Source organism: Devosia neptuniae (assembly GCF_025452235.1).
GTDB lineage: Bacteria > Pseudomonadota > Alphaproteobacteria > Rhizobiales > Devosiaceae > Devosia.
On record NZ_CP104965.1, the window covers coordinates 171,870 to 229,044 of the forward strand.

General features: G+C 62.7%; 52 protein-coding genes and 1 riboswitch (2 of these 53 only partly in view). Of the genes, 30 read left to right on the forward strand and 22 right to left on the reverse strand.

The window, feature by feature from the left end:
• The 6 genes from N8A98_RS03340 to N8A98_RS03365 form a co-directional block, all read left to right on the forward strand.
• Positions 1-38, forward strand: partial view of an AzlC family ABC transporter permease gene (locus N8A98_RS03340; RefSeq protein WP_390888851.1) — the final stretch only. Its footprint begins 694 nt before the window's first position; the window shows 38 of its 732 coding nt (coding positions 695-732); its start codon lies beyond the left edge, outside the window; it ends in the stop codon at positions 36-38.
• Positions 35-334, forward strand: coding sequence for a branched-chain amino acid transport AzlD family protein (locus tag N8A98_RS03345; RefSeq protein WP_113121718.1), 300 nt, complete (start codon positions 35-37; stop codon positions 332-334). The genes N8A98_RS03340 and N8A98_RS03345 overlap by 4 nt, the downstream gene beginning before the upstream one ends.
• 53 nt (positions 335-387) lie before the next feature.
• A riboswitch (TPP riboswitch) is annotated at positions 388-501 on the forward strand.
• A complete protein-coding gene (locus N8A98_RS03350) occupies positions 493-1,101 on the forward strand; it encodes a YkoF family thiamine/hydroxymethylpyrimidine-binding protein (protein ID WP_262169147.1) in 609 nt (202 codons plus the stop codon). Its footprint overlaps the riboswitch before it by 9 nt.
• Before the next feature lie 132 nt (positions 1,102-1,233).
• Positions 1,234-2,022 carry an ABC transporter permease gene (locus N8A98_RS03355; protein WP_262169149.1) on the forward strand — a complete coding sequence of 263 codons (789 nt, stop codon included), beginning with the start codon at positions 1,234-1,236 and terminating at the stop codon, positions 2,020-2,022.
• Positions 2,019-2,774 carry an ABC transporter ATP-binding protein gene (locus N8A98_RS03360; protein WP_262169151.1) on the forward strand — a complete coding sequence of 252 codons (756 nt, stop codon included), beginning with the start codon at positions 2,019-2,021 and terminating at the stop codon, positions 2,772-2,774. The genes N8A98_RS03355 and N8A98_RS03360 overlap by 4 nt, the downstream gene beginning before the upstream one ends.
• Positions 2,771-3,775 (forward strand): ABC transporter substrate-binding protein, encoded by a 1,005-nt coding sequence (locus N8A98_RS03365; RefSeq protein WP_262169154.1) that lies wholly within the window; start codon positions 2,771-2,773, stop codon positions 3,773-3,775. The genes N8A98_RS03360 and N8A98_RS03365 overlap by 4 nt, the downstream gene beginning before the upstream one ends.
• A 57-nt stretch (positions 3,776-3,832) precedes the next feature.
• On the opposite strand, the gene N8A98_RS03370 is transcribed toward N8A98_RS03365, so the two are convergent.
• Genes N8A98_RS03370 through N8A98_RS03380 form a run of 3 tightly spaced genes read right to left on the reverse strand, consistent with a single transcriptional unit; the run spans position 3,833 to position 7,357 of the window.
• The gene (locus tag N8A98_RS03370; RefSeq protein ID WP_262169156.1) at positions 3,833-4,783 is read right to left on the reverse strand and encodes a substrate-binding domain-containing protein; all 951 of its coding nucleotides are present in this window, start codon (positions 4,781-4,783) and stop codon (positions 3,833-3,835) included.
• A 47-nt stretch (positions 4,784-4,830) separates the two neighbouring features.
• Positions 4,831-5,835 (reverse strand): ABC transporter permease, encoded by a 1,005-nt coding sequence (locus tag N8A98_RS03375; protein ID WP_113121763.1) that lies wholly within the window; start codon positions 5,833-5,835, stop codon positions 4,831-4,833.
• A complete protein-coding gene (locus tag N8A98_RS03380; protein ID WP_113121713.1) occupies positions 5,816-7,357 on the reverse strand; it encodes a sugar ABC transporter ATP-binding protein in 1,542 nt (513 codons plus the stop codon). The genes N8A98_RS03375 and N8A98_RS03380 overlap by 20 nt, the downstream gene beginning before the upstream one ends.
• Before the next feature lie 205 nt (positions 7,358-7,562).
• Here N8A98_RS03380 and N8A98_RS03385 point away from each other — a divergent pair, with 205 nt between their 5' ends.
• Positions 7,563-8,585, forward strand: coding sequence for a LacI family DNA-binding transcriptional regulator (locus N8A98_RS03385; protein WP_113121712.1), 1,023 nt, complete (start codon positions 7,563-7,565; stop codon positions 8,583-8,585).
• 397 nt (positions 8,586-8,982) lie between these two features.
• On the opposite strand, the gene N8A98_RS03390 is transcribed toward N8A98_RS03385, so the two are convergent.
• The 4 genes from N8A98_RS03390 to N8A98_RS03405 form a co-directional block, all read right to left on the reverse strand.
• Positions 8,983-9,558 (reverse strand): DUF6969 family protein, encoded by a 576-nt coding sequence (locus tag N8A98_RS03390; RefSeq protein WP_262169160.1) that lies wholly within the window; start codon positions 9,556-9,558, stop codon positions 8,983-8,985.
• 12 nt (positions 9,559-9,570) lie between these two features.
• Entirely contained in the window at positions 9,571-9,996 is a 426-nt protein-coding gene (locus tag N8A98_RS03395) for a hypothetical protein (protein WP_262169162.1), read from the reverse strand.
• The gene (locus N8A98_RS03400) at positions 9,993-11,201 is read right to left on the reverse strand and encodes a YeeE/YedE family protein (protein WP_262169163.1); all 1,209 of its coding nucleotides are present in this window, start codon (positions 11,199-11,201) and stop codon (positions 9,993-9,995) included. The genes N8A98_RS03395 and N8A98_RS03400 overlap by 4 nt, the downstream gene beginning before the upstream one ends.
• A gap of 67 nt (positions 11,202-11,268) precedes the next feature.
• Positions 11,269-12,186: a sulfurtransferase gene (locus N8A98_RS03405; RefSeq protein WP_262169166.1), complete on the reverse strand. Its 918-nt coding sequence runs from the start codon at positions 12,184-12,186 to the stop codon at positions 11,269-11,271.
• Between the two features lie 214 nt (positions 12,187-12,400).
• Here N8A98_RS03405 and N8A98_RS03410 point away from each other — a divergent pair, with 214 nt between their 5' ends.
• Together N8A98_RS03410 and N8A98_RS03415 are read left to right on the forward strand one after the other, a co-directional pair.
• Complete coding sequence (locus N8A98_RS03410; protein WP_262169168.1) at positions 12,401-12,817, forward strand: TlpA family protein disulfide reductase; 417 nt, start codon at positions 12,401-12,403, stop codon at positions 12,815-12,817.
• The gene (locus N8A98_RS03415) at positions 12,817-13,539 is read left to right on the forward strand and encodes a cytochrome c biogenesis CcdA family protein (protein WP_262169170.1); all 723 of its coding nucleotides are present in this window, start codon (positions 12,817-12,819) and stop codon (positions 13,537-13,539) included. The genes N8A98_RS03410 and N8A98_RS03415 overlap by 1 nt, the downstream gene beginning before the upstream one ends.
• 40 nt (positions 13,540-13,579) lie before the next feature.
• Here N8A98_RS03415 and N8A98_RS03420 read toward each other — a convergent pair whose 3' ends face one another.
• Positions 13,580-15,181, reverse strand: coding sequence for an ABC transporter substrate-binding protein (locus tag N8A98_RS03420; RefSeq protein ID WP_390888797.1), 1,602 nt, complete (start codon positions 15,179-15,181; stop codon positions 13,580-13,582).
• A gap of 128 nt (positions 15,182-15,309) precedes the next feature.
• Between N8A98_RS03420 and N8A98_RS03425 the strand changes: the two genes are divergently transcribed.
• The 5 genes from N8A98_RS03425 (at position 15,310) to N8A98_RS03445 (ending at position 20,541) form a co-directional block, all read left to right on the forward strand.
• The gene (locus N8A98_RS03425; protein ID WP_262169172.1) at positions 15,310-16,017 is read left to right on the forward strand and encodes a FadR/GntR family transcriptional regulator; all 708 of its coding nucleotides are present in this window, start codon (positions 15,310-15,312) and stop codon (positions 16,015-16,017) included.
• A 111-nt stretch (positions 16,018-16,128) separates the two neighbouring features.
• On the forward strand, positions 16,129-17,439 hold the full coding sequence (locus N8A98_RS03430) for a GH1 family beta-glucosidase (protein ID WP_262169174.1): 1,311 nt from the start codon (positions 16,129-16,131) through the stop codon (positions 17,437-17,439).
• 266 nt (positions 17,440-17,705) lie between these two features.
• Positions 17,706-18,746, forward strand: coding sequence for an ABC transporter substrate-binding protein (locus N8A98_RS03435; RefSeq protein WP_262169175.1), 1,041 nt, complete (start codon positions 17,706-17,708; stop codon positions 18,744-18,746).
• Positions 18,747-18,751: 5 nt separating this feature from the next.
• A complete protein-coding gene (locus N8A98_RS03440; protein ID WP_262171866.1) occupies positions 18,752-19,783 on the forward strand; it encodes a FecCD family ABC transporter permease in 1,032 nt (343 codons plus the stop codon).
• Positions 19,780-20,541, forward strand: a complete 762-nt coding sequence (locus tag N8A98_RS03445; RefSeq protein ID WP_262169178.1) for an ABC transporter ATP-binding protein — start codon at positions 19,780-19,782, stop codon at positions 20,539-20,541. The genes N8A98_RS03440 and N8A98_RS03445 overlap by 4 nt, the downstream gene beginning before the upstream one ends.
• Here the strand turns inward: N8A98_RS03445 and N8A98_RS03450 are convergent, their stop codons facing one another.
• The 5 genes from N8A98_RS03450 to N8A98_RS03470 all read right to left on the reverse strand — a co-directional run bounded on the left by N8A98_RS03450 (position 20,542) and on the right by N8A98_RS03470 (position 25,817).
• Complete coding sequence (locus N8A98_RS03450; RefSeq protein WP_262169180.1) at positions 20,542-21,213, reverse strand: glutathione S-transferase family protein; 672 nt, start codon at positions 21,211-21,213, stop codon at positions 20,542-20,544. It abuts the gene before it with no gap.
• A gap of 250 nt (positions 21,214-21,463) precedes the next feature.
• The gene (locus N8A98_RS03455; RefSeq protein WP_262169182.1) at positions 21,464-22,195 is read right to left on the reverse strand and encodes an SDR family oxidoreductase; all 732 of its coding nucleotides are present in this window, start codon (positions 22,193-22,195) and stop codon (positions 21,464-21,466) included.
• Between the two features lie 56 nt (positions 22,196-22,251).
• On the reverse strand, positions 22,252-23,196 hold the full coding sequence (locus N8A98_RS03460; RefSeq protein ID WP_262169184.1) for an ABC transporter substrate-binding protein: 945 nt from the start codon (positions 23,194-23,196) through the stop codon (positions 22,252-22,254).
• A 96-nt stretch (positions 23,197-23,292) separates the two neighbouring features.
• Positions 23,293-24,288: an ABC transporter permease gene (locus tag N8A98_RS03465; RefSeq protein WP_113124162.1), complete on the reverse strand. Its 996-nt coding sequence runs from the start codon at positions 24,286-24,288 to the stop codon at positions 23,293-23,295.
• Positions 24,285-25,817 carry a sugar ABC transporter ATP-binding protein gene (locus N8A98_RS03470; RefSeq protein WP_262169186.1) on the reverse strand — a complete coding sequence of 511 codons (1,533 nt, stop codon included), beginning with the start codon at positions 25,815-25,817 and terminating at the stop codon, positions 24,285-24,287. The genes N8A98_RS03465 and N8A98_RS03470 overlap by 4 nt, the downstream gene beginning before the upstream one ends.
• A gap of 198 nt (positions 25,818-26,015) precedes the next feature.
• On the opposite strand from N8A98_RS03470, the gene N8A98_RS03475 reads away from it, so the two are divergent.
• Positions 26,016-26,780, forward strand: a complete 765-nt coding sequence (locus tag N8A98_RS03475) for an IclR family transcriptional regulator (RefSeq protein ID WP_262169188.1) — start codon at positions 26,016-26,018, stop codon at positions 26,778-26,780.
• On the opposite strand, the gene N8A98_RS03480 is transcribed toward N8A98_RS03475, so the two are convergent.
• Positions 26,777-27,517, reverse strand: coding sequence for a sulfite exporter TauE/SafE family protein (locus tag N8A98_RS03480; RefSeq protein ID WP_262169189.1), 741 nt, complete (start codon positions 27,515-27,517; stop codon positions 26,777-26,779). The two genes, N8A98_RS03475 and N8A98_RS03480, sit on opposite strands and share 4 nt — an antisense overlap.
• Before the next feature lie 224 nt (positions 27,518-27,741).
• Here N8A98_RS03480 and N8A98_RS03485 point away from each other — a divergent pair, with 224 nt between their 5' ends.
• From N8A98_RS03485 to N8A98_RS03495, 3 genes are all read left to right on the forward strand, one after another.
• Positions 27,742-28,779, forward strand: a complete 1,038-nt coding sequence (locus tag N8A98_RS03485; RefSeq protein ID WP_262169191.1) for a Bug family tripartite tricarboxylate transporter substrate binding protein — start codon at positions 27,742-27,744, stop codon at positions 28,777-28,779.
• An 85-nt stretch (positions 28,780-28,864) separates the two neighbouring features.
• Positions 28,865-29,392, forward strand: a complete 528-nt coding sequence (locus N8A98_RS03490) for a tripartite tricarboxylate transporter TctB family protein (RefSeq protein WP_262169193.1) — start codon at positions 28,865-28,867, stop codon at positions 29,390-29,392.
• Between the two features lie 9 nt (positions 29,393-29,401).
• Complete coding sequence (locus N8A98_RS03495; RefSeq protein ID WP_262169194.1) at positions 29,402-30,925, forward strand: tripartite tricarboxylate transporter permease; 1,524 nt, start codon at positions 29,402-29,404, stop codon at positions 30,923-30,925.
• Here the strand turns inward: N8A98_RS03495 and fdhD are convergent.
• The 5 genes from fdhD to N8A98_RS03520 all read right to left on the reverse strand — a co-directional run bounded on the left by fdhD (position 30,922) and on the right by N8A98_RS03520 (position 43,882).
• The gene (gene fdhD / locus N8A98_RS03500) at positions 30,922-31,755 is read right to left on the reverse strand and encodes a formate dehydrogenase accessory sulfurtransferase FdhD (RefSeq protein WP_262169196.1); all 834 of its coding nucleotides are present in this window, start codon (positions 31,753-31,755) and stop codon (positions 30,922-30,924) included. The genes N8A98_RS03495 and fdhD overlap by 4 nt on opposite strands.
• Entirely contained in the window at positions 31,755-34,034 is a 2,280-nt protein-coding gene (locus N8A98_RS03505) for an FdhF/YdeP family oxidoreductase (RefSeq protein WP_262169199.1), read from the reverse strand. Before N8A98_RS03505 ends, fdhD begins: the two co-directional genes overlap by 1 nt.
• Positions 34,035-34,141: 107 nt before the next feature.
• Positions 34,142-37,789 (reverse strand): TonB-dependent receptor, encoded by a 3,648-nt coding sequence (locus tag N8A98_RS03510; protein WP_262169200.1) that lies wholly within the window; start codon positions 37,787-37,789, stop codon positions 34,142-34,144.
• Positions 37,786-42,534, reverse strand: coding sequence for a CLIPPER-2 domain-containing protein (locus N8A98_RS03515; protein WP_262169202.1), 4,749 nt, complete (start codon positions 42,532-42,534; stop codon positions 37,786-37,788). The genes N8A98_RS03510 and N8A98_RS03515 overlap by 4 nt, the downstream gene beginning before the upstream one ends.
• Before the next feature lie 436 nt (positions 42,535-42,970).
• The gene (locus N8A98_RS03520) at positions 42,971-43,882 is read right to left on the reverse strand and encodes a helix-turn-helix domain-containing protein (RefSeq protein WP_262169203.1); all 912 of its coding nucleotides are present in this window, start codon (positions 43,880-43,882) and stop codon (positions 42,971-42,973) included.
• Between the two features lie 451 nt (positions 43,883-44,333).
• Here N8A98_RS03520 and N8A98_RS03525 point away from each other — a divergent pair, with 451 nt between their 5' ends.
• Together N8A98_RS03525 and N8A98_RS03530 are read left to right on the forward strand one after the other, a co-directional pair.
• On the forward strand, positions 44,334-44,606 hold the full coding sequence (locus N8A98_RS03525) for a hypothetical protein (RefSeq protein WP_262169205.1): 273 nt from the start codon (positions 44,334-44,336) through the stop codon (positions 44,604-44,606).
• A gap of 67 nt (positions 44,607-44,673) precedes the next feature.
• Complete coding sequence (locus N8A98_RS03530) at positions 44,674-45,069, forward strand: GFA family protein (RefSeq protein WP_262169206.1); 396 nt, start codon at positions 44,674-44,676, stop codon at positions 45,067-45,069.
• Positions 45,070-45,075: 6 nt separating this feature from the next.
• Here N8A98_RS03530 and N8A98_RS03535 read toward each other — a convergent pair whose 3' ends face one another.
• On the reverse strand, positions 45,076-45,972 hold the full coding sequence (locus N8A98_RS03535; RefSeq protein ID WP_262171867.1) for a dihydrodipicolinate synthase family protein: 897 nt from the start codon (positions 45,970-45,972) through the stop codon (positions 45,076-45,078).
• A 315-nt stretch (positions 45,973-46,287) separates the two neighbouring features.
• On the opposite strand from N8A98_RS03535, the gene N8A98_RS03540 reads away from it, so the two are divergent.
• The 10 genes from N8A98_RS03540 to N8A98_RS03585 all read left to right on the forward strand — a co-directional run bounded on the left by N8A98_RS03540 (position 46,288) and on the right by N8A98_RS03585 (position 56,024).
• On the forward strand, positions 46,288-47,883 hold the full coding sequence (locus tag N8A98_RS03540) for an ABC transporter substrate-binding protein (RefSeq protein ID WP_262169208.1): 1,596 nt from the start codon (positions 46,288-46,290) through the stop codon (positions 47,881-47,883).
• A 19-nt stretch (positions 47,884-47,902) separates the two neighbouring features.
• Complete coding sequence (locus N8A98_RS03545) at positions 47,903-48,967, forward strand: ABC transporter permease (protein WP_262169210.1); 1,065 nt, start codon at positions 47,903-47,905, stop codon at positions 48,965-48,967.
• Between the two features lies 1 nt (position 48,968).
• Complete coding sequence (locus N8A98_RS03550; protein ID WP_262169212.1) at positions 48,969-49,883, forward strand: ABC transporter permease; 915 nt, start codon at positions 48,969-48,971, stop codon at positions 49,881-49,883.
• Positions 49,876-50,724 carry an ABC transporter ATP-binding protein gene (locus N8A98_RS03555; protein WP_262169213.1) on the forward strand — a complete coding sequence of 283 codons (849 nt, stop codon included), beginning with the start codon at positions 49,876-49,878 and terminating at the stop codon, positions 50,722-50,724. Before N8A98_RS03550 ends, N8A98_RS03555 begins: the two co-directional genes overlap by 8 nt.
• A gap of 15 nt (positions 50,725-50,739) precedes the next feature.
• Positions 50,740-51,510 (forward strand): ABC transporter ATP-binding protein, encoded by a 771-nt coding sequence (locus N8A98_RS03560; RefSeq protein ID WP_262171868.1) that lies wholly within the window; start codon positions 50,740-50,742, stop codon positions 51,508-51,510.
• 57 nt (positions 51,511-51,567) lie between these two features.
• Positions 51,568-52,755: a galactarate dehydratase gene (locus tag N8A98_RS03565; RefSeq protein WP_262169215.1), complete on the forward strand. Its 1,188-nt coding sequence runs from the start codon at positions 51,568-51,570 to the stop codon at positions 52,753-52,755.
• Positions 52,756-52,896: 141 nt separating this feature from the next.
• Positions 52,897-53,325 (forward strand): Rrf2 family transcriptional regulator, encoded by a 429-nt coding sequence (locus N8A98_RS03570; RefSeq protein ID WP_262169216.1) that lies wholly within the window; start codon positions 52,897-52,899, stop codon positions 53,323-53,325.
• Between the two features lie 89 nt (positions 53,326-53,414).
• Complete coding sequence (locus N8A98_RS03575) at positions 53,415-54,413, forward strand: ABC transporter ATP-binding protein (protein WP_262169219.1); 999 nt, start codon at positions 53,415-53,417, stop codon at positions 54,411-54,413.
• Between the two features lie 2 nt (positions 54,414-54,415).
• Positions 54,416-55,219, forward strand: a complete 804-nt coding sequence (locus N8A98_RS03580) for an ABC transporter permease (protein ID WP_262169221.1) — start codon at positions 54,416-54,418, stop codon at positions 55,217-55,219.
• A 4-nt stretch (positions 55,220-55,223) separates the two neighbouring features.
• Positions 55,224-56,024 (forward strand): ABC transporter permease, encoded by an 801-nt coding sequence (locus N8A98_RS03585; RefSeq protein WP_262169223.1) that lies wholly within the window; start codon positions 55,224-55,226, stop codon positions 56,022-56,024.
• On the opposite strand, the gene kduI is transcribed toward N8A98_RS03585, so the two are convergent.
• A complete protein-coding gene (kduI, locus tag N8A98_RS03590) occupies positions 56,025-56,867 on the reverse strand; it encodes a 5-dehydro-4-deoxy-D-glucuronate isomerase (protein WP_262169226.1) in 843 nt (280 codons plus the stop codon).
• 2 nt (positions 56,868-56,869) lie between these two features.
• Positions 56,870-57,175, reverse strand: partial view of a FadR/GntR family transcriptional regulator gene (locus N8A98_RS03595; protein WP_262169227.1) — the final stretch only. 444 nt of this gene lie beyond the right edge of the window; the window shows 306 of its 750 coding nt (coding positions 445-750); the start codon falls outside the window, past its right edge; the stop codon is at positions 56,870-56,872.

A 57,175-nucleotide genomic window follows, 5' to 3' on the forward strand; every position in this document is an offset into this window, starting at 1 on the left:
TGATCGCGGCCTATGTGCTGGCGGGAGACGAGGCATGATCGATCCCTTGACCGTTCTCACCATCGTGCTGATGGCCTCGGCCACCTATTGCACGCGGATCATCGGCTATCTGGTGCTGCGCAATCGCACGCTCAGCCCCCGCGCCACCGCCCTCATGGAAGCGGCGCCCGGTTGCGTGCTGATTTCGGTGATCGCGCCGCATTTCGTGGCCGATAATCCCGCCGATCTGATCGCCATTGCCATCACCCTGCTCGCCGCCACGCGCCTTTCCATGCTGCCAACGGTGATTGTTGCCGTCGCCGCCACGGGGCTGTTGCGGCATTTTATTGGCTAGAAAATTTCCGTCACAAACCGGCTTGCCATTGCCGCCGCAAGCTGATTGATTGCGCCCATCCACAGGGGTGCTCCGTATAGCCGGGGCTGAGACGCGGGCGGCAAGCCTGCAAACCCTAGTAGCTGATCTGGGTAATACCAGCGGAGCGAGGCGGGGCTATGTATTCTGGCGCACAAATTTCCATTTATCCTATGGCCGACGATTTCGTCGGCGTCATTCTCGGCGCGCTGAGCGCGCTCGATCCCTATCGGGATCGGCTGCAGGTGCAGACTGACGACATCTCCACCCTGTTGGTCGGTGCGCCCGAAGTGCTGTTTCCGGCCATGCGCGATCTGTTCGTCGCGGCAGCGAAAAGCGGCAAGCATTGCGTGCTGCATGCCACCATTTCCCGCGGCTGCCCGGGCGAGCCCGATGATGCTGTCTGCTACACCACCGAATATGGCGGGCCCGTCCTGCCGCTGGACCAGCGCAAGCAGATGGCGCTGGATTCCGTGCAAGCGGCCCCCGTGACCGACATGCCGAGCGCGGCGCAATTTTCGCTCTATGTGATGGATACGAACGATCACATGGACGAAATCTACGGCTGTATCGACTTTCTCAAGCAGTCCGGCACTTTCGATCGCGCCAAGAATTTCTGCACTAAATTGGGTGGCGACGCCGGTGCGGTTTTCGCCACGGTACAGGCAGCGCTCTGCCGGTTCGGCCCGCCCGAGGGACACGTCACGATTGATCTGACAGTCTCGGCAAATAGCCCGACACCGCGCTAGCTCACGCCCAGTAGACCTCATGGTGAGCCTGTCGAACCACGAGGTCGTGCCCGCCATGGTGCCACGACCTCGTCCTTCGACAAGCTCAGGGTGAGGTCTGTTGGGATATCGCGCCCCATCCGGAAATCCCCCATGCCCACATCGCGCACAATCGCGTCCAGCCTCGGCAGAATCGCCCCGGCCCTGCTGTCGGTCGGCACGCTGATCCTCGCTTGGGAACTCTATGCCCGCCTCTCCGGCATTTCCCCCACCACCCTGCCGGCGCCGTCGCGCGTGGTTGCCCAGGCGATACAAAACTGGCCGGCGCTGTTCGAGAACACGCTGCCCACCATCAGCGCGACCCTGTTGGGTTTTGCCTGCTCGCTGGCTGCGGCCTTCATCTTCTCGGTGCTGATCGACTTTTTCAAACCGCTACGGCGGGCGCTGTTTCCGGTCTTCATCATCAGCCAGACGCTGCCGCTGGTCGCCATCGCCCCGCTGATCGTGCTGTGGTTCGGCTTCGGCCTGACGCCCAAGATCATGCTGGTGGCTCTGGTCACCTTCTTTCCCATGCTGGTGGCGCTGGTGCAGGGCTATGCGGCGACCGAGGAGGATATCGAGTCCCTGCTGGCCTCGATGGGCGCCTCCCCGCTGCGCATCTTCCTCCTCGCGCGGTTGCCCTCATCCCTGCCCTATTTCTTCGCCGGCCTGCGCATTTCCATCACCTACGCCGTGGTCGGCGCGATCTTTGCCGAATATGCCGGGGCGGCGAAGGGGCTGGGCATCTACATCCTCAACGCCAAGAACAATTTCCGCCCCGATCTGGTGCTGGCCGCCGTGCTGGTCAGCGCCACGCTGACCCTGGTGCTGTTCGGCACCACAATCCTGATCCAGCGGCTGGTCATGCCCTGGGAAAAGCTGGCCGCGGAGCGCAAGCCATGAGCGCGGCAAGGCTGGAATTGCGCCATCTGCACAAGCGCTTTGGCGACCTCGATGTGCTGGCCGATATTTCGCTATCGGTGCAGCCCGGCGAATTCGTCTCCATTCTCGGCCCCTCCGGCGCCGGAAAATCCACCATTTTCAAGCTGCTGACCGGCGGCTTGCGACCCGATGGCGGCGAGATTTTCTTCGACGGGGTGGCGCTGGCCGAGGAGACGCAACCCTTCGCCTTCATGCCGCAACGCGATGCGCTGATGCCCTGGCGGCGGATCATCGACAATACGACGCTGGGCCTTGAAGTGCAGGGCATGGCCCGCCAGCAGGCGCGCGAACGCGTCGCGCCCCTGTTCGCCGAATTCGGGCTCGATGGCTTCGAGCAGCATTACCCGGCGCAATTGTCCGGCGGCATGCGCCAGCGCGCGGCCCTGTTGCGCACCGTGGTGCAGGATCGCGCCATGCTGCTGCTCGACGAGCCGTTCGGCGCGCTCGATGCCCTCACCCGCAGCGGCATGCAGCGGTGGCTCGAAACCATGTGGGAGCACCACAATTGGACCGCCCTGTTGATCACCCATGATGTGCGCGAGGCGGTGTTCCTGTCCGACCGCATCTATGTGCTGACTGAGCGCCCCGCCCGGGTGCTGCGCGAAATCACCGTGCCCCTGCCCCGCCCGCGCCGCGACCTGGCTTCGCCCCAAGCCAGCGCCATCGAGGCCGACCTTCTCGAAACCCTGCTCAATCCCCCATCGGAGACGTGACCATGCTATCCCGCCGCAGTTTTTTCGCCGCCATGCTTGCTACAAGCCTGCTCAGCACACCCGCTTTCGCCCAAGCGCAAAAAGTCACCATGGCGCTCGACTGGACCCCCAACACCAATCACATCGGCCTCTATGTGGCCAAGGCCAAAGGCTTCTACACCGAGGCCGGGCTGGACGTGGATATCCTGCCCTATAGCGACACCTCGGCCGGTGCGCTGGTCGCCAATCACGTCGCCGATTTCGGTATTTTCGGCACCATATCGCTGATGAGCCAGCGCACCGCCGGCGCCGATCTGGTCGCCACCTATGCCGTGGTGCAGACCGAGACTGGCCGGGTGGTGTTCAACGATGATCGCACCGATATCCAGAGCCCCAAGGACCTCGACGGCCTCACCTATGGCGGCTTTGGCAGCGACTGGGAAAACGCGCTGATCGGCACCATCATCCGCCATGATGGCGGCAAGGGCGAATTTGAAACGGTGACCCTGGGCACCTCCGCCTATGAGGCGCTGGCCAATGGCGCGGTCGATTTCACGCTCGAAGTCTATACCTGGGAAGGGGTCAAGGCCGAGCTCGACAATGTGGCACAACGCGCCTTCCGCTATGCCGATTTCGGCGTGCCGGACGAGCACACCACCTTTATCGGCTCCAGCCAAGCCTATCTCGATGCCAATCCCGAAACCGCCGCAGCTTTCATGGCTGCAACCCAGCGCGGCTACGCTTTCGCCGTCGAACACCCTGACGAGGCAACCGACATCCTGCTGGCGGCCAATGAAGGCATGCTCGACCGCACCCTGATCCGCGCTTCGCTCCAGGCCCTGATCGACGGCCACTATCTGCAAACCGCAGATGGCGTGATCGGCACGATCGACCCGGCCAAGATGGACGCCATCGGGGATTATCTGTTCAAAGCCGGCATCCTGCGCGATGCGGATGGGGCGGTGGTCGCCGAACGGCCCGACTTCGCGCCGTACTACAGCAACGCCTACTTGCCGGAGTAAGCACCACACAAAAAAGGGGGCGCTTTCGCGCCCCCGCTGCCTTGATCCCAAAGCCCCTTAGAACGGGCTCTTGTCGTCCAGGAATTCGTCGGCATTTTCCGAAGTGATGACGGTGGAGTCGAGGATATAGCGCCCCGACACCTGCACGCCGCTGACCAGGTGCGACGTGGTCAGCTCGATCGCCGTGGCGATCATGGCCGGGCTATAGCTCACATCGATCGGGGTCAGCTTGTCGCCGGCCTTCACGCGCTGCAGGATCTGCTGCATGCCGGCGCCGCCCACCACGAACATTTCATTTTCGCGGCCGGCCTGCTTGATCGCCTCGATGGCGCCCAGGGAGATGTCGTCGTCCTGGGTCCACACGCCCTTGATATCAGGGAAGCGGGTCAGGAAGTCCTGCATCACCTTGAAGCCGTCATCGCGGTTCCAATTGGCGAATTCGTCGTCCAGCACCTTGATCTGGGTGCCTTCGATGCCGCCCATGAAGCCGTCGAAGCGCTGCTGATCGATCGGGATCGGCAGGCCGCGCAGGATAACGATATTGCCGCCCTCGGGCAGTGCTTCCTTGAAATAGGCCGCGGCATTGGCGCCCAGGCCCGGATTGTCACCGGCGACGTAGAGGTTTTCCACGCCAGTGATCGAGAGCTGGCGATCGACGACGGTGACGAACTTGCCGGCGTCCTTGACCTGCTTGATGGCCGAAGTCATCGCATCCGGATCGCCCGGCAGGATGACCAGCGCATCGATATTGCGGGTCGAGACCATGTCTTCGATGTCGGCGATCTGCTTGGGCGCATCGGCCGCCGAAGCAAAGACGAATTCGACATCGGGATAAGTGGTCTTGAGGCGATCGATCGCCTGCTGCGCGAAGTAGTTGACGCCGCCGGTCCAGCCATGGTCGGCCGCCGGAACGGAGACGCCGATGGTCACCTTGTCCTGGGCAATGGCGACGCCGCCAATGCTGGTTGCGACGACAGCCGCAGCCAAAAAGGATTTAGCCAGTTTCATTTCAGTCCTCCCTAAATGCCCTTGCTGGGCGATGTAAACTTGAACTTCTAAGTCGTGCGCCGACCCCGCTGCAGCAGCACGGCGAGAATGATGATGACGCCTTGGAACGCCCCATTGAGATACGGGCTGATCAGGCTTTGCAGATTGAGGATATTGCCGATGAGCCCCAGGATCACCACGCCCACCACCGTGCCCCAGACGCGGCCATAGCCGCCCTTGAGGGTGGTGCCGCCGATGATCACGCCGGCAATGGCTTCGAGTTCCCACAGCACGCCGGTGGTGCTCGAGGCCGAGCCGAGGCGCGGCACATAGAGCAGCACGGCAACGCCCACCAGAATGCCCTGCAGAATATAGGTCAGCAGCCGGACATTATCGACATTGATCGAGGAATAGCGGGCCACCTGCTCATTGGAGCCGATGGCGGCGCAATAGCGGCCGAACTTGGTGCGGCGCATGACGATTTCGCCGGCAATCGCCACGAGGGCAAAGACGATGATGGGATAGGGCACGCCCAGCAGGCCATCGTAATAGACCGGGCGATAGACGTCGGCGACGTTGAAGTTCAGCGACAGCGTGCCGCCATTGGCGAGGAACGTCACCAGCGAGCGGAAAATGCCCATCGTGCCCAGCGTCACGATAAAGGCTTCGATGCGCCCCCGCGTGATCATGATGCCGTTGAACACGCCGGCCACCCCGCCCAGCAGGATGCCCGCTGCCATGCCGGCCAGCACCACGCTCCAGCCAATGCCCAGCGAGGGGATCAGCCAGTTCATCACCATGATCATGACCCCGGCGATCACCGCCGCCATCGAGCCGACCGACAGGTCAAGCCCTCCAGCCGTGATGACGAAAGTCGCGCCAATGGCGATGATGCCGATAAAGGACGAGCGCGCCAGAACGTTGGTCAAATTGCTGTAGCTGAGGAAATTCTCGTTCAGCGAAATGCCCAGCAGCACCAGCAGCGCCAGCGCCAGCAAGGGACCCACGGTCTTGAGATCGAGGCGGAAACCGCGTGCGGACCTGGCCGCTATTTCAGGCGCTGATGTGCTCATCACGTCCACTCTGTTTGATGCCCGCGGCGTACCGCATGATTTCGCCTTCGGTGATTTCGGCGCCTTCCAGCGTGCCCGCGAGGCGCCCTTCGCGCATGACGACAACGCGATGGCTCAGCCCGATCACTTCCTGCAGTTCCGAGGAAATGACGATGATCGATTTCCCCTCGGCCGCCAGCGCCGCGATGATGTGGTAAATCTGCTGCTTGGTGCCCACATCGATGCCGCGCGTCGGCTCATCCATGATGATGATGTCCGGCTCGCTTTCCATGGTCTTGCCCAGCATCAGCTTTTGCTGGTTGCCGCCCGAAAGCTGGCCCACCCGCACCGAGGCATCACGCGCCCGGATGTCGAAGCGCCGCACCGCCCGCTCCAGCGCCCGCGCCTCGCTGGCGCTGTCGAGAAAGCCGGCTTTCAAATGCTTGCCCAGGGTCAAAAGCGTCAGGTTCGGCTGCAGCCCCATATTGAGCAGCAGGCCCTTGCCCTTGCGATCCTTGGTCATGTAGGCGAGGCCCGCATCGACCGATTGGGCCACCTGGCCGAAATTGACCGGCTGGCCGTTGAGCGCGATATCGCCCTCGCTTTTATGCGTCAGCCCCACAACGGCCTCGGCCACCGCCGTACGGCCCGAGCCAATCAGTCCGGCAAAGCCCAGGATTTCGCCCTTGCGCAGGTCAAAGGAAATGTCTTTGACGCCCGGCGCCTTGAGCCCGCGCACCGACAGCACCACCGGCGCATCGACATCGGGCTCGTGCTTGGGCGGATAAAGGTTGGAAAGTTCGCGGCCCACCATCATCTGGGCGATGGAATCGGGGGTGAGCGCCTCGGTGCCGACCGTGGCGATCAATTGCCCGTCGCGCAACACGGTAACGCGTTGCGCCAGTTCCATGATTTCGTCGAGCTTGTGCGAGATGAAAATCACCGCCACGCCGCGCGCCGTCAGCCGCCGGATCTGCTCGAACAGGGTCTGGGTTTCGCCCACCGACAGCACGGCCGTGGGCTCGTCCATGATCAGCACCCGCGCATCGCGGCTGATGGCCTTGGCGATTTCCACCATCTGCTTGTCGGCCACTGAAAGGGTGTTGATGCGCGCATCGGGATCGACATGCACATGCAGCATTTCCATCACCGCGACAGCGCGGCGGCGCATCTCGGCGACGTCGAGGAAACCGAATTTCTTGAGTTCACGGCCGAGGAAGATCGAATCGGCCACCGTCAGGTGCTCGGCCAGGTTCAATTCCTGGTGGATGAGTACGATGCCCATAGCCTCAGCCTGGCCGTTGGGCGGTAGGATGACGGTCTGCCCGTCATAGCTGATCGTGCCCGAAGTGGGCTGTTCGATGCCCGACAGAATCTTGATGAGGGTGGATTTGCCCGCGCCGTTTTCGCCGATAATGGCGTGCACTTCGCCGGGCTTGATATCGAAATCAATGCTGAACAGGACGGGGATTTCGCCAAAGGATTTGGAAATCCGGTGCGCTGACAGGATGGCTGGCGCTGGCGTGCCTTCGGCACTGGTCATCTCGTAAATCCCCCTGCTGAACGTGGAGGGTTCAATCCCGCTCTTCGTCCATGAGCAGTGATGTAAAGGTTTTCATGATTGATGTAAAGGTTTACACAATGGCAAAACTGTATAAGCGTTGCGGGATGGATATGGCGTAATCCGCGCCTTCTGCTAAAGGCAGCAAGCGGGTCGCCGAGCCGGATCGCGCGGGGCGGAGCGCCAATTGCAGCATCACAAGCTGGCCACGATAGAAGACGTTGCGGCAATCGCCGGCGTATCCATCGCTACGGTCAGCCGGGCCATTAACGATCCGGGCAAGGTCGCCGACGAAACGCGGCGCCGCGTCACCCAGGCCGTCGCCCAGACAGGCTATACGACCAATGCCATGGCGCGCTCGCTGCGCATGCGCCGCTCCAAGATGATCCTGATTCTGGCGCCCGATGTGGGTGACCCGAACTTTTCCAATATTCTGGTGGGGCTGGAAACCGAGGCCAGCAAGCGCGGCTATGGCGTGCTGATCGGCAATACCCAGAACGATCCGGCGCGCGAGACCGATTATCTGCGTTTCATCAGTTCCAACCAGGCTGATGGACTGATCCTGTTCACCGGGCACCTGCCCTATGGCTTTGGCAATGAGGGCGGCGAGTCGCGCCTGCCGCCCATGGTGGCGGTCAATGAGCCGGTCTCCAATAGCGATGTGCCCTTTGTGGGCGTGGACAATTTCGAGGGCTCGCGCGTTGCCGCCGAGCATCTGATTTCCCAGGGGCACCGCCGCATTGCCTTTATCGGGCGCTCGACCAGCAAGGCGGTCAATATCCTGCGCGAAAAGGGTTATCGCGCTGCGCTTGAGGGCCATGGCATCACCATCGACCCCCGCCTGATCCTGGACGGCGACGGCACCACCGAAAGCGGCCGCGCCGCCGCCGAGCATATGTTCGTGCGCGACGTGCTGCCCACCGCATTTTTATGCGTCAACGACGTCACCGCGCTCGGCGTCATCATCGCCCTGACCGCCCGGCGCTACGAACTGCCCCGCCAGTTCTCGGTGATGGGCTTTGACGACATCACCTTTGCCAGCTTCGTGTCGCCGTCACTGACCACGATGAAGCAGCCGCGATTGAAGATCGGCGAGGAAGCCATGGACCTGCTCTTGGCGCTGCTCGAAGGCAAAAGCGTCGAGCGCAAGCAGGTATTGCTGCGCAGCGAATTGATCGTGCGCAATTCTGTTGGGCAGGTTGGGCGATAGGGTAAGACCGCTGAATAGGCTGAGAGACCTCATGGTGAGCTTGTCGAACCACGAGGTCGCGCGAGTGGAGGCTTCGGTGGCACGACCTCGTCCTTCGACAGGCTCAGGAGGAGGCCTACTTATGCTGCGGCGTAGATGGACACGCGCCGGGCTCAATCTACATTCAGCTTGGCAGACGGAGAGTCGATCCAGCCCCCTCCCCTCGAGGGGGAGTGTTCACTCGGAACTCCCCCACCCACGGGGTCATTCCGGCGCAGGCCGGAATCCAGGTCCGTGGCTCACCCGGCCATCCAGCGCCGGGATGGCCTTCAGCATGGATTCCGGCCTGCGCCGGAATGACACCGTGAGTACTTTCAACATTCAGCACCCCCCGTCCATGGAGTGCGCGACCCTTGCGTCAGCCAATCAACAAAGCCGAGGTAACCTCAAGGCTTCGGTCCTCGCGGACCTGCTCCGGCTCCCCTGCCCGCTCGCCCAACACCTGATCACGCTCGCGGATCAGCGCCTCGATTTCCGGCTGATATTGGGTGACGATGGCCGTCAGCCAGCGATTGACCAGATAGGACGGCTTGGCCAATTGCATGTCGAAGCGGGGCAAGAGCGCAATCGTCGCCTCGGCTGGCAGCCAGGCGTCCCCGACCACCCATTGGTTGACCGTGAACAGCCGATGCAGCTTGCCGAAGGCATCGACGCCGATGGCGATCAGGTGATGCACCGGGCCATTGGCGCCGTCCGGCCGGACGAAGCAGTGGTAGTGGCCGTGCTCGGTGCCGTCGGCAGCGGGGAGATGGCAATGGTAGTACCATTGCCCGCCGCTTTCGGGATCGAACACATCGCCGGGCGGGTAATGCGCCCAGGCTTCGACGGACGCCGCATCGCGCAGGGTTTCGCGCAACACGTTTTCACCGGATTTGGCCAGCAGCCGCTCGCAAAAGGCAGCTTCCTGCGCGGCGCGTTCGCGTTGCTCGTCCATCCTCGCTCTCCGCTATTGCGCCCCGGCGGCGCAGGGATTGACTGCAGCACAGGGGGCGGCAGCCGCGCAAGGCGCTGCGGCGGCACAGGGCGCGGCAACCGGCGCCGGAGCACCCGCCGCACAGGGATTGCCCACGGCTGCCGGGGCCCCGGCAGCACAGGGATTGGCCAGGGCAGCTGGTGCACCCGCAGCGCAGGGATTGCCAGCGGCGCATGGATTGGCCGGCGCTGCAGCAGCACAGGGATTAGCGGCCGGAGCCGCAGCGGCGCAGGGGTTCCCGGCCGCACAAGGATTGCCCGCGGCACATGGATTTGCCGCAGCACTGGCGGCCGGAACTGGTGCCGGCGCGCGATTGCTCGACGCCACATGGTCGGCGGCAACGGCGGCGGTGGCGACCAGGGCAGCGGCGCCAAACAGCAGAGTATTACGAGCGCTCATTTGGCTTTGAATCCGTCCAGACCGAAGAGGGGCCGCAGGGCGATACCGCCGAAGCTGCCCACGAAAGCGGCGGCAAACCATAGCCAACCATGCACGCTGCCCGAGGCGATGCCGCTGAACAGCGCGCCGATATTGCAGCCAAAGGAGAGCCGCGCGCCATAACCCATCAGCACGCCACCAATGGCCGCGGCCAGCAGCGACAGGAACGGAAGAGCCGCCTTGGGGGCGAATTTGCCGGCAAGGCCGGCAGCCAGCGCGGCGCCGAGGATCAGCCCGAAATCCATCACCGAGGTGCTGTCCTGGAGCACGCTGGAGCGCAGGGCTTCGGCTTGCGCCGGCCAGGTCCAGAATTCCCAGGTGGCGACCGGCACACCGACGGCCTGCGCGATCTTGGCACCCCAGAGGCCAAAGCCATAGGTGATCGACCAGGGGTGACCCGCCACCAGCAGCGTCAGCACATTGAGCCCGGCCAGTGCCAATCCAGCGCCGATCAGCGGCCAGGGCCCACGCAACAGCCGCGACCAGCCGCGATTGGCCGGAGCCTTGATGGCTTCCAGGCTGCCATGCGCCCGGCGCTCGATCAGCACCGTGATCAGCGCCACCGCGCCCAGGCCGAGCACCGTCACCAGCAGCGCCAGCGGCACGCCAAGGCTGGTGCCCAGGCTGATGGCCGGCAGCGATGGCTGGGTGAGCCAGAACGGCAAATGGGCCGTGCCCAGCAGAGCGCCGACGATAAAGAACGCCAGCGTCACCAGCATACGCGCGCTGCCGCCGCCCACGGTGAACAAGGTGCCCGAGCCGCAGCCGCCACCCAATTGCATGCCCAGCCCGAACAAAGCCGCGCCGAACAACACCGAAACGCCCACCGGCGCGGTGGCTCCGGCCAGCGGCTGCCCGAATGGATTGCCCAAAGTGAGCAATGGAATGAAAGCCAGCGCCGCGACGCCGATCATCAGCATCTGCGCGCGCATGGCGTGGCCGCGCTTTTCCACTACCAGCCGGCGCCAGCCGCCGGTGAAGCCGAACGAGGCGTGATAGAGGGTGAGGCCGAGCAGGCTCCCGATCAGGAATAAAGCCGCCTGCCGCAGATCGACCAGCTGCCAGATGGCGAGCGTGCCGATGGCGAGGGCGAGACTGGCGAACCACACCGGGCCGCGATCGAAGGGAATGGCTGGACGGATCGAGCCCGCTGTTGCGTCTGTCATGAAAGCACCGAAAAATAGTCTTGCCCGGACCATGGCCCGGGCAAGTAAAAAAATCTGCTAGAAAATACTAGTTGGTGACGACGGGGCGGCTCGGATCGGCGGTCCATTCGGACATCGAGCCATCATAGAGCCGCACGTTCTTGAGCCCTTCGACTTCGGACAGGCCGAACCAGGCAATCGAGGCCAGGTGGCCGGTATTGCAGAAGGCGATGAAGTCGGACTTGTCGGCAACGCCGGCGGCCTCAGCCAATTGCTTGATGGTCTCGGGGCTCGCAAACGATGCGTTCTGGGCGTCGTAGAACTTGTCGAAATTGATGTTCACGGCGGTCGGGATATGGCCCAGCGTCTGCACGGTATTGGTCTTTTCCTGGCCGATGAACTGGGCGACGGTGCGCGCGTCGATCAGGTTGGCATCGCTTTCGATGGCGGCGGTCACTTCCTCGACGCCAGCCAGCAGCTCGGGCCGGAACTCGGCCTTGAAGTCGCCTGCTACGGGGGTGACCGCATCGGTTGAGACTTCGCCATTGGCCTTGGTCCAGGCGGCATAGCCACCATCGAGAATGGTCACGGCATCATGGCCGAGCACCTTGAAGGTCCAATAGACGCGGGTGGCACCGCCGAATTCGGAGGCAGAGGAGCCGGCCGGGATGATCACCACCTGGCTGTCGTCATTGACGCCGAGCGCCGCGATGGTGGCCTCGATCTGCTCGGTGGGCGGCAGCATGCCGGGGACGTTGTTGACCGGCACACGCCAGCCGGCTTCCGAATAGCGGGCCGCGACAGCGCCGGGGACGTGGCCGGCGGCATAGGGATCGACGGTTTCAGCAACGTCGCGGATATCGAGGACGACCAGGCTCTCATTGCCCAGATGCTCGGTGAGCCAGGCAGCGTCGACCAGCGGCTTGTCGGTCAGGCGCTCGGCCTGGGCGGCGCCGGTCAGCAGCAGCGCGGCAGCCATGGCGGCGCCAGCAAGGTTGATACGCATTCGAGGTTCCTTTGAAGTTCGATCGATGAATTTGGCACTATAGTGCCACGTCTTCCCGCCCAATGCGGCCCCGCGCCAATCCAAAGCAGGAAGCCCCGTTAAAAAATCTATCTAACAGGTCGGGTATAGATCGAAGGATTGTTCTCCCGGCGCGCTGGGCAGCGTCGGCCCAGGCGGCGATACTGAGGTCCATCAGATGCTTAGAGAATTCCCCATGCGCCGTTTCGCCCGCCTGCTCATCGCCGCCCTGCTGGCCCTCGCACCCATTGCCAGCCTCGCCCAGGACGCCCCTGCCCCGGCGACTGAACAAGCAGCGCGCGCCACCGTGCTGGATTTCGAGAGCGAGACCCAGCTCAATAGGCTGGCGGCGGCGGGCAAGACCGTGGTGTTCTTCTACGCCGCCTGGTGTCCCAATTGCCGCGCCACCGTGGCCGAGCTCAACGCGCGCTGGGCCGAGGTCAACCCCGACCTGACGCTGGTGATTGCCGATTACGACAAGGAATCCGCGCTCAAGGGCAAGTTCGGCGTGACCTATCAAGACACCTTCGTGCTGCTCGACACAGAGGGCAATTCGGTCAAGTCGTGGAACAGCGGCGGCGTCGACGGCCTCAACGCCAATAGCCAAAGCTGATGCTCCTCACTATCGGCTTTGCCTTCATGGCCGGGGTGATCACGGTGCTGTCGCCCTGCGTACTGCCGCTGCTGCCGGTCATTCTGGGCAGCGCCACGCAGGAGGGCAAGGCCCGGCCAATCGGGCTGATCATCGGCTTTGTCGGCACCTTCACCGCCGCGACTTTGGCATTGAGCTTTCTGGTGCGCGCGCTGGGCGTGCCGCCCGATCTCAACCGCGTCCTCGCCGGCGCCGTGCTGATCCTGCTCGGGCTGGTCCTCGCCATCCCGCGATTGCATCTGGGCTTCGAACGCCTGGCCGGCAACCTGGCCAGCCGCGCTCCGGCGGGTGGTCCATCCTCCGGCTTTGGCGGCGGGCTGGCGGTGGGTGCGGGCCTCGGCCTCGCCTGGAGCCCCTGTGTCGGCCCGATCATGGCGTCGGTCATCACCCTGGCGCTCAACCAGCAGGTCAATGCGGGCGCTATCGCGGTAACGCTGGCCTTTTCGCTGGGCACGGCCCTGCCCATGGCGGCGATCATGCTGGGCGGGCGGCAATTGGTGCGCCGGCTGGGCTGGTTTCAGGCCAATGCCGGCCGCATCCAGCAAGTGCTCGGCATCATTCTCGTGCTGACGGGCCTTGCCATCTTCCTGGGCTGGGACCGCCAGATCCAGATCCTGCTGCTGACCTGGTTTCCCGATTGGGAACTGGCGCTGACCGGTTGGGAGCCCCGGCCAGCGCTCTGAGCCAAATGGGCCGCCTCTTGGGGGCGGCGGCCCGTCCGGCTTACTGTGCGTCCGTCTTGGAAACGCCATCCACGCGGGTCATCGACGAGGGATGGCCGGAATAGCCCTGCACGCGCGCGCTGACCACGATGGGCTCGAAGCGCTCGAACATGGGCAGCACGGCCGGCTTCTGCTCGATAAAGACTTCCTGGATCTGCTTGATCAACGCCAGGCGCTTGTCGTCATCTCGTTCGCTATTGGCCTCGACCCGCAAGGCGTTGAGCTCGGGAATGTCCCAGGCCGACCGCCACACGAAATTGCCGGCATTGTTGGCTTCCAGCGAATTGTCCGGATTGGAGGCGAAATTATCCAGCGACCCCAAAGCCGTCGGCATGAACGAGCCGGTCTGGGGGATCAGCAGGTCGAAATCACGTGCCCGGTGCGCGGCGACGATATCGGCGCCATTGCCCTGCTGGATGCTGACGGTGATGCCGATTTCGGCAAGGCTGGCCTGGATGGCGGTGGCCATGTCGACGCGCGGCGTCTGGGAAATGGTCTTGAGTGTCAGTGAGAACCCATCGGGATACCCGGCTTCCGCCAGCAACGCCTTGGCCTTTTCGGGCTGCAGCGACCAATCGGGATTGGGGATGGCACCCAGCCAGTCTTCCGGCACCGGCACATTGCGCACGCGGCCATAGGGCCCCAGGATGGTATCGGCAATGCCCTTATAGTCGATGCCATAGGCGATGGCTTCGCGCACCAGCGGATTGCTCAGCGGCTCCTTGCCGGCATTCATCGCCAGCACGTAGTAGCCACCGGTCTTGACCTGGTCGATGACAAAGCCGGCCTTGTTTTCAAAGGTGCGCACATCCGAGGCGGTCAGGGCATTGGCCACGTCGATATCGCCGCGCTCGAGCATCAGGCGCGCGGCCTGGCTTTCGGGCACGTGGCGCATCAGCACGCGGCGGATGGCGGGTGCCTCGCCCCAGAACTGGTCATTGACTTCGAGCATGACGATGTCATTCGGCGTCCAGCGGCGCAGCACATAGGGGCCTGAACCGGCCGTATTGGTGCGCAGCCATTCATTGCCATAGTCGTCATTGCTCACGTGCTTTTGCACTTCGACGCTGTCGACGACGCTGGAAACACCCACGGCCAGCCGATAGAGCAGCGCCTCGGGGATCACCGCATCGGTGAGTTCCATGCGGAAGGTCTTGTCATCCACAGCCGAAACCATGGATTCGATATTGTCGGCCGAATAGCCGGCGGTCTTGAAATTGGTGGCGGCGGATTGGTCCAGCTTCATCAGCCGCACCAGCGAGAACACCACGTCATTGGCCGTCACCGGATTGCCCGAGGCGAATTTGGCGTCGCGCAGGTGGAAGGTGATGCCGGTATCGTCGATATCCCAGCTTTCGGCCAGCTGCGGCTTGATGGCATTGCCGTCATTCTGGTCCGAGAAGACCAGCCGGTCATAGGTATTGGCCAGGATTTCCTGAGTTTTGACCTCGGTGCCCTGCTGGGGGTCGAGCGACAGGACCTGGGCCAGCGAGGTGCCGATGACCAATTGGTCATTGGGCGTCGCGGCGAAAGCCGCAGGCGCCGTGGCGATCATGGCGGCCAGCGCCACGCCCGCCACCAGGCGGGAACAAAAATGCTTCATTGAACTTCCTCCGTTTGATACGGCACAACATAATATGTCGGTTGTATCTCGTATTATGATTATGGCTTTTGCAGGAAATGGCAAGAGGGCTGTGCTAAAAGGTCGTGCGAGCGACGGGGAAGTCGAGGATGGATAGAACGGCAACAAGGCGGCGGCCACGGATGGCGCAGACGCTGGTAGATACACTGCGCCAGCAGATCGAGGCGGGGGCATTGCCCGTGGGCGCACAATTGCCCACCGAGCCGCAATTGGAAGCGCAATTCTCGGTGAGCCGCACCGTGGTGCGCGAGGCGATCACCGAATTGCGGGCGGCCGGGCTCGTCACCCCCATCCAGGGCAAGGGCATGTTCGTCACCGACAGCTCCCAAACCCCGGCCATCGTGCTGACCCCGCGCGAGATCCAGAGCATCCCGCAAACGCTGGAAATGCTGGAGTTTCGTGTCGCAGTCGAAACCGAAGCGGCCGCCATTGCCGCCCATCGCCGCTCCGCGCAGCAAGAAGAAGCTATCCGCTCCGCCAATCACGATATGGCCAACCAGATCGAGGCCGGCGGCGACACGATCGACGCAGATTTTGCCTTCCATTTGGCCATTGCCGAGGCCACCAACAATTTCTATTTCGCCGATACGCTCACCCGCTTCGGCAAGCGCTCGATTCCACGCGGGCAATTCCCCACCCTGCCCGACGCCAATGACGAGAGCTATTTGCAGGGTGTTTTGGCCGAGCATGAGCGAATCCTTGAGGCTATTGCCGACCAGGAGCCCGAGGCGGCGCGCGCCGCCATGCGGGATCATTTGCTGGGCAGCCAGAAGCGGTATCGCCGTCTCAAGCGCTGAGATCGCTGGACAGATCGCCAATTCATAGTATGTCATACTTTTGATTGTGACCCCGCCACAGCGGCTAGGTCACCCCATGCAAGCCGCCGACCGGATAAGGACGAAAAGACCATGTTTTCACACAAGCGCGCCGATTTCGGCCCCGATTTCCTGTTCGGCGTCGCCATGGCTGCCCACCAGATCGAAGGCGGACAGCAGGATGGCCGCGGCCCCTCCATCTGGGACACCTTTGCCGCCACCCCGGGCAATACCAAAAACGCCGATAACGGCACGGTCGCCTGCGATCATTACCATCGCTGGCCGGAAGACCTCGACCTGATCCGCGACGGCGGCTTTGACGCCTACCGCTTCTCCTTCTCCTGGTCGCGGCTGATCCCCGAGGGGACGGGCGCGCTCAATCCGGCGGGCTTTGATTTCTACGACCGGCTGATCGATGGCATACTGGAGCGCGGCATCAAGCCGCTCGCCACCCTCTATCACTGGGACCTGCCCAGCGCCCTGCAGGACCGCGGCGGCTGGATGAACCGGGATACCGCCAAGGCCTTTGCCGATTACGCTGCAGTCGCCGCGCAGAAATTCGGCGATCGACTGACCAGCATTGCCACCTTCAACGAGCCCTGGTGCATCACCGTGCTCAGCCATTTCCTGGGCGCCCACGCCCCCGGCTATCGCGATGTGCGCGCCACCGCCCGCGCCATGCATCATGTGCTGCTGGCCCATGGCATGGGCATCAAGGCGATGCGCGAAGCCGGCTTCAAGGACAAGCTAGGCATCGTCGTGAACATGGAAAAATGCGATCCGGCCAGCGATGCACCCGAAGATATCGAAGCGGCCGCACTGGGCGACGCTATCTTTAACCAGTTCTTCCTCGATGGCGTGCTCAAGGGCAGCTATCCCGAAAAGGTCACCGACATCCTCGAGCCATACCTGCCCAAAAACTGGCGGGATGACATGACCATCCTCAATCAGAAACTCGACTGGATCGGCATCAATTATTATACGCGCTTCCTCTACAAGGCCGATCCGAGTGTGCCGGTCTTCCCCTTCACCCAGGCGCGCGGTCCGCTGGAAAAGTCCAATCTGGGCTGGGAAATCATCCCCGAGGCACTGACCGAGTTTCTCGTCCGCGCCTCCAAGCGCTATCCGGGCCTGCCCATCTACGTCACCGAAAACGGCATTTCGGAAACCGACGAAACCAAGCGCACCGCCTTCTTCGACAAGCACTTCGCTGCCATGATCGAGGCCCAGAAGCAAGGCGTCGACCTGCGCGGCTACATCGCCTGGACCCTGATCGACAATTTCGAATGGGCCGAAGGCTTCAACCCCAAATTCGGCATTGTCGGCATGGACCCGGTCACCCGCGACCGCCTGCCAAAAGACACCTACTACGCCTTCAAGGACATGCTGACGCGCAAAGGCTAGCGCCGATCTGGAAATGTCCAGTCGGCACCCTCCCCGTTCCAACCACAATGTCATTCCCGCGAAAGCGGGAACCTCCGTTTCTTCCTAGCATCCCGAAACGGAGGTTCCCGCTTTCGCGGGAATGACACCGTGCAAGGTCAAGTTGTATGGATGCACACACTCCCAAAATTATGATCGCCACACTCTTGTTTTTCTCCCGCATGACTTGATACATGGCGCGCGAGCCGGCTGCCTCCCGCGCAGGCTTGCTGCCAATAGGATCTTTCATGCTTGCTTCCATGTTCGCCGGCCAGGCGCGGAACTCTCTCGCGTCCGGCATTCTGCTCTCGCTCACGCTGGTTTCGGCCCCGGCCTTTGCCGCGCCGACCAGCTATCCGCTGACGCTGGAGAATTGCGGGGTCGAGGTGACCTTCGACAAGGCGCCGGAGCGGGCTGTGGCCCTGGGGCAGAACAGCGCCGAGATCATGCTGATGCTGGGCTTGGAAGACCGCATGGTGGGCACCGCCTTCTGGCCGACCAAGGTGCTGCCCGAACTGGCCGAGGCCAATGCCAAGGTCAAGCTGCTGACCGTGGAATCGCCCAGCCTTGAAGCAATCCTGGCCGAACGCCCCGATTTCGTGGCGGCGCAATTGCCGATCCTGCTCGGCCCCGACAGCAAGGTCGCCAAGCGCGACGATCTGAACAATCTGGGCATTGGCAATTACCTGGCTCCCGGCATCTGCAATACCCGCCAGGATACCGGCGACGCCTATGGCAGCCGCGCAGCGCTGTGGAACATGGACCTGCTCTACCAGGAGATCGACGAGCTTTCCCAGATCTTCGACGTCGCCGACCGCGGGCAGGCAGTGATTGCCCAGTTCAAGGCTCGCGAAGCGGCCCTGCGCGCCCGCGTGGCCGGCAGCGATACCGATCCGTCCTTCGTGTTCTGGTTCTCCAGCCCCTCGCCGTCCGACGATGCGTATCTGGGCGGCAAGAACGGCGCCTCGGGCTATATCGCGGACCTTTTGGGCGGCCACAATGCCATCACCACCGAAGCCGAATGGCCGACGGTGAGCTGGGAAGGCATCATGGCCGCCAATCCCACCGTGCTGGTCATAGCGAGCCTTGATCGCAACCGCTGGGAACTCGACAATGCCGAGACCAAGCGCGCCTTCGTCACCACCGATCCGGTGGTCAGCCAGCTTGAGGCTGTGCGCGAAGGCCATATCGCGGTGATGAATGGCGCGGCGATGAACCCGACCATCCGCACCATTTACGGTGCCGAGGAGCTGGCCGATCAGCTTGAGGCCTTTGGTCTGATCAAGTGAGCTTTATCAGCCGCAACTTTGGTGGGCGGGCCGCTCTGGGCCTGCTCGCTCTGCTCGCCCTCGTGCTCCTGGCCCTGGCCATCGGCGCGGGCGTGGGCATTGGCGAATTGCCGATCCCGCTCAACACCACTTACCTCGCCATCACCAATCGCCTCGGCTGGACGTCCGTGCCACTCGATCGCATCCATGAAAGCGTGATCTGGGATTATCGCCTCAGCCGCGCACTGGTCGCGGCCTGTTGCGGGGCCGGCTTGGCGCTGTGCGGCGCGATCCTGCAATCGCTGCTGCGCAATCCCCTGGCCGAGCCCTATGTGCTGGGCGTATCGGCCGGCGCCTCCACCGGCGCGGTCGCGATCATCGTGCTGGGGTTCGGCGCCGGCACGATCAGCATCTCGGCCGGTGCCTTTGCCGGCTCGCTCGCCGCTTTCCTCTTCGTGGTCCTCCTGGCCAGCGGCGCGCGCGGCGGGGCCGATCGCACGATCTTGGCCGGTGTGGCCGCCTCGCAATTGTTCAACGCCCTCACCTCCTACATCGTCAGCACTTCGGCCAATGCGCAGCAGGCGCGCGATGTGATGTTCTGGCTCTTGGGCAGTTTCGGCGGCGTGCGCTGGCCCGAGTTCCAGCTCGTGCTGGTCGTGGTACTGATCGGATTTGGCGTCTGCATGTATTACGCCCGCGCGCTGGACGCCTTCGCCTTCGGCGATGATGCAGCGTCATCGCTCGGCATTTCGGTGGGCCGGGTGCGCGTCATCCTGTTCGCCATCACCGCCATGATGACCGCCACCATTGTCAGCATGGTAGGCTCCATCGGCTTTGTCGGCCTCGTCGTCCCCCATGCGGCACGCTTCATTGTCGGGCCGCTGCATTTGCGGCTATTACCGGCCTGTGTTGCCGCCGGCGCCATTTTCATGGTCTTGGCGGACATCGTCTCGCGGGTCATCCTGCCGCAGCAGATTCTCCCCATCGGGGTGGTCACGGCGCTGATCGGGGTGCCGTTCTTTTCGGTCATTCTCTATCGGGCACGGCGCGCAGCATGACGATCAAGGCGGAAAATCTCAGCTGGAAAGCCGGCAAGACCACCATCGTCGACGATGTCTCGTTGGCCGCGGAACCCGGCAAAATGCTGGGCCTGCTCGGCCCGAACGGCTCAGGCAAATCCTCGCTGCTCCGGCTCCTGGCCGGGTTGCGCCGCGCCCATGGCGGGCAGGTCACGCTGGACGGCACCGATCTCAGCCGGATCGGCAGGCGCACGCTGGCCCGCCGCGTCGCCCTCGTCGAACAGCATGCCAATACCGACGCCAATGTCACCGTGCTCGACGTGGTCCGGCTGGGCCGCACCCCGCATCGCTCGGCCCTGTCGCCCTGGACCGTGGCCGATGATACGGCTGTCGAGACCGCCTTGGGCCGCGTCGGCCTTACCGAGCGGCGCAGCCAATACTGGCAGACTTTATCGGGCGGCGAGCGCCAGCGCGTGCACATCGCCCGCGCCCTGGCGCAGGCGCCCACGGAGATCATCCTCGACGAGCCGACCAATCACCTCGATATCCAGCACCAGATCGAGATCCTCAAACTGGTGGCGAGCCTGCCGGTCACCAGCATCGTGGCCCTGCACGATCTCAACCACGCCGCCATGTTCTGCGACCGGCTGGCCGTGCTGAACAAAGGCAAGCTCGTCGCCCTCGGCTCGCCCGAAGAAGTACTCACCGAAGACCTCTTGCGTGAGGTCTTCGGCATCCGCTGTCACATCGAAACCTCGCCGCATAGCGGCAAGCGGCACATCCACTACCTGTTCTGATCAGGCCGCCAGCTTGAGCACATGGGCCGCGTTATTGCGCAGCCGCTGCAGATAAAGCTCGGCAAAATCGGCCGGCGCCGCCTCGCGCACGCTGGGCCGCGCCGCCAGCGCCTGCCGCCAGGCCGAAACCTTGGGCAGGCCCGCCGTCAGCCCGGCAGGGGCCACGGTTTCGAGCGCATCGATTTGCCGGAAAGCCGGGGCAAAGACGGCGTCGACATAGCTGAACCGCTCGCCGGCAAAGAACGGACCGGCCACGATATTTTCCAGCAGCGCGAATTTGGCGGTCACCGCCTGCTGCGCCGCATCCAGCTCGGCCTGATCCTTGGCCACGCTCAGCCGCCACAGATCGCCCAGCACCTGCGAGCCAAACTCGATCCATGAGCGATGCTGCGCCCGCTCCAGCGCATCCTCGGGATGCAGCCGGCCCGGCGTCGTCTCTTCCAGATATTCGAGGATGACAGCGCTTTCGAACACGATGGTCGGCTCATGCCCCTCGCGCTCGACCTTGAGCACCGGCACCTTGCCGAGCGGGGAAATGGCCAGGAACCAATCGGGCTTATTGGCCAGATCGATATAGACCACGTCGAAATCGACCTTCTTTTCCTTGAGCGCAATCACCGCGCGCTGCACATAGGGGCAGGTCGGGAAGCTGATCAGCGTCAGTTTGGTCATGGGACTCTCTGCAAATGGCGTTTCATCGTAATTTTACGATAACAAGCCAGCGGCAGCAGAGCGAGCAAAGCTGATGCGAAGGTGAAGGGCGTGAGGCAAAGAACGCCCATGAATGCGAATGAGCGCGCAAAGTCGACGATTCATCACAATGTCATTCCCGCGAAAGCGGGAACCTCCGTTTTAAAATGCTGAGACAGCAAACAGGGGTTCCCGCTTTCGCGGGAATGACATTGTTGCGGGGAGGTAACGCTCAGCCCGTCCAACCGCCATCAATGATATGCACCTGCCCGGTCGTATAGGTCGCCCCGGCCAGGTACACCGCCAGGTCCGCCACTTCATCGGGCCGCGCGATGCGCCCAATGGGTTGGCGCGCGATAAAGGCCTTCTTGGCCCCCTCGAAATCGCCGGTGGCCTGCCAGCGCTCGTGCAGCGAGGGGCTTTCCACCGTGCCGGGGCAGATGGCGTTGACGCGGATATTGCTGGTCACATAATCGGCCGCGACCGATTTGGTCAGCCCCACCACGGCCGCCTTGGAAATCGAATAGGCAGCCCGATTGGGCACGCCCTTCACCGAGGAAGCGACGGTGGCCATATTGATGATGGCGCCATCCCGGCGCTCCAGCATTTGCGGCAGCACGGCACGGATGGTGCGGATTTGCGCCCGCACATTGAGGTCCAGCGCGAAGTCCAAATCCTTGTCGCTCATCTCGAGCACAGTGCCCGAATGCACCACGCCGGCGCAGTTGAACAACACATCGATATGGCCGATCTCGGCGACTGCAGCCTTCACCGCGTCTTCCGACAACACATCGAGTACACGCGTCGTCACGCCCGGCAGGCCATTGAGCTCACCCAGCTTTTCCGCATTGATATCGGTGGCAATTACCCTGGCCCCCGCCTTGACGAAAGCCTCCACCGAAGCGCGGCCAATGCCTTGCGCCGCGGCAGTAATGAGCACGATTTTTCCGGTCAGGTCGGCCATTTCATAAACTCGCTAAGAGGAATGGGCCGGATGCGAACACCCGGCCCGGCAAAAAATCAGTCATACAACACAGCGGCAATCTCTGGATTAGCCATCGTCGCCTTGTCGTAATAATAAAACCCGGTATCGATCACAGGCGGCAGGGTTTCGCCCTTCAGCGCCGAGATAGCCGCCTTGACGGTTTCGTAGCCGATGCCGACCGGGTTCTGGGTGATGGCGCCGGCCATGGCGCCGCTTTCGATGAAGCCCTTCTGCGCCGCACCAGAATCGAAGCCGATAACCACGATATTGCTGTTCAGCTCGGTCTTGCCATTGACCACGCCGATGGCGGAGCCTTCATTGGCGCCGAAAATGCCCTTGAGGTCGGGATTGGCCAGCAGGATCGACTTGGCGATTTCGGTCGATTGCAGCTGGTCGCCGCCGCCATATTGCACCGAGACCACTTCGATCTTGGGATAGGCTTCCTTCATGCGATTGACGAAGCCGTCGACGCGATCGATGCCGGTGCGGCTGGTCTGGTCATGGGCCACCACGGCAACCTTGCCTTCGCCGCCGATCAGTTCGGCCATCTTGTCGGCGGCCAGTGCGGCGGCTGCCACGTTGTCGGTGGTCGCGGTGGTCAGCGGGATGTCGCTATCGACGCCGGAGTCGAAGGCAATGACGGGAATGCCGGCATCCTTGGCCTGTTGCAGCAACGGCGTTGCGGCCTGGCTGTCGAGCGCGGCAAAGCCGATGGCGTCGGGCTTGCGCGACAGGGCTGCGGCCAGCATGTCCATCTGGCGGTCGACCTGGCTTTCGGTTTCCGGGCCTTCAAAGGTCACGGTGGCGCCGAATTCGGCGGCAGCCTTGTCGGCACCGGCCTTCACGGCCTGCCAGAACTGGTGCTGGAAGCCCTTGGAAATCAGGGCGATGTCGTAACTGTCCTGGGCAAACGCAGGTGCGCTGGCGGTCAGGAGAGCAAGGGCGCTGATGGCCCCGATCAGAGTGCGGCGGTTTAACATTTTTCCTCCCAGAGTGTTTTGAAGCCGTCGTTTTGAGTGAGGCTTGTCGCCTGCTTGATATTGGCGCCGGGTTTGGCAGGCGCAGCGAAATCGGCGCTACAGATTTCGGCGCCGCAGTATGTCGGCATAGACCGCCAGGATGATGATGGTGCCGGTCACCACCGTCTGCCATTCCTGGGGGACTGAAAGAATGCGCAGGCCATTGGCCAGCACGGAGATGATCAAGGCGCCGATCAGCGTGCCGATCACGGTGCCGCGGCCGCCCGAAAGCGAGGTGCCGCCGATCACCACTGCGGCGATAGCGTCCAGCTCATAGCCCTGCCCCAGCGCCGGCTGTGCCGAATTGAGCCGGCTGGCGATCAAGAGGCCCGCCACCCCGCAAATGCCACCGGCGGTGGCATAGACGGCAATCTTCCAGCGATCGATATTGACGCCGGAGAGCCGCACGGCCTCCTCATTGGAGCCGAGCGCGAATGTGTAGCGGCCCAAAGCCGTCTTGGTCAGCACGAAGGCGGCAAGCCCGGCCACCAGGAACAGGATCATCACGCCATTGGGCACCGGAATGGCCGGAATGATGGCGCCCACGAACGAGCCCTGGGCAATCTGGGTGAAGCCGGGCGTGTCGTTGAAATAGATCGGCTTGGTGCCCGAAATAACCAGCGACAGTCCCTTGAGGATCAGCATCATGCCCAGCGTGGCGATGAAGGGCGGCACTTTGAGCTTGGCAATGATGGTGCCCGAAACCAGCCCCACTCCCGTGCCGGCCAGGATGGACGCCACGATGCCCACGGGCAGTGGCAGGCCAAAATAGGTCAGCACCACGCCGGTAATCACCGCGCAGAAGGTCATCAGCGTGCCCACCGACAGATCGATGCCGCCGGTAATGATCACCAGCGTCGCGGCAATCGCCAGCACGCCATTGACCGATGTCGCCTGCAGAATGGCCAGCACGTTCTGGGTCTGCATGAAATTGGGCGAGGCGAGCGAAAACACCACGACCAGCGCAATCAACCCGGAAAAGGCCAGCAGCCGATGGAAGGCGCCGGAGATGCGGACGCCGCGCTTGCCGGCCGGAAGTGCTGTATCAGTCATGCCGTTTTCCGTTGGTTGGTAGTCTCAATAACGCTGCTCTGGCGCTGGGTGGCTAGGTGCATGATCTCTTCCTGCGATGCGCCGCCCGGCAGCATGCCGGTCAGCCGTCCCTCGCACATCACCGCGATGCGGTGGCTCAGGCGCAGCACTTCGGGCAGTTCGGACGAGATCACGATGATGGCCTTGCCTTCGGCGGCCAGCGCGATCAGCAGTTTATAGATTTCCGACTTGGCGCCCACATCGATGCCGCGCGTCGGTTCGTCGAAGATCAGGATATCGCAGTCGCGCAGCAGCCATTTGGCAATGACCACCTTTTGCTGGTTGCCGCCCGAGAGCAGCCGCGCTTCTTGGGTATCGGAAGGCGTCTTGATCGAAAGCTGGCCGATATAGCGCTCGGCCACCTTGCGCATGGCGCCATCATCGAGCAGGCCGCCGGGGCGGGTAAACCGGGCCAGGCTCGCCAGCGCAATGTTGTTGCGCACATTCATGCCGGTCGCGAGGCCAAAATGCTTGCGGTCTTCCGACAGATAACCAATGCCGGCATGCACCGCGTCGCCGGGCGTTGAAATCCCCACGCGCTGGCCATTGACCCAGATTTCTCCGCTGTCGCGCGGGTCGGCGCCAAAAATGGCGCGGGCGACCTCAGTGCGCCCTGCCCCCATCAGCCCGGCCAGCCCGAGGATTTCGCCCTGGCGCACCGAAAAGCTGACATCGCGGATTTCGCGACCGCGATTGAGATTGCGCACTTCCAGTGCCACTGGTGCGGCTGAGGTATTGGGCACGACCAGCGCGTCATTGCTCAGGGTCCGGCCCACCATCATCGAGATGATGGTTTCCATCGAGGTGGTCGCGGCCGGCACGGTGCCGACATATTCGCCATCGCGCATTACCGTCACGCGGTCGGAGATGCGTTTGATCTCGTCCATCTTGTGCGAGATATAGACAATGCCCACGCCCTCGGCCTTGAGCCGGTTGATGATGACGAATAGCTCGGCAATCTCGGCATCGTTAAGCGCCGCCGTGGGCTCGTCCATGATCAGGATGCGCGACCGATAGCTCAGCGCCTTGGCGATCTCGACCATCTGCTGCTTGGCCACCGTCAGGCTGCCCACCGGCACTGTCGGGGCGAGCTTGAGATTCATGGAGTCAAAGATCGTCTGCGTCGCACGATTGAGCGCCTTTTCATCCAGCAGCCACCCGCCCAGCTGGCGTGGTTCGCGGCCGATGAAGATATTCTGCGCCGCCGTCAGGTCGCGCATCAGCGCCAGTTCCTGATGGATGATACCGATCCCCATTTCCTGGGCCTGGCGCGGGCTGCCGATCTCGACCGGCTTGCCATCGAGCCGGATGTCTCCCGCGTCGCGCCGATAGACGCCCGAGAGGATTTTCATCAGCGTCGATTTGCCGGCGCCATTCTCGCCCATCAGGGCATGGACCTCGCCGGCCTGCAGGTCGAAATTGACATTGTGCAGCGCCCGCACGCCGGGGAACGACTTGCCGATGCCGATCAGCTCAATCAGTGCATCCATGGTCCATCCCTTGCGTCCCAACGGCCACTGCCTTGCTGGCAATGATCGGGTCGGCGCTCCTCTTCGCGATTGACTTCGCGTTATATACGAACAATCTATTCATAAATGAAGTGTGGACGCAAGGCGGTTTGTGCGATCGTCAACGTGCACAGTCCGCTAACCGATTGCCTGCCGATGTCACCGAGGAGTGAGCCCGTAATGGACCAGGAAGCCGATGACCAGGATCGCTATCGCGCTCCCGCGCTCGACAAGGGCCTCGACATTATCGAACTGCTGGCGGCCACCGCCGACGGGCTCAGCCAAGCCGAAATTGCCAAATCGCTGGCCCGTTCGCCCAACGAAATCTATCGCATGCTCGACCGCCTGGTCCGCCGCAATTACGTGCGTCGCACCCCCGAAGACCGCTACGAACTGACCCTGCGGCTGTTCGAGCTGGCCCATGCCCGCCCACCGCTTAACCGCTTGATAAATCAGGCAACTCCGGTCCTGCGCAGCTTCGCGCTACTGGCCGAACAGGCCGTGCATCTGGTCATCCGCGATCGCAACATCCTGGTCGTCGTCACCCAGGTGGACAGTCCCGGCTACTGGAATGTCTCGGTCCGCGTCGGCAGCCGCCTCGGCCTGCTCCACACCGGCTCAGGCCATGTTTTCATGGCCTTCGCGACGCCCGAAGAACGCCTGCTGATGCTGGAAGAACAAGACCCCGGCAATCCCGCCAGCCTCACGCCCGAACTCAAAAACCGCCTCGACCAGGTTCGCCGGCAAGGTCACGAAATGATGCCAAGCGCCCAGGTTTCCGGGGTTTTTAACATCTCCGTACCGATCTTCGGACCGCTCGGTACCGTCATCGCCGCCCTCACCTGCCCCTATACGCAGCGCCTCGACAAGCAAGGCACGCCGGACATGGAACAGGCCCTAAATCTGCTCAAGCAAGCCGGCCGGGAACTCTCGCAGCGCCCCTAGATCCCGACCACCATTTTCAGCCCCACAAGGCCGAGAAACGTCAGGATCAACCGGTCAAAGGCCCGCCGGCTGAGCTTGCCGGCAATCGCCTGCCCGAGCGGCATGAAGATCAGGATTGGCCCCAAAGCCAGCACGCCCTGCAACAGCCACTCGCCCCGCATCAGTCCCGCGATCCACATCGAAGGCAGTTGGGTCAGCGAGTAAACCAGGAACATCGCCGATACGGCAAAGACATGGGCATTGCGGTCCAGACTCATCGAATGGATGAACGTCACCCCAATAGGGGCGGAAATACCCGTGGCGCCTTGCAAAATGCCACCCCCTGCCCCCGCCAGCGGTCCGAATCTTTTGGCCGCCCGCAGCGACAAGGCGAAGTGCGGATTGAACAGCCGCAGCACCACATAGGCGATCAAGATGATGCCCAGCGTCAGCACCAGCAGCCGCTCCGGCAGCGTCGCCAATAGCCAGACTCCCAGCACGATACCGGCCACGCCGGCAACCAGGAATAAGGGCAAAAACGCCATCCGCTCGGAGCGCGCTTCCTCGCGAAAACGCCAGACCTGCCAGGCATTGGTGACGATCAATGGAATGACCATCAACCCCACCGCATGCTGCAACCCGAAGACCGTGGTCAGTACCGGCAGGGCGATCAGCGGCAGCCCCATGCCGGTGGCGCCTTTGACGATCGCGCCGGCAGCCAGAGCCAGCCCCATCAGCAGGTAACTTGAAATATCCATCGGCAAGCAACTCCCCCCACGGTCAATCTATAGCGGCGCGCGGATTAACCGAACAGTTCTTTGTCGGACTTTTTCGCCATCTGGAGCATGAGACCCGCCAGTCCTGCATCCATTTACTCTGCACCAAATGGTTACTTGCCTGTTGACAGCTTTTGCATCGCGGCACAGTCTAGCGGCAAGGACCCCGGAGGATATGGTCCGAAAAACAATATTGGGAGGGAAGGATGTATCTTGCATCGTGGCGGATTTTGGCTGCCAGCACGGTCGTGCTGCTGGGCGGCACGGCGGGCTCAATGGGCCAGGAATGGAAGCCTGACCGGCCGATCAATCTGATCGTGCCCTGGGGCGCTGGCGGCTCGACCGATCAGGTGACCCGCGTCACCGCACCCATTCTCGCCGAAGCGCTCGGCGTCGATGTGGTGGTGGTCAACCAGCCCGGCGCCTCGGGCGCCATCGGCACGCAGGAAGTGCTCAACGCGGCCAAGGACGGCTATACCTGGACGGCCAATGCCATCGCCAACAACGCCACCTATTCGGTGACGGGCCTGCTCGAAGGCACCAATATCGACGACTGGCACATCTACCTGTCGGTCGCCAACGTGCCGGTGGTCAGCGTACCGGCCAACAGCGAATTCCAGGATTTCGGGCAATTGCTCGAGGCGCTGAAGACCCGCGGCAACGAGGTTACGGTGGCAACGGCCGGCATCACCTCGTCAGGGGGCACGGCCATTGCAGCGCTCGCCGACACCGGGGATTTCGACTACAACATGATCACCTATGATGGCGGCGGGCCGGCGGCCATCGCCACCGCCTCCGGCGAAGCCATGGTCACCACCCAGCTCGCGGTGGAACAGACCGAACTGATCCGCGGCGGACGCCTGCGGGCACTGGCCGTACTGTCGGCCGAACCGCTGGTACTCGAGGGCGTCGATCCGATCCCGCCGATCACCCAATGGCTGCCCGATATGGAGCTGGCGCCGGACTATTTCGGCATCTTCATTCCACGCGGCGTGCCCGAGGAAGTGGTCGCCACCGTCGACAAGATCTGGGCCGAACAGGTGCTGAACGCGCAATCGCTCAAGACCTATGCCGAGACTTTCGGAGCGGTTTTTGCTCCGTCCTATGGCGCGGATGCGCGCGAGAAAGCCATGCCAGTCGTGATCCTTGAAGCCTGCTCGTCGGTCGAGCGTGGCGAGGCGGTCAACGATCCCTCGACCATCGGCATCGACTGCGAAACCCGCACAGAAGTCGGCACGCCATAAGAAACGGGCCTCGCTCCCTGCGGGGCCTGCCAATTGCTGTGACCAAGCGGGCGGAGCCATCCGCCCGCCGCCTCAAGGACCAAGCATGCTGGACGATTCAGACGCAAGAGAAGCGGGCGGGCGCGCTCGCGCCGACCTTTTGATGGCCGTGGTTTTGCTCGCCCTAGGGCTGGCGGTCATCTACCTGTCCTGGACGATGCCGCGGCTCGAAGCGCGTCGCATTCACCCCTCGACCATTCCCGGCCTGGTGCCGCTCTTTCTGGGCATTGCACTCACCTGCTGCAGCGGGCTGCTGTTGTGGCGATCGTGGCGGATCGAGGCGCCGGGGGGCTGGCAGCATCTGTTCGGCCTGTTCAGAACCCGCGAGGCGCTGCGCATCGGCGCGGTGTTGGGCCTGGCACTCATTCACACGCTGGTGCTGGTCGGTCTCGTCCCGTTCTGGGCGGCGGCCATGCTGTTCATCTTTGCCTTCATCATGGTCTTTGAGACCTGGCTCAATGAAGGGCCGGCCGAACCGGTCAAGAGCTTTTGCTGGGCGCTCGCCATAGCGGTGGTCGGTGGCGGTGGGATTTACCTCGTCTTCGAACGCATCTTTCTCGTCCGTCTGCCTTAGGAGAGCCGAATGGAAGGACTGGTCCTCCTCGGGCAAGGGATTGCCCATTTCCTCACCCCCGGGTCGCTGTTCAACGTCGCCTGGGCGACATTGCTGGGCGTCACCATCGGCATATTGCCCGGGCTGACGGCCACGATGGGCGTCGCGCTGCTGGTGACGCTCACCTACAAGATGGCGCCAGACCAGGCGATCCTGACCCTGATGTGCGTCTATCTCGGCGCCATCTATGGCGGCAGCCGCACCGCGATCCTGCTCAATATTCCGGGCACGCCGGCCAATGCGGCGGCAACGCTCGATGGTTATCCACTGGCCCAGCAGGGCAAGGCCGGCTTGGCCATGGGTCTGGCCACCACGTCCTCCACGTTGGGCACCATGGTCGGCATTTTCTTCCTGGCCATCATCGCGCCCCTGCTGTCCGAAGCGGCGCTGAAATTCGGCTCCTACGAATTTTTCTGGCTGGCTTTATTCGGCGTGGTGATTTCGGGACAAATGACGGGCAGCGACACCCCACTCAAGGGGTACATTGCCGGTATTCTGGGCCTGCTCGTCGCCATGATCGGCATGGAGACGCTGCACGCCCATCAACGCTTCACCTTCGGCATTGCCGCGCTTGGTGGCGGTGTCGATATCATCCCGGCAATGGTGGGCGCGTTCGGCCTTGCCGAAATCCTGTCGGCGATGAAGCGCAAAGTCGTGGGTCACGTGGTGCCGGTCAATGATCGGGTGGTGCCCACGCTGCGGGAAATATTCCAATATTGGCGCACCATTATCCGCTCGGGAATCATCGGCACCTTTATCGGCATCATTCCCGGCGTGGGTGAGGACGTCGGCTCCTGGTCGTCCTATGCGGCGGCCAAGCGCGCCTCCAAGCATCCGGAGGAATTCGGCAAGGGCAGCCAGGAGGGCCTGATTGCTGCCGAAACCGGGGACAATGCCGTGGTCTCCGCCGCCATGATTCCGACGCTGACGCTGGCCCTGCCGGGATCGGCGGCGGCTGCAGTGCTCATTGCGGCGATGCTGATCCATGGCATTCGCCCCGGGCCCATGCTGATGGTCGAGAACGCGCCGTTCCTCTACCAGATCGTGGCCATGCTGCTGCTGGCGACCATCGCCAATTTGATCTTTGGCCTGTCGCTCACCAAGATATTCATCAAGGTTCTGGCGGTGCCGCGCGAGCGGCTGATGGCGGTCATCTATATTCTGTGCGTCGTCGGCTCCTTCGCCATCACGCAGCGCATGTTCGACGTTTACGTCATGCTGATCTTCGGCGTCGTCGGCTTCCTGCTGCGCGAGATGAAATACCCCATGGCGCCGCTGGTGCTGGGGATCGTGCTTGGAGATCTGCTCGACCTCAATCTGCGGCGCGGGCTAGCCCTCACCCAGGGCGATCCGAGCCCCTTCTTCACCCGACCGATCAGCGCCATCATCTGCCTGATCATCGTGGTGACCATTGCCATGTCGATCCCGCCGGTTAACCGGCGCGTCAAGGCGCTGTTCGGGCGCAAGGGCGTGGAGCAGCCGTCCGGACTCTAGCCGGCAATATTCTCCAGCCCGCTGACGACCAGGGCGGCATCGGCGCGAGCGAGCGTGACCAGGGTCAATCCGGCCCTGGTGGCGCGCTCGACGGCCAGGGTGGTGGGCGCCGAAATGGTGACCAGCATGGGGCAATTGGCGCGGACGGTCTTTTCGACCAGCTCGTAGCTGCAGCGCGCGGTGAGCAGGAAAAAGCCCGTCGCGGGCGTGATCGATTTCTGGGCCAAGGCGCCGATGAGCTTGTCGAGGGCATTGTGGCGACCGACATCTTCGCGCGTCAGCACGATCTCGCCCGTTGGCGTACAGAAGGCTGCGGCATGCACTGCGCCGGTGCTTTGGCTGAGTGGCTGGTGCTCGGGCAGCGCCGCAAGCGCCCGCGAAATGGCGCTGCGCTCGACGAATATGCGTGCCGTCACTGGCGGCAATGGGCGCAGTACTTGTTCGATATTGTCGATGCCGCAGAGGCCGCAACTGCTCTCGGTGACGCGGACACGCGCCCGCGCCATCGCCTTTTTGGTGCCCTCGGGCGGCAGCATCATACGAATGATCCATCCACCTTCGACGGCGTGGGTGTGGATGTCCAGGATGTCATCGGGCGTGCGCGCCAGCCCTTCACTCAGGGCAAAACCGATGGCGTAGTCGACCAGGTCCGATGGCGTCGCCATCATCACCGCATAGCCGATCCCGCCGATTTCGATGGCGATCGGCGCTTCGACCGGCACTGCACGGGCGATCCGTGCATCGGCTTCCCGGCCCAGGCTCAGGCCCAGACGATCAAGCGCGGTTTCCTGTGCTTGCGGGCCAGACACGACTTGGTCGTAAACCCGCATCAGGCAATGGCGCCGGGCAGCACAACCCGGACCGGCACGGATTTGGCCGCCGGCGTGCCGCTGATGCGGTCGTAATAGTCGAGCGGCAGCAGCGGATTGAGCTCGGGATAATAGCCGGCGACGGAACCGGGCGACATCGGGTAGTCGATGATCGTCAGCCCCTTGACACGCCGTTCGATGCCGTCGGTGGTGATGGTTTCGAGCGTGATGCGCTGGCCCGCTTCGAGGCCCCGTGCCTTGCGGTCATCTTCGTTTATGAACAGCACCATGCGATCGTTATAGACGCCGCGATAGCGGTCGCTGTGGCTATAGATGGTGGTGTTGAACTGATCGTGCGAACGCACGGTCGCCAGGCGCAGCATGGCTGTGTCAACCACTTCCGCATCGACATGCAACCCGGCAAAGACCAGGAAATTGGCCTTGCCGTTGGGCGTTGGCCAGCTCCGGCGACGGGGCGGAATGTCGAGATGGAAGCCCTTGGGATTCTTGATGCGCTCGGAGAAATCTTCGTAGATCTGTGGGTAGACCTCGGCAATCTTGTCGCGAATGGCATCGTAATCATGGATATAGCCGGCCCAATCCACCCGGCTTTGCGGCAAGGTCGCCATGGCCATGCGGCAGACGATCTCGACCTCGGGCAGTAGGTCGGCGCCGGCCGGCTCCAGCACGCCGCGCGATGCGGTGACGTTGGACATGGCATCCTCGATAGTCACGAACTGCTCGCCGGCTTCGGTATGGATGCGCTCGGAGCGAGCAACCACGGGCAGGATGAGCGCGTCGCGCCCGTGCACCAAATGACCGCGATTGAGCTTGGTCGCGATGCCGACGGTCAGCTCCAGCTTGCGCATGGCGGCATAGGCCTGCTCGGTATCGGGCACGGCGCGGACGAAATTGCCGCCCAGGCCGATAAACACCTTGGCAGTGCCGTTCTTCATCGCCTCGACGGATTCCACCGTGTGGTGGCCGTGCTCCCGCGGCGGCTCGAAACCGAACACGTCGCGGACCCGGTCGAGATAGGCCTGGGATGGTTTTTCATCGATGCCGACGGTGCGATCGCCCTGCACATTGGAATGCCCGCGAATGGGGGCGATGCCGGCGCCGGGCTTGCCGAAATTGCCGCGCAGCAACAACAGATTGGCTACCTGCTGCACCAGTTTGGAGCCCTGCTGATGCTGGGTGACGCCCATGCCGTAGCAGATCATGGTGGCCTTGGAGCGGATATAGATCTCGGCGCAGCGCCGGATCTGGTCCTCGTCAATGCCCGAGACCGCGACGATTTCGGCCCAGTCCTGGCCCATCACGTCAGCGCGCAAGGCATCGATGCCGGTGGTGTGCTCGGCGATGAAGTCGTGGTCGATGACCGCCTCGCCCTGCGCCTCGCGCTCGAACAGCACTTTCATGATGCCCTTGAGCAGCGCCAGATCACCGCCAATCCTGATATGGACGAATTCGCTGGCAATCGGGGTGGACCCGAAGGTGGCCATCTGCACCACGTCCTGGGGTTCGGTGAAACGGATCAGCGCCCGTTCGGGCATGGGATTGACCGCAACGATCGGCACGCCGCGCTTTCGCGCTTCGACTAGATTGGTCATCATCCGGGGCGAATTGGTGCCGGTATTCTGGCCGATGATGAAGATGGCTTCGGCATGCTCGAAATCCTCGATCACCACCGTGCCCTTGCCCACGCCGATGGATGACGGCAGGCCGCGGCTGGTGGGCTCGTGGCACATGTTCGAGCAATCGGGAAAATTGTTGGTGCCGAATTCGCGCACAAAGATCGAATAGAGAAACGCCGCCTCATTGGGGGTGCGGCCGGAAGTGTAGAATTCGGCCTGATGCGGGCTGTCGAGCGCCTGCAAATGCTTGCCGATCAGCGCAAAGGCTTCGTCCCAGGAACAGGGCACATAATGGTCACTCGCCGCGTCATAGCGCATGGGCTCGGTGAGGCGGCCGTGCATTTCGAGCGCGTAGTCGGACTGCTCCATCAGCTGGGAGACGGAGTGCTGCGCGAAGAACTCGCGGGTGACGCGGAACTTGGTCGCCTCGTGCGCCAAAGCCTTAGCGCCGTTCTCACAGAATTCCAGGGTCTTTTTGCATTCCGGGTCGGGATAGGCGCAACTGGGGCATTTGAAGCCGCCGGGCTGGTTCATGGCCAGCAGCGCTCGCGAGCCCTTGGTGATGACGCTCTGCTCCATCAACACCTTGGCGGTCGCGGCGGCCGCACCCCAGCCACCCGCGGGATGGCGGTAGGTCTTGTAGTGCGGTTGCTTGTCGCTCATGGCCATGATCCCTCGCCGATATCACCGGCAAGGGTAAGCACCGGCCTTTTCAGGCGCAATGCCGAAAGCGACCCCAGCCCCGGATTGGTCCGGGGCTGGTGGGATGGTCAGAACTTGGCGATGACGTTTACGAAGGCGCCTTGGTCGTTGAAGGTGAGGTCGCGCATGTCGTCGGAGAAGCGGCCGAAATTGTAGCCCAGGCCGACTTTGAAATTGTCGCCGAGATGGCGGTAGACGGCGGCCAGGGCGCCCAGGTCGGTGGTTTGGGCCTCGGGCATGTGCATGACGCGGCCTTCGAGCAGGACGTCCCAGTTCTTGACCACATGCAGGTCGGCCCGCAGGATGCCCAGATGGGCTGAAGAAACCTGCCAGTCTTCCTCAAAGCCGGTGCCCGAGCCGTCATCGGTGCGGTTCTTCACCTCGCCATAGCGGAAGCCGTATTTGGCGCCGACAGTCAGCCAAGGCAGCAGGTCATAGTCGACATCGAGCGAGAGGATATGGCTGCGCTGGGCCGGGGCAAACAGGTCCCCGGTGGCGCCGCTGACCAATTGGTTATTGCCGGGCATGTCGTAAAGCCAGGTATAGCGGAACAGCGCATTGAGCCGGTCATTGTCGACCGGGCGATAGGCGTAGCCGATCGAGGCTTCCATGTAGTCGGTGTCCTGGAACACCGTATCGGGGGAGCGGGCATCGGAGATGACGGCATCCACATTGGCCAGCAGGCGCCAGTCCTCGCTGGTCTTCCAGGAGAGACCCCCGGCGAACAGATAGGTGTTCTGGTCGCGGGTATGGTCCGAAGAGTCCTCGATGCGCACTTCGCCACGGGCATTGGCCTTGATGCCGGCTTCGTCGTCGACATAGCTGACGGCCAGCGAGGGGGCGTAGCGATCGAAATCGCTGCGCTGCAGATTGGTCAGCGGATCGGTGGTGTCGTCGCGCACCTGCCCGACCACCAGCCCGGCATCCACACTCCAGAAGGAATCGGGGGTGAACAGGATGCCGTAGGTCTGCGCCAGCGAGCGCTTTTGTCCGAACATGTCATAGCTGGTTTCGGCATAGGCGGCGGCATAGTCGTCGAGCCGGCGCTTGAGGCCCACTACCAGCGTGCCGCCCTGATCATCGAGCAAGGCAAAGCTCTTGTTGATATCGAAGCTGCGCAGCGGCTCGAGCCGATAGCCGGCATAGTAATGCTCGTCCGGATTGGGATCGAAGGTGATGCCGGCCAGGGCGCCCACCCCGCCAGTGCCATAGGAGACTTCGCCGGAGATGGCGATGGTGTCGGTCAGCCCGAACTCGGCGCCAATGCCGGCCCGGTCATTGCGGCTGATATCGCCCTCCAGCCCCAGCGTAGCCTGCCCGAAGGCATAGAGCTTGCGCTTTTCTTCCCATTGATACTCGATGCGGATACCGGCATCGAGGCGCGAGCCGTCATAGCCGGATTTGCCGGCGCTGATGGCGCGGGGCGACATTAATTCGGTATAGCTCAGGCCGAGCGAAGCGTTCCAGTAATCGTCGAGCTGCCAGGCAAGGCTGGCATCCCCCTCGCGCTTGACCTGGCCCTCGCCATCCTCAAAATCGTCATAGCCGAGCGCCAGGGCGACGTCCTGGTTAAGCGCCACATCGGCGGAGAGACCCCAGAGCCATTGATCGGTCGAGACCTGCTGGGAGAGGCTGGAAAAACCGGCTTCCTTGGTCTCGTAATAGAACCCGGCCTTGCCATCGAGCCCGGCATAGCCCAGATCGCCGAGGCCAAGCTGGCCTTCGACGCGCCAGGCCAGGGCCGATTTATTGGCAATGCCGGCGGTGCCGTGCTCGCCCCAGGTCAGCCCGCCATCGGCGGAGCGCGACAGACCAAAGCCGGGGCCTTCGGAATGGGCGATTTCGGCGCGCAGGAGGGTATCCTGCGAGGCGCGCAATTCCACATCGGCGCCCAGGCCCACCTGATCGGCGGGTCCGGTGGTTTCACTCATACCGGTGACGCCGACGCGCAGATTGTCGGTGAACCAATGCTGGGCGCGCCCGCCATAGACATAGCCATCGACATCGTCGGCCGCCGGCACGAACTCATATTGGGCGATGAGATAGACATTGCCGCCGCCAAAGGCGCCGTCACGCACCGGGCCCGTGGCGGCGGTCTGCCAGGAGAGCGGGGATTTGAGGATGGCGATGCCCTGCAGGTAGTCGAAGCTATAATCCTTGCCATATTGCAGGGTGCGGCGGCTGACCACCCGGCCGGTAACGCTATCGCGGATTTCGACGCTCAGGGTTTCCGAGCCCACGGTAATGTCCTGACGGCGCAGGAAATAGGCCGAGCCGCCAGTGGCCAAAAATTCCTCGCGCTGCGGCAGGGTATCGGGCAGAGCCGCATAGGCGGTGATTTCGGTGCGCCGCTCGCCGAAGGATGTGGTTTCCTCGGAGCGGTAGAGCGCGTTGGCGCCATACAATGCCCGTTCCGAGCGCAGGAATTCGGTGCCGGTAATGCTGGTCTGGTAATTGCCCCACATCACATGGCTGTCGCCGCGCTCGAGCCGCACATAGAACTTGCCGCTGGTGGGCGCATCCTCGACCAGGGTCGAATCGTCGCCATAGACCGGGTAATAATCGTCGGGATCGAGATGGCGCAGGAAGTCGCGCGGATTGCGCTTGCCGATATTGCCGAACAGCTCCTGCAATTCCTCCTCATCGGTATCGGCGGCGGCGGTCAGCAGATATTCGCCCTTGATCTTGCCCTTGACGTAAAAGGCCAGGCGTCCCTTGCTGTAGATGTCGTCATATTCGCCGGGCCGTACGCTTTCGATATGCTCGTCCCCGGTGCGCAGGCCCACGGTGACATCGGCCAGGGCGACATAGAACCAGTCATTGTCGGGAATATTGATGTCGCGGCTGAACTGCAGCCCGTCCTTGCCCTGATTGCCGGCAAGGGCGACATCGACCTGGTGCTCGCCGGGCGGCAGAATGCGCTGCACCACGAAAGAACGATCGGCATCCAGAGCAATGGTTTCGCCCAGGGCGCGCACGGCATAGCCGTCCGGCACGCTGCGACCATAGACGGTGACAGCGCCGCCATTGATCGGGATATTGCGCATAGCCGTGCGGTCGGCGGAGAGATCGATCGTCCCCTGCCCCGCCCCATTGCCCACAGGCTTGACCGGGGCCGGCATTGTCTCGTCGAACCGCCCTTCGGCATCATAGACGCGCAGCACGTAGCTCAGCGGCACTTCGCCCTGCGGCGGGGTCCAGCTGGCCGTGCCATTGATGTCGACCGGCAGGCTGATCACCGCCTGCTGGCCCAGCCAATTGGTTTCCCCGAGAATGCGAATCTCGGAACGGGCGATGAAGCCGGGATAATTGGACGCCGTCTCGAAGTTGATCTGCCCGCCGCTGGACCGGGCTAGCACGTTGAGAAGTGGCTTGGCTTCAAGGCCATCGAACTTGACCTGAATATCCACCGCACTCAGCCCCAGATCGGTCTGGCGCTGCACATCGACCGGCCGGGTTACCCCGCTCTCGTCCACGGTCTGGCCGTCGACGCTGATCATGAAGGGAATGCTGGCCTTGTCGGCTGGCGTTTCGGCTTCGGTATTCGCCCCGACCGGCAGGCTGCCGGTCGCGCTGTTATTGGCAACCTTGCCATCCGCCTGGCTGAACGCGGGAGCGATCAACCCGGCATTTGCCACCAGGGCGGTGCTGGCCAGCAGCAAGACATGGCGCAGGCGAAAAGACATTCCAGTATTGATGATGGTGCTCATCGTCATAGCCCCGTCTCCACGCGCATTTCGATTTCCAGGCGGTATTGCCCCGACAGGCGCTCCCAGCGGTCGCGGATCAGATCACTGACCTGCCGCAAGCGCTCCTCGGCCAGTTCGGGATCGGCGCCGGGGTCGATATAGGAGAGGCGCAAGACCGACTGCTCCTCGTCCAGCACCTCGATCAGCTGATCGACGCCCGCGGCCCATTGCGGCAGCAATTCGGTGCTGCCGGGTTCAAACGCCTGGTCCTGCAGGTCCAGCCGCACCACCCGCCCGATCGCCACGCCAAAATCCAGCGAGGTCATCTTGCCGGCGGTCAGCCGCACCACGCGGGGATTTTCGGTGGTCAGCCGATAGCCCGATGGCAGGGTGCGTGGATCAAGCTTCATGATGAAGTTCGAACCGATGCGCTGGTCGGGCAAAGCCGCGCAGGCGACATGGAAGCGGCCATGCGCATCGGTGGTCACCAGCCAGCCCTTGACCGTGGCGAGGCGCACGCCGGGCAGGCCCAGTTCCCCCTCGTCCTGGTAGCCATTGCGGTTCTTGTCATCGAACACCCGTCCGATGATCTCGCTGCAATCGAACACCGGCTCGATCATGATCTCGACAGTTGCCGTGGCATCGGGCGCCAGCGGATTGCCCGCCGCATCGGTGACACTGGCCCGATTGACATGCTCGCCCGGTCCCGCCGAGCTCAGCGCCAGCATGCGCAGCCGGATCTCGACCGCAGCATTGGCCGGCACATTGATGCCCTCGAACACCACCCGCCGCCCATCGATCACCGGCGTCGCCGCAACCCCGCCGATGGTGGCCGAGCCCTCCACATAGCGGAACCCCGACGGCAGGGTGTCGACGATGGTCAGTCCAGTGGCCGAACTGCCGGCATGGTTGGTGACGGTGATGGCAAACGGAGCCTCCTCGCCGCGGCGGATCTGCCGGCGCAGCGCAATCTTGGCCACCGAGATATCGCCCGACGCGGCGGCCGGGATGGTGACCTCGGAGCGGGCCGTGCTGGATGGCACATTGATCCCGTTAAAGGAGCCCTGGGCCCTGGCGGTGTTCGCGACGCCATCGGCGAGGCCAGCCGCATTGTCGATATCGGTCTGGTCGAGCACGTAAGTCGCCGTGAACGCCTGCGACTGACCGGGCGCCAGTGTGACGGGGCCGGGCTCGAAGGTGGAGAGGCTATTGGCGGCGGGCCGGCCATTGAAGGTCGGACCGGCATCGAGCGGCCAGACGCCATTGGCCGTCTGGCCACCCTCATTGGTGATCAGGATCGTATAGGTGATAGTGTCACCCAGGCTGGCATTGCCGTCGCCATCCAGATCGTTGAACACGCCGGTCTTGACCGTGCCCAGGCTGACCGGCGAGGGCGGAATGGTCACCGTATCGGGCGGGCTGGTGATCGGCGGACCCGATGGCGGCGTGCCGGTGGCCGTGGCCGTATTGACCACCGAGCCATTATCGACATCGGCCTGGGTCGGCGTATAGCGCGCCGTGAAGGTGAAGATCGCGCCGGGGGCCAGCGTTTGCGGGCCCTGGTCGATCGTGACCAGCGGATCTTCGACCATGACATTGGTCAGCGTCACCGTGCCGGTATTCCGCACGAGGAACGCATAGCTGATGGTTTCGCCGGCATCGAGCAGATTATCACCATCCAGATCGTTGAGCGTACCCGTCTTGACCACGGTCAGCCCGGGGGTCTGGTCCGGCGGCACGGTGACCGTGTCGGGCGGGCTGGTCGTCGTACTGCCGCCAGGGTCGGTGCCGGTGCCGCTGGCCGTGTTGACCACCGAGCCATTGTCGATATCGGCCTGGGTGGGCGTATAGGTCGCCGTGAAGGTGAAGCTGCCGCCGGGCGCCAGGGTCTGCGGACCCTGATCGATCGTGACCAGCGGATCGTCCACGCTGACATTGGTCTGCGTCACCGTCCCGGTATTGCGGACCAGGAACGCGTAGCTGATGGTTTCGCCCAGATCGAGCAGGCCATCGCCATCCAGATCGTTGAGCGTGCCGGTCTTGACGATGGTGAGGCCCGGCGTCTGATCGGGCGGCACGGTGACGGTATCGGGTGGGCTTTCGGTGGTGCCGCCACCGGGTTCAGTGCCGGTGGCACTGGCCGTATTGGTCACCGCGCCAGTGTCGATATCGGCCTGGGTCGGGGTATAGGTCGCCGTGAAGGTGAAGCTCGCACCCGGCGCCAAAGTCTGGGGGCCCTGGTCGATCGTCACCAGCGGATCGTTGACCATGACATTGCTCATGGTCAGCGTGCCGGTATTGGTGACAAGGAAGGAATAGCTGATGGTCTCGCCCAGGTCGATGAGGGCATCGCCGTCCAGATCGTTGAGCGTGCCGGTCTTGACGATGGTCAACCCCGGGGTCTGATCGGGCGGCACCACGACGGTGTCGGGCGGGCTGGTGATGGTGCCGCCGCTCGGATCGGTGCCGGTGCCGCTGGCCGTATTGACCACCGAGCCATTGTCGATATCGGCCTGGCTGGGCGTATAGCTCGCGGTGAAGGTGAAGGCTCCGCCGGGCGCCAGCGTCTGCGGGCCCTGATTGACCGTTACCAGCGGGTCGCTCACCGTCACGCCGCTCAGGGGCACATTGCCGGTATTGGTGACGCGGAAGGTGTAGTTGATGGTCTCGCCCAGATCGAGCAGGCCATCACCATCGAGGTCGTTCAGCGTGCCGGTCTTGACGATGGTCATAGCCGGGGCCTGCGGCACATTGGTGTCGGTCGCGGTATTGCCGCCCGGATTGCTGTCGGGGGAGTCCGGCGGGCTGGTGACACTGGCGGTATTGACCAGATCGCCGGTGAACCCCACCGGCACGCTCATGGTGAGCGTATAGGTAGCCGTACCGCCGACCGGCAGGCTGACCGTGCTGCTGATCCCACCCGTCCCACTCGGCGCGCCGCAAATGCCGCCGCCAGCGCCCACGCAGGTCCAGTTCGCAGTGGTGATGCCGGCCGGCAGCGGATCTTCGACCGTCGCGCCCTGCACACCGAAGGGACCGCTATTGCTGACGACGATGGTGTAGGTGGTGTCGGTTCCCGGCGAATAAGCGGGGACATTGTCGGTCTTGGTGATCGACAGGTCACCGGCGAAGGTCAGTGGCGTCGTTGCGCACTTGGCGCCGTCATTGCCCACCGAAGAGGGGGAGCTCGAGATTAGTGTTGTCGCCCCGGTCGTCGGATTGATCCGGAAGAAGCCGCCCGCATTGTCGGCTGCAAAGATGCCGTTCGAGGCGCTGATCATGGCACCGAAGGTTCTGGGCGTTTGCGCGGTGCCGATATTGGTGACTGCGCCAGTGCTCGGATGGATCGAGACCAGCTGACCGTTTGTTTCCACGCCGTACAAAAGGCCGTTATACCAGGCGAGATCAGAGGTTTCGGGGGGCCGGCTCAGCGGAACCGCAACGGCAACGCGTGTCGTTAGGTTGACGCGATAGAGGCCCTTGATCTGGTTATAGAGATAGTAGACGCCGTCGGTGCCGATCTCGCCATTTTGAAAGCCACCAGTAGTGGCGTTTATGCCGCCACCCGTGATAGCGCCGAGATCCGTCGCCAGACCGTTGCTGCCAATCCGCAGCAGATGCGTGATACCCGCTACCTGGGTCGCTCCATAGATATAGCCGTCCGCCGGGTTAAAGCCGATCGCGTTATAGTTTGGCGCTGAAGTGCCCAGTGCATTGTAAATGAACGGATTATTCGAGCTATCGAACTGAAAGAGCGTCGTTGGGCCACCGCTGCTTTGAGCGAGGTACATATTCGCGTTACACGCAAAGTTCGGCTGGGTGTTGAACGTGACCGAGGTGCTGGTGGTCGGTGGGTTGAGACCGACGGACGAGGTGATGTTCGAGGCACCGTTGGTGTAGGCACCAGCTGTGTTGGCGGTCACCGGGATGGTCGCCGTGCACGAGGCGAGGCCCGCGGTGAGATTGCCCGAGAGGGAGATGGCCGAAGCGCCGATCGGCGCCGTAAGGACACCGGAGGGGCAGTTCGTGGCTATGTCGGCTGACGCCACCGTCAGACCCGCCGGGAGGGTATCGGTGAACGACCATCCGTTCTTCGCACCCAATTCGGCGGCGTTGGTGATGGTGAAGGTCAGCGTCGACGACCCGCCGACACCAAGACTGGCCGGGGAGAACGCCTTGCTCAATTGCGGCGTGACATCGAGCAGGACCATATCGTCCATGAGGAAGTCATTGCCGCCGCCAGTAGTATTGGCGTTGTTGACGCGCAGAGTGAGCGATGTCGTGCCCGCGCCCGCGGTGAACGCAACGCTCCGGCTCAACCAGACGCCCGGCGCTGGCCATGCCCCGTTAGAGATGCTGCCGATGGCTACCGAGCCGCCCGCATTGGTCTCGATAGACTGGCTGAGAATCGGATCGCTGACGGTGTTGAGACGCGTGCTCCGGTAGGAAAAGACGTAGCTGCGGCCTGGCACTGCCGGGATCGGCACCACGTTGCGCCACACCGCCTGCCCCGGCGTATAGGCGCAATTGTCCGAATTGTGGTGCAGCATGTGCGTCGGGTTGAAGTTGGTGTCGAGAATGATCCGGCCGTTGAGACAGGAGGCCAGGGCCCAGTTTCCGTCCGCGGTGCTGACTGTAGTCGGCAATTGACCGGTTGGGCCGAAGGGTTCGTTGAAAACCACCTGCGCGTGCGCTTCGCTCGCCCACATCACTGGAGCGGCGAGCAGAGCGGCTGCCGTAATCAGGCGTGCTGCAATCTTCCGGCCGGGCATTTGGCCTGGGCCAGCATTGTGTCGCGTACGATTGGGGATTGATGACGCCAGCGCGTACTTGCAGGATCCGGCAACACGGCGCGCGAGATCGCGCCAGGAAAATGGCTTGTGCATAAATGGCCCCCAATAAGGTGGAACGTATTCCGCTGGCGGGGCCGCCGTCTGTCTTATGCCGTTTCGCTGCCAGGCATTACGCTGACCATCAGAAAGGTTCAGCGCGCTGCATCAATGCTCTGGCGAAGTCGCCCCCGACAACCGGAAACGTTTCCAGTCGGGAGCAAGGGAGCATATCGGTGAAAAGCCGTATTTCAGAATAATCCGGCTTTTTCAAAAAACTCCGGCAAATTTACAAGAAAACACCACTCGCTGGAACGGCTGTGGCGCAGCTGCCACACGCTCCGATAGCTGCCGGGCCCAGTGGCAGACCGCGGCGAATTTATCTACTTGTCCGCACCTGGGCGGGCGTTCGGCCGCGATAGCGTCGCATGGCGGAGGTCAGATGGCTTTGGCTGGAAAAGCCGCTGTAATGGGCCACTTCCTCGATCTTCATATTGCCTTTGCGGAGCAGCGTTTCGGCGAAGTCGAGGCGCAGGTTGAGTACATATTGATGCGGCGGCCGGCCAAAGGTCCGGGTGAAGCCATGTATGAAATGGCTGGGCGACAGGTTGCATACCGCAGCCAATTCGGCGACCGACATCGGGGCGACAAAATTGGCGTGCAGAAACTCCTGCACCCGGCGCGCATTCTGCGGCGACAGCCCGCCAATCCTGGTGCCGGCCGATAGCTTGGTGGTATCGGAATAGTTGCGCAGCACGTGCATCCCGAAAAGCGTTACCAGTGAATCGACATAAAGCTCGTTGGGCGTGACCCGTTCCGTCAGTTCCGCCTTGAGGAGCCTGGCCATGCGCAGGGCTTCCTGATCAACCGTGCCGAAGGGCGGCGAGAAAAGTTCCACCTTGCCCAGGTCAGCCTCGTGCGCGGCCAATTCGAGCAGGCTTTCAGGTCTTATCGCGATGATGGCATTTTCTTTGGTCGATGCCCAACTGGACCGGCTATCGACATTGGCGGGGCTGACAACGATCATGCCTGTCGGGGCATCGAAATGCCGCACCTTGTCGCCGCCGAAAGCCGCGGCCATGTTCGCCGAGGGAGCAAGCATTACGCCGATGAAATGCGCGTCTGCGCTAAAAGTCTGCGATCCCGGCGCGCGGATCGAATGCACTGCGCCACCGCGAAAGGTGGTCACCCGTGGGCCGGCCTCAATGGGAATGGGCCGCAGGATATCGCCGGCTGGCGCCCCTTGATCAACTCCGAGCCGTCGCCGCGCCTCGTCGGAGTCATGTAGCATTCGGCGGCCCCTGTCCCGAGTCGTCTATGAGGTACGTTCCGCACCTTGGGAACGATTCGCAACTTGTTTGATGCAAACAAAGTTAGCTGTGGCCTAACGCAAAATTTCAAAACGCTGGGATCGCCGCAACCTTCCCACAGCCCGCTAATTGTGTATTCGTATATTCCATTGGACGACGAAAATCGTCATACGTATCACCATCTCTACGCAAGCAAAAATCTGCATAACTTTTTACGTCAACAATAGTTACCTATATTCATTCAGGTCCATTAATTCATATTTCTAAGTCAGTAATTGTTCTATACAATAATTAATTGACTGATATTTACGCAGGCCGTTCATGCACACAGATCGCCGTATCAAATGGCCTTTTTGTTGACGCGTTTTCGGCCAAGTTATTTCGCATGCACATTTTGCAAGACTGAACTTTAGGAGCCGCGCCACCGCGCCCATGGTGACTAGATACGACAAACGTCTTCAAGACGAAGATCTGTGGCAGGTCTACGAAATTTCGAGCGACCGCGTCATTGTGATTGCGGGCCACCCCTATGAGGGCATGGCCCAGCATGAAGCCGCGGAAATAGTAGCACTGCTGGAAAGCGGCGATCTGCGTCCTGACGAAATCGCCGAAACGCCATTGCCCACTGAGTCGGCGTCTCAGCACGCGAACCCCGCCGGCACCATAGCTGCCGCCACCGATCCGGTTCCGTCGGACAAATCCTGAAATCTGGTGGCTGCGGTCAGGGAGGAACTGCCGGCTTCGTTGCGCGTTGGCTGGCCAGGAGGCTCCAATGCGCTGGACCGGTGGCTGCCTATGCGGCAGACGACGCTATCATTTCGACGCCGATCCTGTTGCGATCGGATTATGCCATTGCAACATGTGCAAGAAGGCGACGGGCGGCCCCTTCGCCATCCTGGTGCGCGTTCGGCAGGCCGATCTGCATTGGGAAGCTGACCCGCCGGCTATCTACCGATCATCGCCAATCGCCGTTCGTGGCTTTTGCCCGGACTGTGGCTCGCCGCTCTTGCTCGACTATGACGGCGACGCCTATCTGCGCATGACTGTGGGGTCGCTTGACCACCCCGAACGGGTTGAGCCCGAGGGCCATTACGGCATCGAGAGCCGTCTGCCCTGGGTCAATTGCTGGGCAGACCTGCCGGGGGAAGAAACCAAAGAGCGGTTCTAGACCGTCCTACTTGCCGCGTTGCGCCTGGATGATACCGCGCAAGGTGACGCGTTCGGCTTCGGAGAGAGCGGGCACGCCCGGCAGGCGCACGGCGCCGACATCCATGCCCATCATGCCCAAAGCTTCTTTTACCACGGTAACGTTCGATCCGTTTCGGTAGTGCGTACGCAATTCCTCGAATTGGGCGAGCCGGTTGATGAGCTTGCGGGCAGCCGCGAAATCGCCGCCGACCAGCGCCGCATGCACCTGCAGCGAGATTTCAGGGAAAACGTTGACGAAGCCGGAGGTGAAGCCCTGGGCGCCGATTGCATAGAAGGCCGGGGCCCACGCTTCGGCCAAGCCACAGACCCAGATGGCGGGCAAGTCTTCGGTGGAACGGATCACCTCGGCCAGCAGCATCAGATTGGTCGAGGCGAATTTGACGCCGGCGACATTTTCGTGCGCCGCCAGCCGGCGGAAGTCTTCGACCGAGAAGGTATCGGTCCGGACATAGGCGATAAATGGCACGCTGGAGGCGTCGGCCAGTTCCAGGAAATAATCGGCTTGTGCGGCCGGGCCCGCAAAGGGGTCCATCGGATGATGCCCCATGATCGCGCCTGCGCCGGCAGCAATGGCATCGCGGGCCAGCGCCTTGGCTTCGACCAGCGAGCGGCCGACCGCCGCGCTGATCAGGCATTTGCCCTCTGCCGCCGCAATCGTGGTCGCATGCACCCGGCGGATTTCATCGAGCGAGAGCGAGAAGAACTCGCCGGTATTTCCGGCAGCCATCAGGTTGTGAATGCCGGCCCCGGCCAGCCGCGCAATCAATGCGGTGAGGAGCGAAATGTTCACCTCGCCATCGGCGCCATAGGGGGTTACCGGAACCCCTGAAATCCCTTTGAGGGCCGCCCGTACTGAAGCCATCCGATCGGTCACTATCGTAGTCCTTGCTTAGTCTTGAAACGAGATTGAGATAACTTTGGCCAGTCCGCAACACATGGCCCCACCTTCCGACCTAGAATGAGCGCCGTCGCGCATCGCGGCGGCAAGCGCGTATCCGGCGAACAAAATGCGCACCGGAATGGCTTCCGAGGCATCACCGGGCGGCATCGTTCTTTCCAACAAATTCGCGGTCTCCAGTTGACGCGACAACCAGTATGTGAAATCTGATATACCAGATCTGATATGGTGTCGATGACAAACGAGCGCCGCTGGATCGAAAACGGGAGGAAAATCGATATGTATAGACGTCAGTTTCTGGCCGGCGTTGCCATGGGCGCTGTTGCCGTCGCGATGTACGGTTCACCTGCCTTTGCGGCCACGCCGCCCGATCAGCTCGTCATCGCGATCAATATGGGTTCGATGCGCGGCCTTGATCCGCATGAAGCCAACCAGATCGAATCCGCGGAAATACTGGCCAACCTTTATGACCGGCTGGTCTATTTCGAGCCCGATGCGCTCAATGAAGCCAAGCCGCAGCTCGCCGAAGCCTGGACGATTTCCGAGGACGGCAAGACATTCACCTTCACCCTTCGCGAGGGCGTTACCTTTCACTCGGGCAATCCGCTGACGGCTGAAGACGCCGCCTGGTCGCTGGCGCGGCTGGTTAAGCTGGGCCTCGCTCCCGCCATCGACCTGCGCCAATGGGGATATAACGAGAGCAATGTCGACACCCTGATCCGCGCCACCGATGCGCGCACGCTGGTGGTCGAAACGCCCGAACCTTGGAGTCCGGGGCTGATCCTGGGCTCGCTGGCCAGTTCGGCCTGCTCGATCGTCGATCGCGCTTTCCTCGCCGACAAGGAACAGGATGGCGATCTGGGCCGGGCTTATCTGCAGGCGTCCGACGCGGGCAGCGGTCCCTTTTCGCTGCGCACCTGGCGCGCCAACGACATCATGATGGCCGACGCCTTTGCCAGCTACTGGAACGGCGCTCCGGCCATGCGCCGGGTCATCATGCGGCATATGCCTGAATCCTCGGTGCAGCGCCTGCAGCTGGACACGGGCGATCTGGACGTGGCGACCCGCCTGTCCTCGACCGATCTCGATGTCTTTGAAAAGGCCGGCACAATCGATATCCAGAAGGTGCAGGGTTTTGGATTCTACTATGTCGCCCTCAACCAGAAGGACGACATCCTCTCGATCCCGCAAGTCCGCGAAGCCTTCCGCTACCTCATCGATTATGATGGGCTCGCCAGCACGATCATGCGGTATTACGGCCACAAGAGTCAGACCGTTATCCCCAGTGGACTGCCCGGCTTCCTCGAGGACATGCCCTATAGCCTCAATATCGACAAGGCCAAGGAACTGCTGGCCGAAGCGGGCTATCCGGACGGGTTCTCCAAAGTGCTCTATATTGGGCCAGGCACACCCTATTTCGAATTTGCGCAATCGCTTCAGGCCAATGCCGCCAAGGCCGGCATCACACTCGATCTGCAGATGGGCGACTATCTCAGCCGCTTCCGGGAGCGCAATTTCGATATTTTCATGGGCCGCAGTGGTGAACGCCTGCCCGATCCTCATGCCATCCTGCAATCCTATGCCACCAATGCGGACAACAGCGATGGCGCGCCGCTCAGCGGTCTTTTGGCCTGGCGCTCGGCCTGGGATGTGCCGAAAGAATTGCAGGAACTCGTCGTGGCGGCTGCCCGCGAGACGGAGCCAGCGCAACGCGCCGAACTCTATGCCGAGGTCAACGCGCTTTACCTCAAGAGCTCCCCGGCCCTCATCACCTCGTTCGAGCGCTTCGACGTGAAGGCGGTGAGCAAGCGCGTCAGCGGCTATGTGGGCCACCCCACCTGGTTGACGCGCTGGGACACGGTCAGCAAGAGCTAGCCAAGTGCAGGAGACCGACGTGAGCAGCCCTGAACTGACCGCACCGAGCCGCAAGGCCGCAGATAATCCGCTGCCCGACATCCTGCGGAAGATTGCGACCTCGGGTGCTGCAATCCTGACCACGCTGTTCGGTCTCCTGCTGCTGACCTTCATCATCGGCCGGATGATCCCGGCCGATCCTGTGCTCGCCATTCTGGGGGATAACTACGACCAGGCCGCCTATGACCGGGTCTATAGCGAACTGGGTCTCGACCGCTCGGTGCCGGAGCAGTTTTTCAGCTATCTCCAGAGCATAGCGCGCTTCGATTTCGGCCAATCCAACGTCACCCGCAATTCGGTGGCGGCGGATCTGGCCAGGGTGTTTCCGGCAACGCTGGAGCTAGCGATCCTGGCCATCGTCATCGGCACCGTTCTGGGCGTGCCGCTCGGCATTGCCTCGGCAGTCAAGCGCGGGACCTGGATCGACCATCTCGGGCGGATCGTGGCGCTGCTCGGTTATTCGGCGCCGATTTTCTGGCTCGGCACCATGGTCATGCTGATCTTTTATGCGCGGCTTGGCTGGATACCTGGCGGCGGACGCATCGATCTCTACAATGATGGTCTCGTTGTCGGCCCCACCGGCATGCTGATCCTGGACGCCCTGCTGGCGGGCGAATGGGAAGTGTTCTGGAGCGCCGTTCACCACATTGCCGCCCCTGCCCTGCTGCTGGGCTATGCCGCCATGGCCTATCTCAGCCGCATGAGCCGCAGCTTCATGCTCGAACAGCTCAACCAGGAATATATCCTCACCGCCCGCGCCAAGGGCCTGGGCGAGCGGCCGATCATCTGGAAACACGCCTTCCGCAATATACGGGTTCAGTTGCTGACTGTGATTACCCTGGCCTTTTGCGGGCTGCTTGACGGCGCGGTGCTGATCGAGACGGTGTTCGGCTGGCCCGGCCTGGGACAATACCTGACCGCGGCGCTGTTCTACGCGGATATGAACGCCATTTTGGGCGCCGTGCTGCTGATCGGGCTGATCTCCATCCTCATCAACCTGCTGACCGACGTGGTCTATCGCTTCGTCGATCCGAGGACCCGCTGACATGAGCATGACGCACAAATCCCAAGGCCTGCGGGACTGGCTCCTCAACGAAGATTTCAGCTCGCCGGCCCAGGCGCGAGCCCATCAGGCCTATGTCACCTGGCTGCGCTTCAGCGCCAATCCGCTGGCTTTGGGCGGCTTGGTCTTCGTAATCCTGTTGTCGCTGGCGGCATGGCTTGCGCCCTTTGTGGCAACGCATGATCCCCTGCAACAGGATCTGGCGCGGGCGCTCTTGCCGCCATCCGGGCAGAATTGGTTCGGCACGGATGAACTCGGGCGCGATGTCTATTCGCGGTTGGTCTGGGGCGCCCGGACGACGCTCTATATCGCCATTCTCGTCACCGTGATCGTGGGCCCGATCGGCTTCGTCATCGGGGCGGCCGCCGGCTATGTCGGCGGCTGGGCCGACACGGTATTGATGCGCATCACCGACATTTTTCTGGCCTTCCCCAGCCTAGTGCTGGCGTTGGCCTTCTCGGCAGCACTGGGGCCGGGCATTGAAAACGCTGTGATCGCGATTGCGCTCACCGTGTGGCCGCCGGTTGCCAGGCTGGTGCGCGCCGAAACGCTGACCTTCCGCAAGGCGGATTTCGTGGTCGCCGCCGAGCTGCAGGGCGCGGGCGTCTTGCGCATCATGTTCCGCTACATCGTGCCGCTTTGCGCCCCTTCGGTGGTCATCCGGCTGACGCTGAACATGGCTTCGATCATCCTGACGGCTGCCGGCCTGGGCTTCCTCGGCCTCGGCGCGCAGCCGCCCTCCCCCGAATGGGGTGCCATGGCCGCACAGGGCCGCCAATATCTGCTCGATGCCTGGTGGCTGACCGCCATTCCCGGCATGGCCATCCTGCTTGTCAGCCTGGCTTTCAACCTGCTCGGCGATGGCCTGCGTGACATTCTGGATCCCAAACATGCCTGATCAAGCCACGCCCCTGCTGTCGGTCCGCAATCTCACCGTCACCTTCCCGTCGCTGCATGCCAGTGCGCCAGCGGTGCGCGGCGTCAATTTCGATGTCGGTCGGGAAAAGGTCGGCATCATCGGGGAATCCGGTTCGGGCAAGAGCACGACGGGCCGCGCGCTGATGCGCCTCCTGCCGAAGGCGACCCGTATCACTGCGGACCGCCTGCAGTTCCGCGGCGAGGAAATCCTGCCGCTCAGCGACCGGCGCATGCGCGAAATCCGCGGGCACAGCATGGCGATGATCCTGCAGGACCCCAAATATTCGCTCAACCCGGTGATGACCGTGGGCGAACAGATCGCCGAAACCGCGATCCTGCATGAGAAACTGTCGCGGCGTGCAGCGCGCGAGCGCACGCTGGAAATGCTGGAAAAAGTGCATATCCGCGAACCCGAGCGCGTCATGGGACTTTACCCCCACGAAGTCTCTGGCGGCATGGGACAACGCATCATGATCTCGATGATGCTGATCACCAGACCGGCGCTGATCATTGCGGACGAGCCGACTTCGGCGCTCGACGTCTCCGTCCGCCAGCAAGTGCTGGCCATTCTCGACGAATTGGTCAGTGCCAATAATATGGGCCTGCTGTTCATCTCGCATGACCTCAATCTGGTGCGCAGCTTCTGCGATCGTGTGCTGATCATGTTCGGGGGCCGCATTGTCGAGGAATTGCCAGCCAGCCAGCTTGAACAGGCGTCCCACCCCTATACGCGCGGCCTGCTTGAGGCCCTGCCAAGCCTGCTGCACCCCAAGGACCGGCTGGCCGTGCTGCGCCGCGATCCCGCCTGGGCGGAGGGTTAGATCGTGACCGATGCCATGATCGCCATCGAAAACCTCACCATCTCGTTCGGACGCGGCTCGAAAACCAGCCATGTGGTGCGCGGCATCGACATGGCTGTGAACAAGGGCGAGTGTTTTGGCCTGGTCGGGGAATCCGGCTGCGGCAAATCCACGTTGCTGGGGGCAATTGCCGGCCGCGTGAAGAACTGGCAAGGCGCCATCAGCATTGCCGGCGAACAGGTGCGCCCCGAGAAGCGGAGCCATGCGCAATTGCGCCGCCAGCAGATGGTGTTCCAGGACCCGTTCGGTTCACTGCATCCGCGTCACACGATCGGCCGCATTCTGCTCGAACCGCTGGTCATGCACGGTATCGGGGACCGCGACGCTCGGGTGGAAAAGGCACTGGAGCAGGTCAGCCTGCCCACGCGCTTTCGGTTCCGCTATCCGCACCAATTGTCGGGCGGGCAGCGCCAGCGCGTCGCCATTGCCCGGGCGCTTATTCTCGAGCCGGAAATCCTACTGCTCGACGAGCCGACTTCGGCGCTCGATGTGTCAATCCAGGCGGAAATCCTCAACCTGCTCAAGGACCTGCGGGAACGCGCCGGCCTCACCTATGTGCTGGTCAGCCACGATATGGCAGTCGTCGCCCACCTTTGCGACCGCATCGCGGTGATGAAGGACGGGCAATTGGTGGAAATTTCGACCCGGCAGGCCATGATCGATAACGAGGTACAACATCCCTATACGCGCATGCTGCGCGAGGGGAGCCTGGGTTACCGGCCGCAGGGCGCTGCGATCACCGCATAACAGATGACGAATTTCTGGCCGCGCCCTTGCAGCCCGGCCCACTACAAGGAGACTGCCATGAAAATCGACCGCATGCGGGTATTCGTGACCCGGGACAAGGACCGGCCGCGCGTTATCGTGGCGCTGGACACCGATGACGGCCTGACCGGCTGGGGCGAATGCTACAATCACGGTCCCGACCTCGCGCTGCCCCCCATCCTCGACTATCTCTACAATTTCCTGGCCGGGCAGGATCCGTCGCGGGTCGACTATCTGGTCAATTACATGATCCAGCAATGCCGCTTCCCGCCGGGCGCGCTTGGGCTGGCGGCTATTTCCGGGCTCGATCATTGCCTATGGGACCTGGCGGCCAAGGCGCGCGGCGTGCCGGTCTACAAGATGCTGGGCGGGGAAGTGCGTGACCGCATCAAGGTTTATGCCGGCGTCTATACCGCACCTGACGTGCCCGCCGCCAAAGAGGAACTCGACCGCCTCAACACGGAATGGGGCTTTACCGCTTTCAAGCTCAGCCCGTGGCGCCTCGAGCTCAATAGCCATCGCTGGGGCGAAGTGGTGCGCACCTCGGCCGAATATTTCCGCCAGGTGCGCGAAGCGGTCGATCCCACCTACGAAATCGCCTTCGACGCCCATGCCAAGATTTTTGACGTCAAATCCGCGCGCCAGCTCGGTAATGCCTTGGCGCCTTACGATCCCCTGTTCTACGAAGAGCCGCTCCGCCCCGAAAATATCGAGCTCTATGGTGATCTCAACCAGGGCCTGAACTGCACCCTGGCGACGGGGGAATCCCTCTATAACCGCAACGAATTCCTGCGCCTGCTGCAGGTCAAGGGCGCCGATCTCATCCAGCCCGACATTTGCGTGGTCGGCGGCATCTCCGAAATGCGGCGCATTGCAACCTTGGCGGAGGCTCATTTCGTGGGCGTCGCGCCGCATAATCCGATGGGCCCGTTGGCCACCGCGGTCAATGTGCACTTCGCAGCCGCCCAGCAGAATTTCAGGATCCTGGAATACCGCCTGCCCGTCGGCCAGTGCTATGTCTATGGCGGCACGGAAGTGGAAAGCCGCGAGGATGCCACCCGCTATGTGGTCGACCCTTATCTTCCCAAGGATGGCTATCTGGAACTGCGCCCGGATCGTCCGGGCTGGGGCGTCGAAATGGATGAAAAGGCCATGGAAGAGGACAGCTATGTGCATTGGCAGCGCCGCGTGCCCAAGCGTCCGGACGGCTCCTACGCCTTCGCCTGATCAAAGACGTGAGAGGCCCGGATGGCCTCTCACCCCTCCCGCGAGGAGCGGTTGAGGTAGCGGTCAGCATTGGTGTCTGGTTTTAAAACCATGTAACATCCCATGCACCAAGACTTCGACGAATAGCGAGATTGCTCCTTCATGCGACAAGACAGCCGCCTGTCCCGGGTGCTGCATGCGCTCCTCCATTTGCATGGCATGGAGGCTCCGGCAACCTCGGACCTGCTCGCGAGCATGCTTGGAACGAACGCGTCCGTCGTGCGCCGGACCATGGCGGGCCTGCGTTCGGCGGGCATCGTTGCCGCGACCAAGGGGCATGGCGGCGGCTGGTCGCTGGCGCGTCCGCTGGACCGGATTTCGCTGCTGGAAATCTACCAGGCGCTGGGCTCACCCGAATTGTTCGCCATCGGCAATGATGAGGACGAACCTACTTGCCTGCTGGCCCGCGCCGCGAACGCTGCGACGAACAGGGCGCTGACCGAGGCTCGCCAGCAGTTCGAGCTCTCCCTCAAGGCCGTCTCGGTCGCCGACCTCACCGCTGACTGGCGGCCGGAAATGGCCAGGCACTAGCTATTGTTCCCAGCGCCAGAATCGCGCACCGATTACCTCCCCGGCACTCAACCCATAGAAGGTGAGGCCGGGAGACATTGGGGGTGACGATGACGGCGATTATTGCCGCGAGCGGCGTCAGCAAGACATTCCATCAGCCCAAACGCTTTTCCGGGCTGGGCGGAGCGCTCAAGGGCCTGTTCAACCGCGAGTATACCGAAATCCACGCGGTCGCCGATATCAGCTTCACAATCGCGGCCGGTGAGGCGGTGGGCTATCTCGGGCCCAATGGCGCCGGCAAGTCGACGATGATCAAGATGATGACCGGTATTCTCGTGCCAAGCGGCGGCACATTGAGCGTACTCGGCCGCGCGCCGCACAACCATCGCATGATCAATGCCGCAGAGATCGGCGTGGTCTTCGGCCAGCGCAGCCAGCTCTGGTGGGATTTGCCGGTGCGCGACAGTTTCGAGGTCAACCGGCATATCTACGACATTCCGGCGGCCCGCTACGCCGACAACCTCGCCTATCTCAGCGACATGCTGGCCATGGGTGGGTATCTCGATCGCCCGGTGCGCCAGCTTAGCCTGGGCCAGCGCATGCGCGCCGAGATCGCCATGGCGCTGTTGCACGATCCCAAGATCCTGTTCCTCGACGAGCCCACAATCGGGCTGGATGTGGTTGCCAAGGATGCGGTGCGCAAATTCCTGTCCAAGCTCAATCGCGAGCGCGGCACCACCATTATCCTCACCACCCATGACCTGCAGGATATCGAGGAAATCTGCCCCCGCCTCATCATGGTCGATGAAGGCAAGCTGCTGTTCGACGGCGAGGTGACACGGCTGCGCGCCGCACTCGGTTCGCGCCGGCGGCTGACGCTGACCTTCGGCACCGATCCCGGAGCGATTACCCTGGCCGGGGCACAACTGGTCAGCGACGAAGGCGCCGCCAAGCATTTCCTGCTCGACAGTGAAGAGATCTCCATCCTCAATGTGCTGACCGAGCTCGGCTCGGGCTATGACCTCAGCGACGTGGCGCTCGAAGAGCCCGACATCGAGGAGGTGATCCGCACCTTTTACCAGAACAAGTCCAAATTGGCCGGGGCGTAGCCATGAGGGCGAGCGCCTATCCCGCTTTCACCGCCAATGCTTTCCAGGCGCGGCTGGCCTATCGCAACCAGGTCTGGGCCGGCATGTTCGGCGAACTGGTCTTCATCGTCGCGCGCATCGCCATCTGGGCATCGGTGTTCGGCGCAGTCGGTACTGCCAGTGTCGATGGCGTGACCCTGCCGCAGATGATCACCTATGCCCTGTTGGCCGGACCGGTGCTGTATTGGGATTATTCCCGGCTGCTCAAGGATGTCGGCACCGCTGTCAAATCGGGTGACGTCGCGGTCTACCTGCTCAAGCCGCTGCATTATCCCGGCTATCTGCTGGCCAGCCATTTCGGCAACTTCCTGTTCGACCTTATCGCGATCACCCTGCCGGTTGCGGTCGTTGTCGGCTTTACGACGGGTCTCGTTGCTCCGGCCAGCCTGTTCCATGGCTTGGCTTTCCTGCCATTCTGGGCGCTGTCCTTCATGATGCTGTTTGTGCTCACCACCCTGTTGGGGTTGGCCGCCTTCTGGCTGATGACCACCGACTCGCTGGATTGGTTCTTCAACAGCATCATGACCCTGTTGTCAGGCGGGCTGGTGCCGCTCTGGTTCTTCCCCGGCTGGCTGGCAGCCATTGCCGGCCACCTGCCCTTTGCCTGGGTCTCGTACTATCCAGCGGCCGTCTATATCGGGAAGTTGGGCGTGGTGGAGACACTGCTCTATTTCGGCATCGGCCTTATCTGGTTTGCCGCGCTCCTGCTGTGCCTGATCTGGCTATGGGGCCGGGCGCGGCACCGCCTCATCGTGCAGGGAGGGTGATGTCATGACGCGCCTTCGCGTGATCATTCCAGCTCTCGTGCGGACCTTCATCAAGAGCAAAACCGAATATCCGGGTGCCATGATACTGGGCTGGCTGTCCCAGTTCGCAGCTTATGGCTCCATGTACACCGCCATCTCCCTCATACTGGCTCGCTTCGGCGCGCTGGGCGGCTGGATTTGGCCGGAAATGGCCCTGCTCCTGTCCTTCCATCTCCTCGCCTACTCGCTTGGCGCCTCGCTCAGCTTCGTGCAGTTCCGGGAGATGGAGGAAAAGGTGCGCATGGGCACTATGGACGCCATTCTGGTCAAGCCAATTGGCGTCTGGACCTATATCGTTTTTTCCGGCCTTAACATTGGCTATGCTGGCCATATCGTGCTGGCCGTCGGGCTGATGGGCTGGGCGCTTACCCAGGTCGATATTGCCTGGACGCCACTGGCCCTATTGTTATTTCTCGGGTGCCTCTTCAGCGCGGCCATGATCGTGGCTGCCGTGATGACCATGATCGGCGCCACGGCGCTGATCTGGGTCAAATCCAACCATCTCTACCAGATTTTCTTCGGCTTCTGGGAATTGGCCCGCTACCCCCTCACCATCTTCCCACTACCGCTGCAAGTGCTGATGCTGAGCGTGGCTCCCCTGGGCTTCATGAGTTATGTCCCGGTCGCGGTTTTCCTGGGCAAGGACGTGGCCTTGCTCGGCGCCTGGGCCGGCCCGGCGGCGCTGTTGGCCGGGCCGCTTGCTGCTGGTCTTGCCATGCTCCATTGGCGTTATTGCCTGCGCAATTATCAGGGTGCCGGTGGCTGATTACCGGAGCTCGTCCATCTCGATTTTTTCGACGTCGGTATAGTCGACATTGTCGCCGGCCATGGCCCAGATGAACGTATAGGCACCGGTGCCAGCGCCAGAATGGATCGACCAGGGTGGCGACAGCACGGCCTGTTCATTGCGAACGATCAGATGGCGGGTTTCGGTGGGCTCGCCCATCAGATGCACGACGAAGGCATCGGGCTTGAGATCAAAATAGAGATAGGCCTCCATGCGCCGGTCATGCACGTGGGCGGGCATGGTGTTCCAGACCGAGCCGGGCGCGAAACTGGTCAGGCCCACCACCAATTGGCAGGTCTTGACGCTGTCGGCGTTGACGAACTGGAAGATGGAACGCTCGTTGGCAGTTTCCTGGCTGCCCAGATCGAGCCGCTTGGCATCGCTCTGTCGGATCAGCTTGGCCGGATGGCTCGCATGCGCCGGCGCGCTCAGCAGATAAAACTTGGCTGGTGCGCCGGCATCGGCCGAAGCAAAACTCACCTCGGCGGCACCCATGCCGATATAGAGCATGTCGCGCGGACCCACCTGATGGTCCGTGCCATCTACCGCAATCGTGCCGGCCCCACCGATATTGACGGCAATCAGCTCCCGTCGGTCGAGGAAGCCGGCCGTTCCTGTCGGCTTGATCGTCTCCAGCGGCAACGCCTTGCCGCCTGGCATGGCCCCGCCCACCGCCATGCGGTCATAGTGGGTATAGGTCCAGTTGATCCCGCCCAGGGTGAACAATTCCTCGATCAGGAAATGCTCGCGCAGCTCATCGGTATTCATGGTTCCGGCGGTTACCGGGTCGATGGCAAAGCGGATGTCAAAATCGGTGGTCATGGTCAGTCCTGTTTGGTCGTGGATTGTTGACGGAGCCGCTGGCGATAGCGTTCCTGGCTCAGCGACAGATGTTGTCGCATTGCCTCGCGTGCCGCCCCGGCGTCTTGCGCCGAGATAGCCCGAAGAATGGCGAGGTGCTCGCGCTGCAGCCCGGCCTGGTATTCATAGGTCAGCACGGTCTCGGTGCCCCATGGCGAAGCCACGTCGCAGGGAATGGTTCGGCTTCCCAGCCCGTCGAGGACCTCTATATAGAACGGATTGTTGGTTGCTTCGGCGATGGTCCGGTGAAAGGCGAAATCGGTCTTGCC

Coding starts and splice junctions, on each gene's coding strand:
- N8A98_RS03445 (WP_262169178.1), top strand. CDS start 19,780: ATGACGATCAAGGCGGAAAATCTCAGCTGGAAAGCCGGCAAGACCACC.
- N8A98_RS03425 (WP_262169172.1), top strand. CDS start 15,310: ATGGATAGAACGGCAACAAGGCGGCGGCCACGGATGGCGCAGACGCTG.
- N8A98_RS03390 (WP_262169160.1), bottom strand. CDS start 9,558: ATGGACGAGCAACGCGAACGCGCCGCGCAGGAAGCTGCCTTTTGCGAG.
- N8A98_RS03520 (WP_262169203.1), bottom strand. CDS start 43,882: ATGCTACATGACTCCGACGAGGCGCGGCGACGGCTCGGAGTTGATCAA.
- N8A98_RS03535 (WP_262171867.1), bottom strand. CDS start 45,972: ATGGCTTCAGTACGGGCGGCCCTCAAAGGGATTTCAGGGGTTCCGGTA.
- N8A98_RS03380 (WP_113121713.1), bottom strand. CDS start 7,357: ATGACCAGTGCCGAAGGCACGCCAGCGCCAGCCATCCTGTCAGCGCAC.
- N8A98_RS03345 (WP_113121718.1), top strand. CDS start 35: ATGATCGATCCCTTGACCGTTCTCACCATCGTGCTGATGGCCTCGGCC.
- N8A98_RS03565 (WP_262169215.1), top strand. CDS start 51,568: ATGAAAATCGACCGCATGCGGGTATTCGTGACCCGGGACAAGGACCGG.
- N8A98_RS03350 (WP_262169147.1), top strand. CDS start 493: ATGTATTCTGGCGCACAAATTTCCATTTATCCTATGGCCGACGATTTC.
- N8A98_RS03570 (WP_262169216.1), top strand. CDS start 52,897: ATGCGACAAGACAGCCGCCTGTCCCGGGTGCTGCATGCGCTCCTCCAT.
- N8A98_RS03375 (WP_113121763.1), bottom strand. CDS start 5,835: ATGAGCACATCAGCGCCTGAAATAGCGGCCAGGTCCGCACGCGGTTTC.
- kduI (WP_262169226.1), bottom strand. CDS start 56,867: ATGACCACCGATTTTGACATCCGCTTTGCCATCGACCCGGTAACCGCC.
- N8A98_RS03415 (WP_262169170.1), top strand. CDS start 12,817: ATGCTCCTCACTATCGGCTTTGCCTTCATGGCCGGGGTGATCACGGTG.
- N8A98_RS03485 (WP_262169191.1), top strand. CDS start 27,742: ATGTATCTTGCATCGTGGCGGATTTTGGCTGCCAGCACGGTCGTGCTG.
- N8A98_RS03400 (WP_262169163.1), bottom strand. CDS start 11,201: ATGACAGACGCAACAGCGGGCTCGATCCGTCCAGCCATTCCCTTCGAT.
- N8A98_RS03560 (WP_262171868.1), top strand. CDS start 50,740: ATGATCGCCATCGAAAACCTCACCATCTCGTTCGGACGCGGCTCGAAA.
- N8A98_RS03575 (WP_262169219.1), top strand. CDS start 53,415: ATGACGGCGATTATTGCCGCGAGCGGCGTCAGCAAGACATTCCATCAG.
- N8A98_RS03480 (WP_262169189.1), bottom strand. CDS start 27,517: ATGGATATTTCAAGTTACCTGCTGATGGGGCTGGCTCTGGCTGCCGGC.
- N8A98_RS03355 (WP_262169149.1), top strand. CDS start 1,234: ATGCCCACATCGCGCACAATCGCGTCCAGCCTCGGCAGAATCGCCCCG.
- N8A98_RS03420 (WP_390888797.1), bottom strand. CDS start 15,181: ATGAAGCATTTTTGTTCCCGCCTGGTGGCGGGCGTGGCGCTGGCCGCC.
- N8A98_RS03360 (WP_262169151.1), top strand. CDS start 2,019: ATGAGCGCGGCAAGGCTGGAATTGCGCCATCTGCACAAGCGCTTTGGC.
- N8A98_RS03540 (WP_262169208.1), top strand. CDS start 46,288: ATGTATAGACGTCAGTTTCTGGCCGGCGTTGCCATGGGCGCTGTTGCC.
- N8A98_RS03580 (WP_262169221.1), top strand. CDS start 54,416: ATGAGGGCGAGCGCCTATCCCGCTTTCACCGCCAATGCTTTCCAGGCG.
- N8A98_RS03490 (WP_262169193.1), top strand. CDS start 28,865: ATGCTGGACGATTCAGACGCAAGAGAAGCGGGCGGGCGCGCTCGCGCC.
- N8A98_RS03370 (WP_262169156.1), bottom strand. CDS start 4,783: ATGAAACTGGCTAAATCCTTTTTGGCTGCGGCTGTCGTCGCAACCAGC.
- N8A98_RS03510 (WP_262169200.1), bottom strand. CDS start 37,789: ATGACGATGAGCACCATCATCAATACTGGAATGTCTTTTCGCCTGCGC.
- N8A98_RS03475 (WP_262169188.1), top strand. CDS start 26,016: ATGGACCAGGAAGCCGATGACCAGGATCGCTATCGCGCTCCCGCGCTC.
- N8A98_RS03450 (WP_262169180.1), bottom strand. CDS start 21,213: ATGACCAAACTGACGCTGATCAGCTTCCCGACCTGCCCCTATGTGCAG.
- N8A98_RS03530 (WP_262169206.1), top strand. CDS start 44,674: ATGCGCTGGACCGGTGGCTGCCTATGCGGCAGACGACGCTATCATTTC.
- fdhD (WP_262169196.1), bottom strand. CDS start 31,755: ATGCGGGTTTACGACCAAGTCGTGTCTGGCCCGCAAGCACAGGAAACC.
- N8A98_RS03555 (WP_262169213.1), top strand. CDS start 49,876: ATGCCTGATCAAGCCACGCCCCTGCTGTCGGTCCGCAATCTCACCGTC.
- N8A98_RS03470 (WP_262169186.1), bottom strand. CDS start 25,817: ATGGATGCACTGATTGAGCTGATCGGCATCGGCAAGTCGTTCCCCGGC.
- N8A98_RS03465 (WP_113124162.1), bottom strand. CDS start 24,288: ATGACTGATACAGCACTTCCGGCCGGCAAGCGCGGCGTCCGCATCTCC.
- N8A98_RS03410 (WP_262169168.1), top strand. CDS start 12,401: ATGCGCCGTTTCGCCCGCCTGCTCATCGCCGCCCTGCTGGCCCTCGCA.
- N8A98_RS03435 (WP_262169175.1), top strand. CDS start 17,706: ATGCTTGCTTCCATGTTCGCCGGCCAGGCGCGGAACTCTCTCGCGTCC.
- N8A98_RS03515 (WP_262169202.1), bottom strand. CDS start 42,534: ATGCCCGGCCGGAAGATTGCAGCACGCCTGATTACGGCAGCCGCTCTG.
- N8A98_RS03505 (WP_262169199.1), bottom strand. CDS start 34,034: ATGAGCGACAAGCAACCGCACTACAAGACCTACCGCCATCCCGCGGGT.
- N8A98_RS03550 (WP_262169212.1), top strand. CDS start 48,969: ATGAGCATGACGCACAAATCCCAAGGCCTGCGGGACTGGCTCCTCAAC.
- N8A98_RS03495 (WP_262169194.1), top strand. CDS start 29,402: ATGGAAGGACTGGTCCTCCTCGGGCAAGGGATTGCCCATTTCCTCACC.
- N8A98_RS03585 (WP_262169223.1), top strand. CDS start 55,224: ATGACGCGCCTTCGCGTGATCATTCCAGCTCTCGTGCGGACCTTCATC.
- N8A98_RS03525 (WP_262169205.1), top strand. CDS start 44,334: ATGGTGACTAGATACGACAAACGTCTTCAAGACGAAGATCTGTGGCAG.
- N8A98_RS03455 (WP_262169182.1), bottom strand. CDS start 22,195: ATGGCCGACCTGACCGGAAAAATCGTGCTCATTACTGCCGCGGCGCAA.
- N8A98_RS03395 (WP_262169162.1), bottom strand. CDS start 9,996: ATGAGCGCTCGTAATACTCTGCTGTTTGGCGCCGCTGCCCTGGTCGCC.
- N8A98_RS03460 (WP_262169184.1), bottom strand. CDS start 23,196: ATGTTAAACCGCCGCACTCTGATCGGGGCCATCAGCGCCCTTGCTCTC.
- N8A98_RS03405 (WP_262169166.1), bottom strand. CDS start 12,186: ATGCGTATCAACCTTGCTGGCGCCGCCATGGCTGCCGCGCTGCTGCTG.
- N8A98_RS03430 (WP_262169174.1), top strand. CDS start 16,129: ATGTTTTCACACAAGCGCGCCGATTTCGGCCCCGATTTCCTGTTCGGC.